This is a genomic window from Streptomyces sp. CAI-85, from assembly GCF_013363615.1.
Classification (GTDB): Bacteria; Actinomycetota; Actinomycetes; order Streptomycetales; family Streptomycetaceae; genus Streptomyces; species Streptomyces antibioticus_B.
On the sequence record NZ_JAANNX010000009.1, the window covers coordinates 57,672 to 114,429 of the forward strand.

Consider the following 56,758-nt stretch of genomic DNA (forward strand, 5'->3'; position numbering starts at 1 on the left):
GACCGCCGCGGCGACCGCCGCCGTGACCGCGCTGACGCTGCTGCCCGCGACCGCCGCCGGGTACCCCGCCTCCGCCGGCCCCTGGGGCACCGCCACCGCGCTGACCGGCGACCAGGGGCAGCAGGGTCTGATCGACGTCCGTACCGCCGCCGACGGCACCGCGTTCGCCCTGTGGCGCGACAAGGCGGCCGGCGCCTCCACCTGGGAGATACGGGCGGCGGTGAAGGCCGCCGACGGTGACACGTGGAGCGCCCCGCACACCCTGCTCACCGGCGTCGGCGCGAGCGCCGAGGCCCGGCTCGCCGTGGCCCCCGACGGGCGCGCCGTGGTGACCTGGGTGGCCGGCAGCGGCACGGACGGCTCGCTGACCGCCCTCGCCGCCACCTGGGACCCGAAGGCCCGCACCTGGTCGGCGCCGGCCGGACTCACCGCCCACGACGGCCTCAACCTCTCCACGCCCCAGGTCGCCGCCGCGGCCGACGGCACCCTCACCGCCGTATGGACGCAGGGCTCGCGTGCGCTTCAGTTCGACGTGGTGAGCGCCACCCTCGCGCCCGGCGCCACCGGCTGGTCCGAGCCGAAGACCCTGGGCGGCGTCACCACCGGCTCGGTGGACGACCTCGCGCTCGCCGTGGCGCCCGACGGCGCCGCCACCGTCGTCTGGGACGCCTACGACTTCTTCACCGGCGCCCACGCCGTCACCACCGCCACGCGCACCGCCGCCGGTGTCTGGAGCGGCGCGGCCGCGCTGCCGGGCGCCGACGCCTCCGTCGGGGACGTGCGCGTGACGATGGACGCGAAGGACGCGACCACCGTGCTCTGGCTCGACGTCACCGACCCGGACACGGGCACCGGCGACCTCAAGTCCGTGACCAGGAAGACCCCTTCGGCCGCGTGGGGCACCGCGCAGACCGCCGCGGCCGCCGTCCGCCCGAGCGACGACAGCGGCCCGCTGACCGCGCCCGACGGCGATGTCACCTACGTGTGGACCGGCTGGAGCGCCGCCGCTGGCACCCCGGTCGTCCAGACCGTCACCCGCGCCGCCGCGACCGGCACCTGGTCCCAGCCGAAGACCCTCTCCACCGGCTATGTGAAGTGGCAGGTCTCGGCCGCGATCGGCGGCGACGGCACCGTCCAGGTCGTCTGGCCGCAGACGCCGTCCATCGACAACGGGAACGACAACTCCCTCCAGTGGGCGGTCCGTTCGAACGGCGCCTGGAGCGCGGCGACCGCCGTGAACGGCGCGTCCGTGCCCGCCGTCCCGAACACCGACGCCCTCACCGGCGAGGTGGCCGCGGGCCCCGACGGCCGGGCCACGGTGGTGTGGCGCGAGGCGGCCTACCCGGGCGGCGGCGCGTACACCTCCCGCCTGTGGGGCCGTTCGCAGACGCTGCTCGCCAAGCCGGTCGTCACCCAGAAGGCGACGCTCTCCGGGACCGCGCGCACCGGCTCCACGCTCACCTGCTCCGCCACCGCGACCGGCCTCCGCGTCACCACGGCCTGGTCCTGGCTGCGGGACGGCAAGGCGATCGCGGGCGCGACGGCGAAGACGCGCAAGCTGACCGCCGACGACCACGCCCACAAGGTGTCCTGCCGGGCGACCGCCGCCAACCCGGCCGGTTCGGTGGTCTCCACCTCCGCCGCCGTCACGGTCGCCGCGGGCCCCGCGCTCAAGCCGACCAAGGCGCCCTCGGTCTCCGGCACCGCGAAGGTCGGCCGCAAGCTGACCGCGAACCACGGCACCTGGACGCCGTCCGCCACGTCCTACACCTACCGGTGGCTGCGCGACGGCAAGGCGATCACGGGGGCCACCCGGTCCACGTACGTCCTGGCCAAGGCCGACAAGGGGAAGAAGATCACCGTGAAGGTGACGGCCCGTCGCACGGCCTGGACGAACGGCTCGGCGACGACGGCGGCGGTCACGGTGCGCTGACGCTCCGCGGGGTTTCCGGGGCCGGCCGCATGGCTGGTCCCGGGACTGCTCCCGAGGCTGTTCCCAGGGCGGGGGATTTCCGCGCTACGGCGCGGTTAAGTCTCCCGCAAACTCTGGTGGCCGGGGGGTGATCACCCCATGATGGTGGCATGACGGCGGCCTGGCATGCCCTGAACCGACTGACGACCTGGCCGGACCTCACCGAGGTCCGGCCGAGCTGTGGCACCGGCCGGGCGCTGCGCTCGACCAGGGCCGAGATCGCGCACTTCCACTCGGGGCGCAGCGTCGATCTGCACCTCACGGCCGGAACGATCCGCCGCTTCGAGCACGACCTCGGCCACTCCACGGCGATCCGGCTGGTGCCGGGTTCGCACTGGGTGACGGTCCGGATGGAGTGCGAGGCGGACATCGGTCTGCTGATGACCCTGATGAGCGCGGCCCTCAAGGCCCACCACACCTGGCCGGCCACGACCGAGACCCCGACGGTCCGCTGCAACGACCGCCGGGAGGCGGCGCTTTCGCATCGGGCGCGTCTCTGACGCGCGCTCCGTGTAGTTCCGTACTCCTCCCGGCCGCCCGCACTCCCGTCAGACGTTGACGCCGAAGTCCGCCGCGATCCCGGCCAGGCCGGAGGCGTATCCCTGGCCGACGGCGCGGAACTTCCACTCCGCGCCCGCCCGGTACAGCTCGCCGAAGACCATCGCCGTCTCCGTGGAGGCGTCCTCGGACAGGTCGTAGCGGGCGATCTCCTGGCCGCCGGCCTGGTTGACGACCCGGATGAACGCGTTGCGGACCTGCCCGAAGCTCTGCCCGCGGTTCTCGGCGTCGTGGATCGAGACCGGGAAGACGATCCGGTCGACCCCGGCCGGCACGGCGGCGAGGTTCACCTTCACCGACTCGTCGTCGCCCTCGCCCTCGCCGGTGAGGTTGTCACCGGTGTGCTCGACGGACCCGTCGGGGCTGCGGAGGTTGTTGTAGAAGACGAAGTGCTGGTCGGAGAGGACCTTGCCGGACGCGTCGAGGAGCAGCGCGGAGGCGTCGAGGTCGTAGTCGGTGCCGGTTGTCGTCCGGACGTCCCAGCCGAGGCCGACCAGCACGGCGGTCAGTCCGGGCGCCTCCTTGCTGAGCGAGACGTTGCCGCCCTTGGACAGGGTTACTCCCACGGTGTGCTCCTCCTCGGCGTGCGCGACCGGCCCGGTGCCCCGGACCCGATCTTGAATCTACAGCACTGTAGATATACGGGACCGGGCTTCCGCGATTCCGGGGCAGGCGTCGATACGATGGCCGACCGGGAAACGGACGGTGGCGGCGGCGGAGAGGGGACAGGGCGTGACGGACGACGACCGGCAGCGCCCCCGACGGCGGGGACAGGGCGAGCTGGAGGCACTGGTGCTGTCGGCCCTGCGGGAGGCCGGCGAACCGGTGACGGCCGGCTGGGTGCAGGAACGCCTCGGCGGCGACCTCGCCTATACGACGGTGATCACCATCCTGACCAGGCTGCTCGGCAAGGGCGCGGTCACCCGCGAGCGCTGTGGACGCTCCTTCGCCTGGCTCGCCGCGTCCGACGAGGCCGGTCTCGCCGCGCACCGGATGCGCCGGGTGCTGGACGGCGAGCGCGACCGCGGGGCGGTGCTCGCCAGCTTCGTCACCGGTCTCGGCCCCGACGACGAGCGGCTGCTGCGCGAGCTGCTGGACCGGCCGGAGGCCGACTGAGTCCCATGGGCCTCTTCGTCTTCCTGCCGCTGGTCCTGCCTCTCACGGCCTGGCCGGTCGCACGGCTCGCCGAACAGCGGCTGCACCCGCGCACCGCGACCCGGCTGCTGACCGGCGTGGCCGCGGTGATGGCGGTGTGCAGCACGGTCTGCCTCGGGCTGCTGATGGTCGTCGGCACCGCCCAGTTGCCCGGCAACCCGCTGCCGGACGCCTGGTCCGACCCCGAGGTCCGCGCGGCCGTCCCGCACGACGAGATCGCCGGCCGGGCCGCCGTCCCCACCCTGTGCGTGGTGGCGGTGGTCTGCGCCCGGACCCTGTGGCGGCACCACCGGGTACGCCGCCACGCCCACCGCGCCCTGGCCGGCCTGCCGACCACCCAGGTCGCGGTCCTGCGGGACGCGACGGCGGCTTACGCGTATGCCCTGCCGGGCGGCGGCGGACGGTACGGCTCCGGGGGAGGGCGCGGATCTGGTGGACGGCGCGGATCTGACGGACGGTATGGACGGTACGGCCCAGGCCGACTGAACGGCCCCGGCTGGCGGCACGGCTTCGGCCGCATCGTCGTGACCTCCGCCCTGCTCGACTGTCTCGAACCCGCCGAGCGGCGCGCCCTGTTCGCCCATGAGCGGGCCCACCTCGCCGCCCGCCACCACCGCCATCTGCTCGCCGTACGACTGGCGGCGCAGGCCAACCCGTTCCTGCGCCCGCTCCGCACGGCCGTCGCCTACACCGCGGAGCGGTGGGCCGACGAGGAGGCCGCGCGGGCGGTCGGCAGCCGCCGTACCGTGGCCCGGGCGATCGGCAAGGCCGCGCTGGTCTCGCACGGCGCCGCGCCCCCGCCGGGCCTGGCGGCCCTCGTCCCACCCGGGGTGGCGGCACCGCCCGGTCTGGCGGCCCTCGTCCCACCCGTAGCGGCGCCCCCGCCGGGCCTGGCAGCCCTGGTCCCACCCGGCGCCGCACCACCCCCCGGCCTGGCGGCCCTGGCCGGGCTGCCCGCCTTCGCCGCGCCCGCCCCCGGCCCCGTGCCGCGCCGGGTGACGGCCCTGCTCGCCCCCGCCCCCACGCCCCGCCACTGGGCGTCCGTCTTCACCACCGTCGGCCTCGCCGTCTGGTGCGCCGCCGCGGGGACGGCCGTCTCGGCGATGTCCTCGGCGAACGCGGCGGTGACGATGCTGTTCATCCTGCACGCGGCGACCCCGCTCTGAACCCGCCACCCCCCGCGCCTCACTAAGATCATCGACGGGGGATCGGATCAAGTAGGCGCGCACGTGAGGGAGTTGGGCCGACCCGATGCAGCACGACCTGGCCGAGCGGTGCCGGGCGATCACCGGGACCCGCTGGTTCTCCGTCGCCGTCCTCGCCCTCATCCTCGCCAACGCGCTGGTGCTGGGCGTCGAGACGTACACCGGCTTCGCCGCCCGCAGACACGACGAGCTGAAACTCGTAGAGCACTGCTTCCTGGCCGCGTTCACCCTGGAGATCCTGCTGCGCGCCGGCGCCCACGCCGACCGCCCCCGCGACTTCCTCCGCGACCCCTGGAACCTCTTCGACCTCGCCGTCGTCCTGTGCGCGTTCCTGCCGGTCATCCGCGAGAACGCCACCGTGCTGCGGCTGCTGCGCCTGGCCCGGGTCCTGCGCGCGGCCCGCTTCCTGCCCCAACTGCGCATCGTCCTGGTCGCGGTGGCCCGCAGCCTGCCCGGCACGGTCAGCTTCCTGCTGGTCGGCGCGCTGCTCCTGTACGTGTACGCCATGGTCGGCTGGCTCTTCTTCGCGGCCGAGGACCCCGAGCACTACGGCTCCCTCGGCCGCGCCGTCCTCACGCTCTTCCTGCTGATGACCCTGGACGGCCTGGGCGACGCCGTCCGCGCCGGTCTGGAGATCTCCCGCTGGAGCATCGCGTACTACGCCTCGTACGTCCTGCTGGGCTCGTTCGTCCTGGTGAACGTCCTGATCGGCGTGGTCCTGACGTCGTTGGAGGAGGCACGGGACATGGAACGCGACCTGGAGGCCCCCGAAGCTTCCGCTCCGCCCTCCTCGCAAGAGATCCTGCACGCCCGTGTCACCGCCGCGCGGCAGGCGCTGGCGGACCTGGAGCGCAGCCTCGCCGAACTCACGCCCCCTCCGCCGTCCCCGCCGCCCCCGGAACGTGACCCCGCCCGCCCCTCGCGCTGAACCGTTCCGCCTGTAAGGCTCAGCCCGTGACCTACGTAGTGACCGTTGACATCTGCATCCCGGAGGGCACTCCGGAGCTGGACCCGCTCCAGCGCGCCGGCGCCGTGGCGCTCGTCGAGGACGGACTGGACGCCGTCCGGGCCGTCGAGGGCCCCGACGGCGTCCAGGTCGACGTGCTCGACACGATCGTGGCCGTCCACCCCGGCGGCGCCCTGCTGAAGGTCGTCGTGGACGCCCCGGCCCTGGAGTTCGCCGAGGGCTCGGTCCAGGTGCTCGTGGACGAACTCCTCGAACGCACCGAGGTGTTGGCGGACTGGACGATCGAACGGTGCGAGGTCGAACTCCACCAGGACCTGGCCAGGGAGAGCCTCGCCGCCGCCGACGGCCCCGACGCCCCGCCCGACGACCTCGCCCTCCGCAGGGCGCGGCACACCGCGGGCGCGCCGTCCGCGCAGAACGCGGGGGAGGGCGCAGACGGCCCCGACGGCGCCGCGACGAAGGCACGGGCCGCCCGCGCCAGGATGCTGGAGCTGGCCGCCGAACTGCGCGCCTTCCCGCCGGCGGTGTTCGGCGTGGAGGCGGACGACGACAGGCGCGCCGTCCCCGCGGAGAGCGCCCGGCTCGCCGCCGGCGCCCTGGTCCACGCGACCGACACCCTGGTGGACGAACTCTTCGAGGACGTACAGGTCCTGGCCCAGGAGGACGCCACCGTCGCCGAGTGCGAGGGCCCGCTGTGGCACCTGGAACGCCTCCCCGACCGTTACGCGCTCCAGTACGACGCCCGTTTCGCCCGCCGCTTCCTCGTCACGGTGATCGCGCTGACCACCCGGTTCACCGACGGAAGCTTCCAGCACCTGAGCTGTGTGGCCGAGGAACTGGCCCTGCGGTTCCTCCTGAACGAGGCGACCACCACCCTCGAACTCCACGACCTGCTCGACGACCACGTCTCCACGGCCCTGGCCAACCTCGCCGACGCGCTCTGCATCGACACGGACCACGACCGCGTCCACCACCCGACCGCTCTCCTGCCCTTCACCTCCTGGTTCACCCCGTTCACGGAGGACAGCTACGCCCACCCGTCGACGACGGACGAGCCGGAGGCGGCACCGCAATAGACCGGAGGCGGCACCGCAAGAGAACCGGAGGCGGCACCGCAAGAGAAATGCACAGGTGCCTCATATATCCCTGTGGGCTCCGTTAACATGTTCGAAATCGCGCAACGAGCACAACGAGCACATGGGCAGAGCATTGAGAGAAACCGGACTTTTCCGCGGAATCACCCCCCGCGCGATACTGTGGGCCACCGCCGCCGCGGTGGCCCTCGGATTCCTCATAGCCCTCGAATTCACCGCGCGCCATTACGACATACCGGGCCCGATCACCGTCCAGGCCCGCGAAGCGGTATTCCCGCCCAAATCAGGCTTTCTGCTCTACGCCGGCATGGCGCTCATGATGGTGGTCCTCCCCTGGCGGCAACGCCTCACGGCGACCGCCGCCGCCATCGGTATCGACGTCGTCATCGCGGCCGTCCGCTGGGCGGCGGACCTGGGGAGCACCGAGGGCCACTTCTTCGGCAACGGCGCCCTCTGGGTCCTGCTGGCCTACGGCGTCATCGCCCTCACCCGCCGCACCGGCCCGGAACGCGTCCTGCTCCTCAAGGGCGTCGGCCTGGGCCTGCTCCTGGTGGCGGGCCGCAAGGCGGGCGACACCTGGCTGCTGATCACCTCGAAGTCCCGCCCGATCGTCCTCGACCAGTACATGGCGACCGCCGACCACGCGCTCGGCAACCCGTCCTGGCTGGTAGGCCGTCTCGTCACCGCCACCGGCGCGATCGGCTTCAACATCCTGGACATCGTCTACGGCCAGCTCGCGGTGGCCGCGGTCGTCGTCTCGCTCTACCAACTGCGCAATGTCGCCGCCGAACGCCGTTTCCCGGCCCACCACCTGGTCCGCACGTTCCTGGTGATCGGCCTCCTCGGCCCCGGCATCTACATGATCTACCCGGTCGTCGGCCCGATCTTCGCCTACGGCACCGGCGCCGCCCACTGGGAGTCCGTCAGCCTCTGGACGGACCCGCCCGCCACCGTGCACTGGGCGGTCGCCGACCTGTGGCCGAACACCCCGCCCCCGGTCGGCACCCCGCAGCACATGCCGTTCGACGAGATCACCCCGCGCAACTGCATGCCCAGCCTCCACACCGCCTGGGCGACCGCCATCTACATCCACACCAGAAAGGCCCCCCGCTTCCTGCGCCACGCGGGCACCTTCTGGCTCCTGGCCACCCTCTGCGCGACCCTCGGCTTCGGCTGGCACTACGGTGTGGACCTCATAGCGGGAGTGGTCTTCGTCCTGACGATCGAGGCGGCCCTGAGGGCCCAGGCAAGAGGCTGGGACACGTCGTCGACCTGGCTGGTGACCTACGGCACCACGGTCTTCGTCACCCTCCTCCTCACCTACCGCTACCTCCCGACCCAGATGGCCCACCACCCCTGGCTGGCGGGCCCCCTGCTCCTCCTGGCGATGGCGTCGGTGATCTACGCCTACATCCGCACGACGACGAGGTGGCACAGCGGCCCCACGCCGACCCCGGAGAACGAGCCACAGCCGCAACTGGTCTGATGCCCCGGCCGGCCTGCTCACAGGTCGTCGTCATCGACGGGTTCGGGCTGCCGGGTGTAGGCGAGGTCGAGGACGTAGCGTTCGGTGACGGGGCAGTTGGCCCACGCCTGGGTGAGGCGGTCTTCGAAAGCGTCGTCCGTGGGCTGGTCGAGGCTGCTCTCGTAGTAGTCGGCGGTCGCCCGGCGGCCTTCCCACCAGGCGTGGCCTTCGTAGACGCCAGGGCGGGGCAGAGCCATCTCCCCTGCCGGGCCGTATTCGAGCTGGTTGACGACGAGGATGCCGGTTCCGGATTCGATTCTCACAGGGACATGGCCCTCGGCATCGGCGGGTGGGACCGGCGGGGAGTCCCAGACGCGGACCACGACCTCGACGTCGATGTCGGGCTGAAGACTGCGGATGTACACGTGGTAGCCGTTGCCGGCCACCACGTGCCTGCGGGCAGCGACCATGGCGTCGTCGTCGCCGAGATATGCGTCGGCGTCGTACACCTCCACGACACGGCGGGCCGGTGTGGCCTTGCACGTGTATTCGGCCAGGAGCGCCATGTGCCGCTGCCCTTCCGTCAGTTGGTGATCTTCAGATAGAAGGCGTCGCCGTCCAGGATCCGGTTGAGGGTGTACATCTGATCGAGCCTGCGGCCGCCGGTCTCATTGTCGTCGCCCTCGATGAGCCTGACAGAGAACCGGTTGTCGCCCTTCGTGGAACCTTCCTTGGTGGAGGCGAAGGGATACTCGTCACACTGGAGTCCGGTTCCCGAGTAGTCGCCCCATACGATTCCGCATTCCTTGATGGAGCGGGTGCGGTTCTTGTGCTGCTTCTCCGGGTCGATCATCCGGTGCAGCGGTTCCTTCGCTCCTGGAACAGTCTTGCCCGGCCAGGAAGGGAAGGTGCGCTCCGGACGGTTCAGGGCGTCGTAGATGTGCAGTGCACTTTCGTTGACGGCCGGGTCCTTCTGGCTCATCACCAGTTCCACACGGGCCTTGGTGAAGACAGTGCCCTTGAACTTGCCGCCGACCTTTCCTGCGTAGTCGTAGCGAACGCTCGAGGTGTATGCGTTGCCTCCCCCCGTGAAGGGAGCGGCATTGGGTGAGCTGGCAGTCAAGTCCATCGAGACAGTGGAGAATACGCGCTGCTGCTTGCCCTGATCGTACAAAGCGCCCTTGTCCGGAGAGGTATACGTGAGGGTCCAGTGCGGCTTGCTGTCCCACGCGCCGAGCAACTCGTCACGGGCATCGGTCTGCGGCGCGGTCACCTTGGGATCCGGATCGCTGTCCGATGCGTTGACGTTGTCGCGGAAGTGCTGTCCGAGCCGCCACTTTTTGGCGTCCTCCGTGGGTATGGGTTGGACGCGTATGTTCTCGATGCTGGCGACGTAGTCGACGCGTCGGCTGCCGTCGTAAGCGAAACCGAGTACCCATTGGTCGAACCAGAGGCGGCCTAGTGTTGTGGTGCCCCTGACGTCCCGCAGGACCAGGTCGAAGGGCCGCTTCTGGCAACTTTCGAAGCGGGACTTGATCCACCCCGTGGCGGTCTTGGCCTGCGCTGCGTGATTGGCGCATTGCTGGCGGAGATCGTGCTGGTCGCCGGGAGGCGGGTCGACCGCCGCCTGCCGCTTCGCGGACTTCGGTCCCTGGGATCCGGCGTACTCGGCGTACGGGACGGGCCGGTCGAGGCCGCGCAGCTCGTCGGCGGAGAGGGAGGCGGCGTCGACGAACACCGTGCTCTCGGAGCCTGGGTCATGGGCGGTCGAAGCAGTGTGGGCGGCGGCGGTGGAGGCCGCGGTGAGCAGGGTCAGGGCCACCGTTGTAGCGGTGACACGGGCGAGACGTATGAGCGCGGTGCGTGGCTTCACCAGTGAACTCCTTGCAAGCGGGAGGAAGCGGCGGGGCAGCTACGGCGCGTGATGATCACGAGGCATCGCAGAGGTCGCCCCAGCACGCCTCCAGCAGCGCGCCGCTGTGCGCGGAGTAGCGGGCGGTGAACCCGTTGACGCGGCGGTCAGCGTGCTGCAGTCCCGGGGTGGAGCTGGTGGAACTCACCCGCCAGGCGTTGTCCCCGCTGCCAGCCGCGTTCGTGCGAGTGGTCAACGCGAGAGGTGAAGCGGGCGGCGTGACGGCGATGGCGCCGCTCGGGACGTCGAAGGCGGCTGCGGCCCGGGACCGGATGTCGTCAGCGGACACGGCCGCATCGGGGGAGGCATCCTCCGACGCCTCACCGGACGGCAGAGCGGCGGCGTTGCAGACCCGCACCGTGATCACGCACTCCGACAAGCCGGGCACGGTGGCCAGGCAGTTGTCGGGATCATTCTCCAGGCAGGCGTGCAGAGCCTGCTGGTCCACGCCGTTGAACGTGCTGGGCGGGTTGGCCGCGCCAGCGTTCCAGCCGTGCGCCGAGGCGGCGGGCGGAGCGGCTGAGGAGGCCGGGGCGGCGGCCTGCCGACGGGGCTTGCTCACGATCCACTGGACGAACTTGCTGCCGTCGGTCAGCTTGGTGGTGAAGCACTTCGGCGGCTTGTGGGTCGCACTGCACACGGGGAGCGTGACGGACTTGGCCACGTTGCCCGTCGCGACCTGCTGCCACACCTTGTTCCCGGTCATGAACTGCATGCGGTTCGCGATCGAGGGGATGTTGACGTACTGCGGTCCGGTCACCTCGAGGCCGACATCGACGCGGTTGGTGCTGCCCCCGGTACCTTGAGCTGTTTGGTGGTGGAGCCCACCTTGTTGAAGTCGTAGAGCACGTCCCACTGGTCGCCCCTGTCCTGGCGGACGGTCATGTAGGTGTGGTTGCGCTTGTCCGGCTTGGTCGGGTTGACGCCGGCCTTGATGGCTGTCGTGCGCCCGCCAGGCCGATCTCGATGTTGGGGGCCAGCGGACTGCTTGACGTGTTCGGGCTGACACGCAGGTAGTTGGCGGCCGCGACAGCCGTCGAGCCTGGATCGACCTGATCAAAGGTGATGGGTATGTTGCGCCAGGTGGCGAAGCCGCCGATCATCGGCTCGCCCGGTTGGCTGCACGTCATCGCCCAGAAGGTGATGCGGGCGTTGTAGAGGCCGGTGCAGGCTTCGTTGGGTGCGGCGGCACTCGCTGACGGAGCGGTGCAGATGACAGTGAGTGCGGTGACCCCGGCGCATGCCGAGGCTAAGAATCTCGCGCGTAAACGCGACAAGGTTCCCCCTAGGAACGGTCAAGAATGGTCACGCACAACCTAGGGTGACTTTCCTTCAATTCATGTGCCCAGATGCCAAGTTGGCCGAGTCCCAATACGTGATCACCGCCACGTCCGGCTGCAGCGCATTGGTGCCGGAGGGCTGTGCCACCTGCGATCCGGATGGGCGTTGAGCAAGCGATTTCCCGGCGTGCGAGCGGGATCCTCGGTGGCCTGAACGGGGAACTGTTCAATGAGTTCCGAGCCAAGTTGGGAAAATGCCGCGAGCGCAATCCGAGGATCTTCGCCACGGGTGGTGGGGCGCAGACGACCGCCACTGACTATTCACTTCCAGCCGCTACAGGAGGGTGCTTCACCTCCAGACGCCTTGCCGTGGAAGCGGCAGAACGTCAACCAGGCGCCAGTCGATCACGTCGTCAGATGCGTGCTGTCGCACGCACATGTGTACTCCGCCCGGCACCCTGCATCGTCCTCGGAACATCATCCATGCGGCCTTCGCCGACCGTAGACGTGTCGTGAGGTGCTGGCGCCGCCTTGCGGAGTCGTCGAGGTGGATCACATGTCGGCCGAGCTCCACGACGACGGTGTGGTTTCCGTCGGGCCATTGCCATGCCCGCCTCGAACAGGAGGTTCGGCCGGGGCTGGATCTGCCGGCTGCCTCGGGGCCCAGCATCCGTGAGACTCGCGTGCAGGTAAGTGACCCTGTCGGAGGGCTGGAGGCGGCAACGCCTGTGCGTTGAGGAGCCGCCTTCCCAAGGTCGGCTTCTCAACGGCCCCCAAGACATCGGAGACGACTCAGGGGTCTGATCCGCTCTCGCGGATCAGACCCCTGACCTTGGTACTTCGGCTGTCGGGGTGGCGGGATTTGAACCCACGACCTCTTCGTCCCGAAGCAACTTGGGTCGGGGCGCTGCCTTGGGCTGGTGTGTCTCTCACCTGCGTCGATGGTCCGCAGGCGTCCGCGCTTGTCCGCCGCTGTCCGTCGGCGTTGTCACGCAGTTAGACACTCACCCAGCAGGCGCTACGCGAGCTTCAGTCGCCCGCGAACCAGAGGTAACTGCCTGGAGTGGCTGAGCACTCACCCAGCATCCTCGCGAGGTCGTCCAATGTGGCGAGCTGACGCTCGCCACTGCACCGTTGCTTCAGATCGCCAATCTCACGGACGGCGACTGCGGCCTCCTCCTCGTTCATCAACGTGTCCCCGTACAGATCGACGGCAGTGAGCCTCCCGGGTACGCCGAGGAGCTGAAGAGAGCCGAGCGCATCGGCCAGAGCATCGCCATGCCCGTAGGAACTCTGCAAGAGCGTCGCGCGCCAGTTCCTGCGCGCCGGCCGTGATGAGTGCAGCTCCAGATCAATCCCCATGCCTCATGATGCACACGCAGTGCTGTCGGACAGCTGCTCGTGATCTGCGCGGCCACACGTGGTCAAGGCCCTTCGCTCACGGTGTTTTCTTGCCCTGGGTCTTGTCGGACATCTTGGGGACCTCGGCTTTTGCTGGTCAGAGGAGGTGGGCTCGTGCGCCTGGTCATCGTCGTTGGTCGTCATTGGCCACTGCCGAGCGGCCTCGGACGGCCCAGGTACGGCCCAACTTCGGCGCGCCCGCGGGACGGCTGGCACCTTCAGCGCACCCAGTCCCAACCTCAGCCGACGACAGCCCGCCACTGCGGTGGGTGCGTTCTACCCCACACGCGTGTGCCTCGCTGCACTCCCGCCGGCCCCAGCCACGCCGTCTTTTTTGCCGTATCGACCGGCACGAAGATGAAGATCCTTCACCCCAAGTGGGACGACACAGCCCGTCAAAGCCGAGGTCACTGCCATCCTCGCCGAGACCGGCGCGGGCGCACCTGATCCGGTCGGCCAACTCCCCCCAGTAACATTGCATCTAACATACTTATACGTTCGGTGAACTCAATGAACGCAATTTGCGCGGTTCCCGTTATACAGCGGTACTGTTTCACGTGAAACACCGGCCGGACTTAGTCCGGACGACGAAGGGCCCGACACCCGGCGGCTACCGGACGTCGGGCCACATCGCCCGGTGTGCTGCCTGGGGCCCGGCTGTCTAAGGTTCGGCCGGGCCCCTAGGTAGGGCCTCGACGGAACAGCCGGTATCAAACCGAAGCGTTCCCGCTATCGGTGGTTCAGCAGCCACTCGATGATGATTCGCAAGACAGTGGGAAGCCATTCCCTAACCCACGGCTGGCACTTTTCCCAAAGCTTGCGCCAGCGCTTGAGGGCCCGCCCCCACCGTTGCCGAATCTTCATTCGAACCTCCTGAGATACCCCGTTTGCCGCGCCTTGCGGCTCCCCAGCAAAAGCCGGAGGGGTCGATGCGGAGTCACTCATCGAGTTCACACCCACTATATGCGTGCCCCCTGTCAGCGCGAGCGCCCGCCCGCAGGGTCATGAATTCCCCATGCGCCCTTGACAAGCGGGAAACTTCATGCAGATGGCCAGAATCGGAGGGATTAGTGTTTTTATAGGGCCGAGTTTTCGAGCGTTACCCGTCCGGTAAGAGTACTTTTCGAATTGCCTTTTACGCTCAGCGCGGAGATTGGAACCGAACTAGCCCGCTAGACGTAGCCCCGCCACGCGCGAGAAACAGTCAAAACAAAAGACTTCACTTGAACTGAGCAATCCTCATGCGCGCGGATCTTGCGCGGCTGTCTGACGACAGCTCGCCGCTCGCGTCAGGACCGTGGTCGAGCTCGGCACCGACGACGTTGCCGAGCTCACCGCCGCGCCCCTGCTCGCCCAGCACTTCCCCGTCGGGCCCCTCGCCGGCGACCTCACCGACGTCGGAGACGACGCCCTCGCATAGTGCATGCGCTACGCCGAGCCGGACGAAGTCTTCAGGATCGCCGCGGAGATGGACCGCCGCGACGCCGTCGACCTATCGCCGCCTGCGGCGACCGGCGACGCGTGGCAGCTCTGCGCGCCGCGACGCCCTCGCCGGCGTCATGGACCCGGCCCCGACCCGGCCGGATAGGCGCCCTCGCCGACGACAGCGTGGCGGCGAGATGTTGCCGCCTTCTGCGCGGCGTGGCGCATGAAGACGAAGAACTGGTGCGAGAGGCACAAGCCGAAGATCCGCACCGTCGGTGCAGTGACTGTGTCCGTGGGCTCACTCTCAGACCAGGTGGGAGCCCCTACGCCATTGCGACACCCGCTTTAGGAGTTCGATCGCTCCTCGGCACTGCCGGAGAACCACCCGGCCTCGGCCATGCCGGACCGTCTAGGAGTGCTGACGTCCGGTGCCGTTGATGTCACGCATGGATGTCAGAACGACGCAACACCTGCGCTCGCTGGCACGACGGTCCCGTGGTTGCTTGGGCCCCCACTGCAGCAGCGACCGTGGCGTACCACCGAGTGCTCAATGAGGCCCACCCGCAGGCTGGTACGTCCACTGCTCTGAGCCGTCACCCTTTAGCCGCGCTCAACGAGCAGAGGAACGGAGAGCGAGAGAAGGTCTAGGCAGTGTTGAAGGAGGTTTCTGTGACTGTCAGTGTGGAAGTTGACGAATATATCGAGCGGGGCATCAAAACCGGATTTCGCCGCCTGCGCACCGCTCACTTGCGTCCACGCAAGCAGGAATCCGTAATCGAGACAGTGCGGCGAAGCATTCTTTCCTACATCGATGCTGAAGAAAATGAGGAACTCACTGGATGGTTTTGGGAATTTGCTGCGGATGCCCTAGTCATTGCCGTGGGGGCGCGCAGCGCGAACCGTGAATCACGTTTGAAGCTCGATGAACTACACGAGTATATCGAAATCCTCGCCGAGTACAGCAACTCATTCAGGCATTCCTGATGGGCTTGGTGCCTAACTTCAGCAAGCCTAGCGATGACCAGTATAAGCACCATGACATCCGGAGTAGGCGTGAATCGTACGAGACTCGCGTAGGAAACGCCACCCGTCTTCTCGTTACCGTCGGCGCAGCGGTAGCCATGATCGGCTCCGAGTCTTTCGAGAAGATCGCCAGTCACGTCTCCGTCAGGATGATGCCGATCCTTTACACCGGCGCTGCAACCGTTGCCATCATCCTCGGCTATGCACTCGTGAAATTTGCTCACGAAGTTCGCCGCCTCATGCAGATTCGACCGCACGAATTTGACGCGGACACCTGGCCAGCGTCCGCCGAAAGATATTACGCATGGGGCCTGCTTCTGATCAAAGCGTTAGCTCTTATTCTACTCCTCACACTAGTTTGGGGAATCCTTTCTCCGCCGCAGGAGTCGGTCCCACGCCCCACGGTCCCGGCAGACAATCCATACCCACTGTGCTCTGTGCCCTTTACGTGCGCGCCCCCGCAGAAGCTACCGCCCCAACCGAAGGGGCCGTGCAAAGAAGTGGCCCAGCCGTGTATCCGGATGCCGCACGATTGATGTGCTAGTCGATGCAGTCCAGCATGCTGCCGGGTGCCAGCCACCGCAGGAATCGGGACGGTCGGCCCCGGTCGAGGCGCACATCGACGCTCACGGCGACATAGTTCCTGACAACTCCTATGCTTGTGACCTTTCGCCGGGGCGAGGTGTGGGGGACCTGGGCGGTCAGCCGGCATCGGAGGTTGTGGGGTGCAGCTCACCCCGTCGGGGTCTATCACAGCCTTGAGATCGCTCAATTGACTGCGGAAGCCTCGCCGAGTGACGCACAATGGGGTGAGCCGAACAGGGGGGAATATGGAGACGTTTGATCTTTCCAGGCTGACAGACTTTGATTTTGAAGCTGTCTGTAAAGATATTTTCGAAGCCGAGTACGGATTTCCGCTAGAAATCTTTTCCCCCGGGGCTGACGCCGGAATAGACCTTAGGTATCTCCATGCCGGAGGTTCTGAACTAGTAGTTCAGTGCAAGCACTGGGTTCGATCACCTCGATCGAAACTGGTCGCCTATATTAGAGATATCGAATCCCGCAAAGTGAAAAAGCTGCGTCCAAGCAGGTATGTTCTAGCGACATCTGCCGAACTTACGAAGGATGCGAAAGATAAGATCTATAAGGCGCTTACGCCGTATGTAACAACTCCGAGCGACATCTATGGGCGCCACGAACTGGACGCCTTGCTGCGTAAGCATGAGAACATTGTTAGACGGCATTTGAGGCTGTGGCTTACCAGTGCATCCGTGCTTTCCTCGCTCTTGCACAAGAGTATCCTGACCCGCTCCCGCCAGCTCGCCAATGATTTGGATACCACTCTACGCACTTATGCGCCGAATGAAAGCTACGCTAGGGCCGCAGAACTACTTGAGGCTCGTCATTCTTGTGTAATAGCAGGGATCCCAGGAATTGGGAAAACTACACTTGCTCATGTTCTCTGCGCCAAATATGTTAGCGCAAGCTATGAATTGATCGAAGTCTCCTCGGATCTCGAAGAAGCCAACGCTCTTTGGGATGACGATGTCCCACAGATCTTCTACTACGACGATTTCCTTGGGCAGACGGCCTTGGAGGAAAAACTCGGAAAGAATGAAGATAGTCGACTCTTGTCCCTTATGCGAAGGGTGGCAACTGCGCGCAACAAGAGATTCGTCCTCACTACCCGAGAGTACATCCTTGCTCAGGCCAGGCAGCGATACGAGAAACTGGACCGGCATCGCTTTGACCTGCATACATGCGTAGTCGATATCGCCGATTACACGTACCGCACAAGAGGGGAAATCCTTTACAATCACATCTATATGTCTGGGCTAAGCCGCGAATTGAAGGAGCGATTTGCGGACCCTCGAGTTTATCTCCCTATAATCCGGCACCCAAACTTCAATCCGCGTATTATAGCTGCAACGGTCGCTGAAGCCGAACTGCTGTCATCTGATCCAGAGGATGTAGACAGGCGAATCATAGAGAATCTGCACAGTCCTCGGAGCATCTGGTCTCACATCGTGAACCACCAGCTCAAGGAGGCTGAGGTTCATCTGCTTGAGCTGATCTTCTCCGTCTCTCGGGACATAAGTTTTCAAGACGTTCAAGAAATCTGGACAAGCCTTGATGGCAGTCTGCGGCAACTTCGCCATTCTATCTCCATTCTCGAAGGGACGATGGTAAGGACATATCGGAAATCAAGCAAGGTATTTCTCGGCTTTCATAATCCTTCTGTCCGGGACTTCATGCGGGACTACCTGCTGGAAGAGCAGGGTGGTTTCCTCTCTCTTATTAGAAGATTCTCGCATTTCGAACAGGTCGAGAATATTCTGATCACTGTAAGCGTGCGGGCTGAGGCGCTTCAACTCTTCATGGCGAATAAGGCTCTCCTTGAGGAGGCGGCTACCAGGTCGTACGATTCGCCTGGACTTCACGACGATGGCGTGAACAGAAGCGTCGATCTCGCCCACAGGGCGAGGGTCTACTTGCATCTTGGAGAAGTTCTCGACTCTGAGGTGATTTTGGACTGTGCTCACAGGATGCTCGACGAGGATGATGCTATTGACAACGCCTACGATCCGCATGACGTTGTTGAGATCGTGCAAATTCTGCATGGAGCGAATCGCCAGTCTTTGCGGCGAATGTTTCCCGACGCCCTGCAAGCAGCGATGGAGTGGATTAAGGGAGATCTGTCGAGTTGGCCCTTGCTGGCCTCCGCGAAAAGCTTCTTCGAAGAACTCTCGGGTATCGTGCCGGAATCTGAGGTGCAAGAGATCGAAGATAGGATGCAGGCGGAGGCTCAGGATTTGATCAGAGGCTGGTCTGAAGAAGGTCCCGACTCCATGAGTGATCACTCTATTATGGAGGATGTACTGGCTTATGCTAGTGAATATGCTAACCCGGAAGAGATCTTCGACGGGTACGCTGAGGCAGTAGCGCAGATGCCGTATTCTGACTGGGATGAGCCAGAGTTCAATAGACGGGAAGTGGGCAGTTCAGATTCTTGTTCAAGTTTGCTGGAGGAATCGCGAGCTGTCGCGAGTATGATGGAATCGCTTCGCGACGACGATTGAGCGAATCTGTTCGTTGACTGCTTCAGTTCGGGGCCTCGCTGCGGTCGGCGGAGCGGCTTTGGGCTGGAGCTGCTTTGGCGCGAGTGATCATGGCCCCGTAAGCTTCCGGCGCGTCGGGCAGTCTGTGGACTTGCCCGCTAAAGCACGACGTTGGGGCCATGATCTTCGAGGCTCGCGCCAAAGTGGCTGCCTAAAGCCGTGGAGCCGACCGCCCCCAGCCACGACGTACCCCTTCTCTGGCATCAGGTGGCTGATCGCTGTGCACGCGGCACGGGCGCCGGTCGGGCTGGAGCGGGGCGGAGACTGGAGCGCAGGCCCGGCTGGGGGCCGGGCCGCGCGCGGGGAGCGGAGCGAGCCGCCTTGAACCAGTAGGGAGACTTTGAATCACGGCTCTGCTAGGGGTTGGCACTGCTCTCTCGCCCGGTGGGTGATGGCTCGTGGTGTAGAACCCTGGTCATGGGGAGTGAACGGCGAGAGCGGATGCGGGCGCTTGGGATGCGTCTTCGTGCGCTTCGTAGAGAAGCTGGCCTGACCGGTGCTGTGTTGGCGCATCGTGCTCGTGTGGGACAGCCGACGGTGTCCAAGGTGGAGAACGGGCGCATGGTTCCGAGCCTGGATGTGTTGGATCGACTCTCACGTGCCCTTGGCCTCGATGAGGCGACCGCTCTTGAGGTGCGTGAACTCCTGGCCGCAGTAGAGGCGGCCGCCGTCTCTGATCGACCGGAAGACGGTGAGCCCGCAACCGGGGCGGCTGTTGATGAGGAGGTTCGTTCCGCTCGGCTGGTGCGCTCGTTCCAGTGCGTCGTGCTGCCGGCCATGCTCCAGAGTGCGGAGTATGCCCGGCACGTCTTTGAGGCCGCGCCGGATGCGACGCCTGAGTCGGTGGGCCGGGCTGTCGCGGCCCGTGTGGATCGGCAGAGCGTGCTGTACGAGCCTGGGCGTGAGTCGGTGTTCGTGTTGACTGAGGCCGTGCTGCGTACGTGGCCGGGTACACCGGCGCTGATGCTCGCTCAGCTGGATCGGTTGCTGGCTGTCGAGAGTCTGAGCACCGTTCGGCTCGGGGTCGTCCCTTGGCGTCGCCCGGTTCCGGTCCTGCCTCGCCACGGATTCACCTTGTGCGACCGGCGAGCGGTTGTGGTCGAGACGTTCGGCGCCGGGTTGGTGTCGACCGACTCCGCCGAGGTGACCTCGTACGAGGACACGTTCGGCCGCTTCGAACGCGCTGCCATCTTCGGCGAGGACGTACGGAAGCTCCTGCTGCAGGTGATGCAGGAGTTTCACGCCTTGGGAGACAGCCTCACTCCATAGAGGAATAATTCCTCTGTATGCCTGGCCTGTTGGGTGCCGTTGGGAATACGCTGCCGCTGGCTGTCTAGCCCCCTAGACGACAGTGAGGAGCTTCCTATGCGGTCCAAGTGGTGCCGTGCCTTTCCCGGGGTGGCCGATGAGGTGGCGCATGCCCGTCACTTCGTCGCTGCATTGCTCGACGGGTACGACCCTGTCGACGACGCCGTCCTGATCGTGAGCGAACTCGCCACCAATGCCGTGCGCCACTCGCTGAGCGGTGCGGCCGGCGGATGGTTCCTCGTGATCGTCTGCTTCGGTGATGACCGCGTGCGCATCGAGGTGGTCGACCAGGGCGGCGAACACGTGCCGCATCTGTGTGACGTGACCGGCCAGGAAGAAGGTGGACGCGGGCTGCTGCTGATCGCGGCCTGCGCCAAGGACTGGGGTGTGAAGAACTGGCCCGACGGACGCACCGTCTGGGCCGAGTTGGCAATGGAGAGGGTGTGATTGCGCTCGGCTCGTGGACGCTCGGCGATCATCCGGCGGGCGGTGGCGGGTGACTCCTCGGGGTGTGCCTCGGCGGCGGTCCCGGTTCTTCGTGGTCGATGTTCGTACAGGGCGGCGCCTCCCGCCCATTCCGTCTAGGGCCCTAGACTCCTGGTTACTTCTAGGAGGTGCGGTCATGTCGGACGAGCTGCAGCGGATCACGGCCATCGATGATCCGTATCTGCTCCTGCGCGAGGTCACCAAGAGGTTGGCCGACGCGCAGCAGGAGGTGACCGAGCTTGCCCGGCTCCGCCGCCGCGTGGTCCAGGACCTCCACGCGCAAGGGCTGTCCTACGCGCAGATCGCTGAAAAGGCCGGCCTGAGCCGTGGGCGGATTCACCAGATCCGGCACACCGGTCCGGCTCCCGAGGGGGCCTTCCTGGGCGCGGGTGCCGTCACTGTGGTGACTCCTCTGCGGTGGGACGCCGAGAAGAAGCGTCCGGTCGTCGCCATGGCCGACATGAACTCCGGGAAGCGGCTGGAGGAGCTGGCCAAGTCCTATGGGCTAGCCGTCAGCTCCGGTCACGTGCAGGTGAGCGGTGAGATCGACCTGAACCGTGACGGCCTGATCGTCGTCTGTGGGCCGGGGATGTCCGAGGCCATGAAGGATCTGTATGCCCAGGACCCGGTACTCGGCTGGGAACATCCGGACGGCGAACCGTGGGCGCTGGTGGACCGACGTACCGGCGCTAAGTACAACGCAGGCGCGGACATTGAGCCCCGCCGCCCGCACGACGTCGGATACCTCGGCAGGCTGCCCCGACCGGACGGCAACGGCTCGGTACTCGCCATCGCCGGAATCCACACGGCAGGGTCCCTCGGCGTGGTCCATCTGCTCACGTCGGACCTCAACTCGCTCTGGGGGCAGGTGGGCGAACGTCATTTCTCCACATTGGTGAGCGTCGACTATGACCCCGAGACCGACGAACCGCAATCCGTCGAACTTCTCTGCCCCCTGTACCTGCACGACGAGGAGGCGACGGCATGAACGTCGCCCTCGGCTCGCAGCCGGCCGACCCAGGACGGGAGAACGAGGACTTCGCCGCAGCTGGTCTCGGGGCGGCCGTCCTCCTCGACGGTGCCGGCGTAGCGGGGGCCGAGACCGGATGCGTACACGGCATCGCCTGGTTCTCCTCGACGTTGGGTGGGCTGCTGCTGGCCGATATCGCCGCGCGGCCTGCCCGGCCGCTCGCCAACTGTCTCGCCGACTCGATCCGGACCGTTCGCTCCTTGCACGAGGACACATGCGACCTGGCCTACCGGGCCAGTCCGACCAGTACGGTCGTCGCTGTTCGTGTCCAGGCTGAAGCTCTGGAGTACCTGGTCCTCGGTGACTCGACCCTCCTCCTCGCCGAAGTGGACGGGAGTACGACTGCCGTCACCGACCAGCGCCTGGACGCTGTCGGCGATCGGCTGCGCGGGCCGCTCGATGCACTGCCCACCGGTTCGCCCGAACACGCCGCTGCCCTCGCTGAATACCGGGATGCTCTTACCGGCCTCCGCAACCGACCGGGCGGCTTCTGGATCGCCGGCCCGGACCCGCGGGCGGCCGAGCATGTGCTGACGGGAACCGTGCCACTGGATTCTCTGGCCTCTGTGACGCTGCTCAGCGATGGGGCGACGCGACTCGTCGACAGCTTCCAACTTGCCGACTGGAAAGAAGTGTTGGGCCTCCTCAATTCGTCGGGCCCCGATGAGCTGATCCGCCGCGTACGTGCAGCCGAAGCGGACGACCCCGACGGCCGGCGCTGGCCCCGAGGGAAGACCCGCGACGATGCGACCGCACTGCACTGGGTCATGCAGTAGCGCACTCCGGCGGTCTTCAAGCCATCTCGTATACCCCCCTAGACAGTTGACGGGGCGTCCGGTTACGGTAGGCGTCAACCCCCCTAGACAGTTGCGGGTGGGTCACCCCCCTGCTGTCTAGGGGGGTATGCAGACCGATTCGGCGTCCGCCTTGGGCGCCCGACCCAAGTGAGGTTCACAGAATGCGTTCCATCCCCGTGGATACCTCGTCCGCCACTCTGCTGGTCACGAAGCTGCCCGAGGTCAAGGTGAGGGACCGGCAGACCGGTGAGGTGGCCGTGGACCCGGTGACCAACGACCGGCTCATGGTCCTGGAGCTGGTGTTCATCGCCGAGGGTGGCTCGGACATGATCAAGGTCACCGTTCCTGAGAAGGGTGTCGGTGACGGGCTGGTCATGGGTGCCCCGGTCTTCCTCTCCGGATTGGTTGCCCGGCCCTGGGAAAGCGAGTTCGGCGGCCGCGCCCGCCACGGCATCGCCTACAGGGCCGACGCCGTCATGGTCGGCACCCCGGCAGCGGCGGGCTGAGCGCGATGACCGATGCCCTGTGGGTTGTGTTGCTGGGCCTGCTGGCGGTGGCTGCGCTGGTCGCGGTGCGCCGTCGGCTGCCGGTCCTGTTCTGGTGGCTGGTCGGGTATCCGACTGTCACGCTTCGGGTGCTCACCACGTACCGGGCCACCATGGATGCCTGCGGCCTCACGGTGCCGGCGTCGGCCATGCGCCGCGCCACCGCCCGCATGATGGGGCGGCAGGCGGCCCCCGTACCGCCTCGCCGGTCACTGCCACTGCCGACCGGATCCGGACTCGTGATGCGGCTGCGTATGGCGGCCGGACAGGCGCCCGAGGATTTCACCGCCGCGGCCGACCGCCTGCGGCACGCCTGGGGCGCACACGCTGTGCACGTCCGCACCACCAAGCCCGGTCGGTTGGAGCTGCGGTTGGTCGGCTGGGATGTCCTTGCCGACGTCCGGCCTCCTCGACGGTGGCTGCGCACCGAACCGCTGTCCCTGCCGCTGGTGCTACGGGAAGACGGGCACTGGCACGTCCGGGACTTCCACACCGTTCCACACGAACTGATTCTCGGCGCAACGCAGTCCGGCAAGTCCGTGTACCTGCGCAACCTGCTGTGCGGGCTGGCCCGGCAACCGGTCGCGCTCGCCGGTATCGACTGCAAGTGGGGTGTCGAACTGGCGCCCTTCGCACCCCGGCTGTCGGCACTGGCCGATACGCCGGACCGTGCGAACGAACTACTGGATGCCTTGGTGGATGAGATGGAGGCGCGGTTCTGCCTCATCGGCCTGAGGAGTGGGGCTGCTCCGGAAACGGGGCTGACCTCGGACGTCTGGGGTCTGCCGGAGAAGGTGCGGCCGGTGCCGGTCGTGGTGGTCGTCGATGAGGTCGCCGAACTCTTCCTGGCCGCAGGCAAGGATGACGAGAAGCGGCGCGACGCCATGGTCACCAAGCTCATCCGCCTTGCCCAACTCGGCCGTGCGGCCGGCATCTATTTGGAGGTCTGCGGTCAGCGCTTCGGCGCCGAACTGGGCAAGGGAGCCACCATGCTTCGTGCCCAGCTCACCGGCCGTGTGTGCCACCGCGTCAACGACGAGACGTCCGCGAACATGGCGCTCGGCGACATCGCGCAGGAAGCAGCGCTAGCCGCAACGTCCATCCCGGCCGAACGTCCCGGCGTCGCGGTCGTCGGCGACTCCTCTGGCGGCTGGTCCCGCGTCCGCTCGCCGCACCTCACCCTCGACGACGCGGCGGCGGTCTGCCGCGAAACCTCGGGCCTGGTGCCCGAACTGCCTCGCCTCGATGCCTTCCGGCCCGTCGTAGCAGTGAAGCCCGTCGAGCCTTCTTCCGCCACTCCTGCCGTGCCCACGGCCCGCCCGGTGACCGAGTAACCGCGCTTCCTCTCCCTCGGCCGGCGTGACCGCCTCGCGCCATGCCCCTACCCCTCCCATGCCCGAAACCGGAAGGAGACCGAGCCGATGCGAGCCCATTCGGCCCGCGTAGACGCCGTGATCGTCCAGGCCGTCATCGCCGGTGCCCTGTCCTTCTCCCACCTGCACGACCTCGCTGCGGCGGCCGGACAGGGTGGCTGGAAGGCGTGGGCCTATCCCGTGAGCGTCGACCTGCTTCTGGTCGCGGCTTGGCGCCGAATGCGTCAGCAGCAGCGAGCACGAGTGGCGGCCGGTGGCCCACGGCTGTGGTTCCTAGTCGCCCTGGCCGCATCACTCGGCGCCAACGTTGCCACGGCGGGGCTCCTCGACCTGGACCACGTACCGGCCTGGCTCCGCGTGACGGTCGCGGGCTGGCCCGCCGTCGCCTTCTTCGGGGGCACCCTGTTGGCCCACGCCCCACACGCCCCGGAGACGCCGACGGTGTCTGCCTCCCTGGCGACGGACGCCGACCGGACTCAACGAGCGGCTGCGGTTGTCATCGACCGGCCCGACCGTGACGCGCAGCCGGCGCCCTCGATCAACCCCGAACCGGACCCGGCATCCACCACCGAACCGGCCGCAACTCCGGCCCCGGTGACCACTTCCACCGTCAGCCTGCCGCCCGCTCTCGTCGACCGGGCCCGGGCGCTGGCCGAGGAGCACCGCACAGCCACTGGCCACCCCGCCGACCCCGACGCCGTACGAGTCCGGCTCGGCCTCCCTCCGTCCATGACCTCGTCCGTCGCCGCACACCTGTGAGAGGAGCAACGCAATGAACCGGCGTTTCCGCGACGTCCGCCGCATCGGCCCCGTCAACGTCGCCTCGTTTGTCGACCGCGGCCGTAACCGACACCTGGCCGCCTGCACCGCGCCCCGCTGCGACTTCTCCACCGAGTACGACAGCCGCGCCGCTGCCGAACTCGCCGCGCGCACCCACCGTTGCCCGGCCTGAACAGGAGACCACCGAAGTGGACGTACCGCTCTGGCTCGCCCTGCTCGTCGTCGGAGTCCTCGGCGTCAAGCTCGTCCGCCCGCCCTTGTGGCTAATCGCCGTTCTGCTCGTGGGCGGCTACCTGCTCGCCGACAGCCTGCTGGCGCCCGTCGTCGAGAGCTTCCTCAAGTGACCTACGAAAGGGGATAGTTCGTGTTCCGACCGAAAGTCCCGACCATGCCGCAGCCCACCGGACCGGCCGTCCCGGCCACTGTCGTCGTGCCGACAGCCATCACGCCGGGCGTTCCCGCTCGGTCCTCGGCCCCCGTCGCTCCGGTCCCGCCTCGCACAGCCACCCGTTTCACAACTGGAAGCGTGCTCGCCCTTGCTGGCGGCGGCACCGCTGTGGTCCTGGTCGTCGTCGCCGTCCTGGTCTCCATGCTCCTCGCTGTTGCCATCACCGCCACGTCCGTGGCCGTCTGCGCAGTCGTCATCCGCTCGATCCTCACCCGCCGCTGATCTCGCTTCTCCGCTCGCCCGGCCTGCTCACGCTGTCTAGCCCCCTCGACAGGCCGGGCGCTCCCACCACACATCCGTCTCTTCCGAGGAGGAACCCGCACATGCGCCCTGCGGCTCCGACCGCAGCCATCCGCCAGCTGGCCGCACTCGCCCAGCATGGCGACCTCAGCTCCTACGCACGCCAGGTCCAGCGCCTTGGTGGCTGCGAGCGGCCCGTACGAATGGAGGGACACCGCCTCGACGTCCACGCCGCCACCGGAGAAATTGTCCGCGAGATCGCCGGCCGCGACCTTCCAGCCGGACAGCTCCTGATCCGCTGCAACAACCGGCGCGCCACCCGGTGCGCCGCCTGCGCCGAGATCTACCGCAAAGACACCTTCCACCTGGTCACCGCCGGCCTGAGCGGTGGTAAGGGCGTCGGCGCGTCGGTCGCCCAACACCCGCGCGTCTTCGCCACGTTCACCGCCCCATCCTTCGGCCCCGTCCACAATCGCCCAGGGGGCGGCCGGTGCCGCTGCGGGCGCCTCCACCCCGACGACGACCCCGCACTCGGCACACCCCTCGACCCGGAACGCTACGACTACCGAGCCGCCGTCCTGTGGAACGCCCACGCCGGGGCCCTGTGGGGCCGCTTCACCACCTACCTGCGCCAGCACCTCGCCTCCCGCGCGGGCCTCACCCGCTCGGCGCTGCGCCACTGCCTCAAGGTCTCCTACGCCAAGGTCGCCGAGTACCAGCGGCGCGGCGCCGTCCACTTCCACGCCGTCATCCGCCTCGACGGCCCGGACGGCGCCGAGGACACCCCGCCGGCCTGGGCCACGACCGACCTTCTCACCGACGCGATCCGCTCGGCGGCTCGGATGGCCGAGGCTCCCGGCCTCGTCATGGACGGCCACGCGTACGCCTTCCGGTTCGGCGAACAGCTCGACATCCGCGCCATCCGTTCCGCCGACTTCGCGGGCACCTCGGAACTGTCCAGCCGCGCCGTGGCGGCCTACATCGCCAAGTACGCAACCAAGGGCGCCGAAACGGCCGGCACCCTAGACCGGCCCATCCGCAACCCGATCACCGACCTGATCGGATCCGGCGTCACCGACCACGCCCGGCGCATGATCCTCACCTGCTGGCACCTGGGCGCGCTGCCCGAACTCGAAGACCTGCGCCTCCGTAAGTGGGCCCACATGCTCGGTTTCCGCGGCCACTTCTCCACCAAATCCCGCGCCTACTCCGTCACCCTCGGCGCCCTCCGCCAGGAACGCGCCGACCACAACGAAGTCCTGGCACGAGGACGCGCGGCAGAAGCCGGCCACCCGCTGCCCGACCCGGGCACCGTCCTCGTCCTCTCGCACTGGCGATTCGCCGGTACCGGTCTCACGGACGCGGAAGCCCTCTTCGCCTCCTCGCACGCCACTTCTCACCACGCAGAAGGAGAACCTGACCGTGCACGATGACGAACTGCTCACTGTCGCCGAGGTGATGGCCCGTCTCCGGCTCGGCCGGTCCACCGTGTACGACCTGATCCGCACACGACGGCTTCCCTCGGTCACCATCGGCCGGTGCCGGCGCATCCCCGCCTCGGCCCTCGGTGCGTTCATCGCGGAACAGATGGAGCGTGCGGCCTGATGGCCAAGCGTCGTAGCCGCGGTGACGGCGGCCTGCACTGGGACGAGAAGAGACAGCGTTGGATCGCCACGGCGAACCTCGGCTTCGACCCGAGCGGCAAGCGGATCGTGAAGCGGGGGAGTGGCAAGACCAAGACGGAAGCGAAGAACAAGCTCAAGGAGGTGTTGCGGGACCACGAGGACGGCCTCGCCATCGCACCCACCAACTACACCGTCAAAGACGCGGTGACGGACTGGCTCACCTACGGGCTGGCCGGCCTCGACCCCAGAACCATCGAGACCACAACGCTCCTGAGCGAGAAGCACGTCATTCCGTCACTCGGCGCTCGCAAGCTCCGCGACCTCAGCGCGGAGGATGTAGACCGCTGGCTGGCCACCAAGGCGAAGACGCTCAGTACGCGCACCCTCCAGGGCCTTCACTCCTGCCTGAACCGCGCGGTCAAGCGGGCCATGGCGCGGGACAAGGTGAAGCGCAACGTCGTCGAACTCTGCTCGGTACCCCAGGGGCAGGCTGGCCGCCCGTCGAAGGCGCTCACCTTGGCCCAGGCCGAGGCCGTCCTCAAAGGGGCCGAGGGAACCTCGATATACCCGTACATCGTCGTCGCGCTGCTGACCGGTGCCCGCACCGAAGAGCTGCGCGCCCTCACCTGGGACCACGTCTTTCTGAAGGGGCGCCCCGACTTCGACCCGCCGCAGCCTCCCCACATCGCGGTGTGGCGTTCAGTCCGGCGCACTGGCGACACCAAGACCCGGAAGTCTCGGCGCACCCTCGCCCTGCCGGCGCGCTGCGTCGAAGCCCTCTGGCAGCAGTTCGAAGATCAGGGCTGGGATCGGCTCGCCGCCGGTGACGACTGGGAGGAACACGGGCTCGTCTTCTCTTCCGCCGTCGGCAAGCCGCTCGACGCTGCCAACGTCCGCCGCGCCTTCCGCCAGGCGCTCAAGGGCATCGACGGGATCAACGCCGATGAGTGGACGCCCCGGGAGCTCCGGCACAGCTTCGTGTCGCTGCTGTCCGACCGGGGTGTCCCGTTGGAGGAGATCTCCCGGCTCGTCGGGCACTCGGGTACGGCCGTGACCGAGGAGGTCTACCGGAAGCAGATTCGGCCTGTGATTCAGACCGGCGCCGTCGTCATGGACGGCATCTTCGGAGCCGATCCGCGCAAGCCGTAGGCACTCAGAAAGCGATAGTCACGCAGATAGACACGCAGGCCAAACAAGAGACCCACCTACTCACGTGAGTAGGTGGGTCTACCTGCTGTTTCGGCTGTCGGGGTGGCGGGATTTGAACCCACGACCTCTTCGTCCCGAACGAAGCGCGCTGCCAAGCTGCGCTACACCCCGATGTCGCTGCTGGTCCTGCTTTTCGCGGCGACGTCGTTTACTTTAGCCCACCGGTGGCTGGAGACGAAATCCGGTTTTGGCGCGGTGGTGGATCGGGTTGGGGCGGGCGTGGTCGAGGGCTACGAGGAGGACGGCCAGGGCGTAGAAGGAGAGGCCGAGGAGGAGGGCGTCGGTCAGGGTGTGGCGGTAGCCGTGAGCCGCGGGGTCGAGGAAGGGGTACAGGGGGTGGGCCGGTGTCATCAGCTCGGCCCTGATGAGCAGGAACAGCAGGTAAGCGCACGGGTACGCCATCCACGTCGCCGCGTGGCGCAGGCGCAGGTGGCCGGGGGAGGTCAGCAGGAGCCACTCCAGGAGCGCTGCCACCGGGGTCACCGTGTGGACGAGGAGGGACGCCGTGGTCGTGTGGAGTACGTGGTGGGTCAGGGACGTGATCGTCACGTAGAGCAGCGCCGCGCCGGTCAGGGCCGCGGGGAGCGGCTTGCGGGCGGTCCAGGCTCGGCGGGCCGACAGGAGCATGACCACCGCGAGCAGGATGTCGGCCTGGATCGCGAAGTGGCTCAGCACGCGCGGTGCGCTGTCGAGCCGTAGCTCGAAGGCGACGCCCGCGGCCGCCGTGCCGGCGATCAGGACGCGGAGGATCGCGGCCAGGGGGCGGCGTACGGGTGGTACCACGGCGGCTGCGGGGACGGTGGAGGGGAGCAGGCGGTGGGTCCGCGGTATCGCGGGCAGCTCCGGGATGTCCCTCGGTATAGGCGGTACAGGCGGTATCGGCGCGGTCATGCCCACAAAGTAGGCAAGGCCGTCAAAAGGGGCTATTCGGGTGGGCCGAATGAGGACCCCGTGCCCGCTACTACTCCTTCTCCGTCAGCGTCAGTAGCGTCACTTCCGGCGGGCACGCGAACCGCACCGGTGTGTAGCGGTTCGTTCCGCAGCCCGCCGAGACGTGGAGGTACGCCGTCCGGCCCTCCGAGGTGTGCGTCGACAGGCCCTTCACGCGGTCCGTGTCCAGGTCGCAGTTGGTGACCAGGGCGCCGTAGAAGGGGATGCAGAGCTGGCCGCCGTGGGTGTGGCCGGCCAGGATCAGCGGGTAGTCGTCCGCCGTGTACGCGTCGAGGACGCGCAGGTACGGGGCGTGCACCACGCCCATCGAGAAGTCCGCGGAGGACGACGGGCCGCCCGCCACGCGCGTGTACCGGTCCCGCTTGATGTGCGGGTCGTCCAGGCCGGTCAGCTCGATCGACACCCCGTCGACCTTCAGCACGCCCCGGGTGTTGGTGAGGTTCAGCCAGCCGGCCGTGTCGAAGCCGTCCCGCAGGTCCTCCCACGGGTTGTGGACGACGCCGACCGCGGGCGCGTTGCCGTTCAGGCCGTGCCGGCCCTGGGCCTTCTCCAGCAGATAGCGGGCGGGGTTGCGCAGCTTCGGGCCGTAGTAGTCGTTCGAGCCGAAGACGTACGCCCCCGGGAACTCCATCAGCGGACCGAGCGCGTCCAGGGTCTCCGGGACGCCCTCCGGGTCGGACAGGTTGTCGCCCGTGTTGATCACGAAGTCGGGGCGCAGTCCGGCCAGCGAGCGCAGCCACCGCTGCTTCTTGCGCTGCCCGCCGACCATGTGGATGTCGGAGACCTGAAGCACGCGAAGGGGGCGCATGCCGGCGGGCAGGACGGGGACGGTCACCCGCCGCAGCCGGAAGGAGCGGGTCTCGAAACCCGCCGCGTAGGCCAGACCGGCGGCGCCAGCCGCCGCGATGGACAGAGGTACTCCGTATCGCGCGCGCATACCTCCATCGTGTCAGACGCGGCCCGCCGCGCCGCGCCCGCCGTCCCTTAAGTGCCGTTCCCCCGGCGCCCTTTAAATGCGTGGGCGGCGGGCGCCCCATACCTGCGACAATCGACCCATGACCACGCTCAAGTCGAAGCTTCAGGAAGACCTCAACGCCGCGATCAAGGGGCGCGACGAGCTGCGCTCCTCGACGCTCCGGCTGACGCTCGCCGCGATCACCAAGGAAGAGGTCGCGGGCAAGGAGAAGCGCGAGCTCTCCGACGACGAGGTCCTCAAGGTGATCACCAAGGAGGCGAAGAAGCGCCGCGAGGCCGCGGACGCCTTCGCTCAGGGTGGTCGCGCCGAGAGCGCCGAGCGCGAGAAGGCCGAGGGCGAGGTGCTCGCCGCCTACCTGCCGAAGCAGCTCAGCGACGACGAGCTGAACGACATCGTCGGCCAGGCCGTCGCCGAGGCGAAGGCCGCCGGCGCGGAGGGGCCGCGGGCCATGGGCGCCGTCATGAAGATCGTGAACCCGAAGGTGGCCGGGCAGGCCGAGGGCGGCCGCGTCGCCGCGGTGGTGAAGAAGCTCCTCGCGGGCTGACCGGAGAGCGACAGACCAAGAAAGGAACGGCCCCCGCCTCCCGTACGGAGAGGCAGGGGCCGTTCTGTCACCCATGGCGTGCGTCAGGCGCGGCGGCCGTTCCCGCTCAGCCCCGCCCCCCCCGGGGGGTGCCGTCCCGCTCAGCCCCGCCCCCCGGTGTCGTTCCCGTTGCTCGTCCCCCGGAAGAACCCGTCCGGGAGCGTGAAGCCGGGAGTCGGGGTGTCGCCGCCCGTCGAGCCGCCGTTGTCGCCGCCGCCGTTGTTCCCGCCATTGGCACCGCCGTTGTTGCCGCCGTTGCCGTTGCCGCCGTTGAGCAGGCCGCCGATGAAGCCGTCGCCGTTGTTGCCGTCGCCGTCACCGCGGCCGTCGTGGTCGTCGTCGTCCTCGTCCCGCTCCTTGTCGTTGCCCGGGATGTGGACGAGGTTGAACTCCGGGGCCTCCTTGCCCGAGAGCGCGCCGGTCATCGCGTCGCGCCAGATCGGGCCGGGGGTGTCACCGCCGTAGACCTGGCCGTGGTAGACGCCGCCGATGCTGATGTTCGTCATCTTCACCTTCTGGGTGGCGCTGCCGACCCAGACGGCACCCGAGAGGTTCGGCGTGTAGCCGACGAACCAGGCGTTCCTCCGCTCGTCCGTCGTACCCGTCTTACCGGCGTTCGCGCGGCCCGACAGGCCGGCCTGCTGGCCGGTGCCGGAGTCGACCACGCCGCTGAGCAGGGTGTTGACGGTGTCCGCGGTCTTCTCGCTCATCGCGCGCGAGCAGGTCGACTTCGGGACCTCCAGCGACTTCTTGGTGCCGCCGACCGTCTGGGTGATCGACTCGATGGCCACCGGCGTGCAGTACATGCCGCGGCTCGCGAAGGAGGCGTACGCGCTGGCCATCGTGAGCGGGGAGAGGCCCGTGGAGCCGAGGGTCATGGACGAGGGGACCTCGGGGATCTTGTCGCCGTTGCCCTGGACCACGCCGAGCGCGTCCGTCATCTTCACCACCGGGCACATGCCGATGTCGGACAGCATCTGCACGAAGTAGGTGTTGACCGACATCTCCATGGCCTTGCGCAGCGCGTACGGCCCGTGCTCCGACTCGCTCTCGTTCTCCAGCTTGTAGTTGTCGTCGTTCAGCCACGGCTTGCCGCTGCACGTCTGGACGCTGTCCGGGTACGGCATCTCGTACGGCGCCGAGTACGTCTGGTTGGCCGGTCGGCCCTCCTCCAGGGCGGCCGCCGCGACGAACGGCTTGAACGTCGAACCGGTCGGGAAGCCGAAGTTCGAGCCGCCCATGGAGGCGTTGACCGAGTAGTTGTACTCGGTCTCGTTCTTGCCGTAGCCGTACGGCTTCGACTGGCCCATCCCGAGGATCTTGCCGGTGCCGGGCTCGACGAGCGTGGCGGCCGCGGCGACCTTGTCCGACTTGTAGACGTGGTCCTTGAGGGACTGCTGGACGGACTTCTGCGACTGCGGGTCGAGCGTCGTACGGATGGTCAGGCCGCCCTGGTTCCAGATCTTGGCCCGCTCCTCCTTCGTCTTGCCGAAGACCGGGTCGCTGAGGAAGACCCGCTCGACGTACTTGCAGAAGAAGCTGGCGCCCTGGACGGCGGTGATGCAGCCGTTCTTCGGCTGGGTGACCTTCAGGCCGAGCGGGGCCTTGCGCGCCTCCGCGGCCTCGGACGCCGAGATGTCGCCGACCTCGGCCATCCGCGAGAGCACGGTGTTACGGCGCTTGATCGCCTCCGCCTCGTCGTTGACCGGGTCGTAGCGGCTGGGGGACTGGACGATGCCGGCCAGCAGGGCGGCCTCGGGCAGCGTGAGGTTCTTGGCGGACTTGGAGAAGTAGCGGTGGGCGGCGGCCTCGACGCCGTACGCCTGCTGCCCGAAGAACGTGATGTTCAGGTAGTTCTCGAGGATCTTCTTCTTGCCCAGCTCCTCCTCGACCTGGATCGCGTACTTCAGTTCGCGGATCTTGCGGCCGATGGTCTGCTGGGTGGCCTGCGCGACCTTCGTCGGGTCGTCGCCCGCCTCCTCCACGAAGACGTTCTTCACGTACTGCTGGGTGAGCGTCGAGGCGCCCTGGGCGACCCCGCCGCTCTGCGCGTTCTGGTTCAGGGCGCGCAGGACGCCCTTGAGGTCGACCGCGCCGTGCTCGTAGAAGCGGGAGTCCTCGATCGCGACGATCGCCTTCTGCATGTACGGCGAGATGTTCTTGAGGTCGACGACCGTGCGGTCACGGGAGTAGACCGTGGCGATCTGGGAGCCCTTGGCGTCCAGGATCGTGGTGCGCTGGCTCAGCGGGGGCGTCTTCAGGTTGGCCGGGAGCTCGTCGAAGGACTCCACCGACCCCTTGGCCGCGAGGCCCAGCGCTCCGAAGGCGGGCAGGGCGATACCCGCCAGGACGGCTCCGGAGAGCACGCTGACGCCGAGGAACTTCGCGGCCTGCTGCGTGGCGGACAGCCCTCCGCCCGAGCGCTTCTTTGGCATGAGGGCAGCCTACGTTCTCATTCGCCGGACACGCGTATATGCCTTGGCCTAAGCTGCTCTCAACTGTCACAGCAGCAGGGCTACGTATCAATACGTCCGGCGACCCCGAATCGTTCCGGAAGTGCCCCGTTTTCCTGGTGGGGGCGTGTCCGAATCCGCCTTGTGTGTCACTCGGCGTCCGTTGTGACTCAAGAGGACTGTCCTATTTTGTGGCGATAGTCACGTATGTCGCGGGCTCACTCCCCCGGGTGATCTGCCGCTTACCCATAGTCCGTTCGGGCCATTCAAGATTGGGCCCGAAGGGGGTGTTGCGCTGTGCCCACCTTCCGTAACGTCCTCAACTGGCGGCGGTGAATATGCCGCTGCCGCCGTGGGGGAGCCTCGATTCGGGAGAGGACGGCGCCGGTATGGGCTGGGTAACCGACTGGAGTGCGCAGGCCGCCTGCCGCACTACCGATCCGGATGAACTGTTCGTTCAGGGAGCAGCGCAGAACAGGGCCAAGGCGGTGTGCACCGGATGTCCGGTACGCACGGAGTGCCTGGCCGACGCGCTCGACAACCGCGTCGAGTTCGGCGTGTGGGGAGGCATGACGGAGCGTGAGCGCCGCGCCCTGCTGCGCAGGCGGCCCACCGTGACTTCATGGCGCCGGCTCCTGGAGACGGCACGCCTGGAGTACGAGCGCGGAGCGGGCATCGTGCCGCTCGACGACGACAGCGTGTACGAGAACTACGCGGCGGTGGGCTGAGCGGGCGACTGTCCCTCGCCTGCCCCGGCCGTCGGCCGGCCACTGGCCGGCTCGCTGCGCCCGCGCCGCTGTCTGACTCGCCGCACCCGCGCTGTCTGACCCGTCGTCCTACGGCCGTCCGACCTGTCGTCTCGTCATGCGTCGGCTCGTCTCACGAGTCGTCGGCTCGTCTTACGCGTCCGCGGCCCCCGGCAGTTCCGGCCGGTTGGCCGCGAGTCGGTCGCCGATGTCCCGCAGCCCCGCGAGGTCGTGGACATCGCCGGGCAGCGCGCCCACTTCGGTCACGGCCACTTCCGGGTGCAGTGAGGCGAAACGGTCGCGGGTGCGCCGCTCCCGCGAGAGCAGATGCATCCGCTCCGCGTGCAGCCTCAGCAGGCCCGCCGTGAGCTGATCGGTGCCGGGGTCGTCGGTGCCGGTGCCGGGGGAGCCGGGCCGAGTGCCGGAGCGGTCCGCGGGCCGGGACGCGTCGGACGCCGTGGCCGCGGGGGATGCGGTGGGGGCGTCGGGCGAGGTGGCCGTGGTGGGAGCGTCGGGTGCGGTGGGGGTTGCTGGTGCGCCGTTAGCGTCGTCGGATCCTGAACTGCCGTACGTGTCGGGAGAGTTACGAAGTCCAGCTTTCCCGCCGTCCTGATCCACAATGCGGGCGTCTTCAAGATTTTCCGCTTCAAGATTTTCCGCGGCGGCGAGCGCCCGCTCGGCCGACAACTGGGCGGCACCGCTGCCATGGACCCGGTTGAGCACCAGACCGGCGAGCGGCATCCGCTCCGCCGCCAGCCGCTCCACGAAGTACGCGGCCTCCCGCAGCGCGTCCCGCTCGGGGGCCGCCACCACCAGGAACGCCGTCCCCGGCGCCTGGAGCAGCTTGTACGTGGCGTCCGCGCGCGTGCGGAAGCCGCCGAACATCGAGTCCATGGCCGCCACGAACGTCTGGACATCCTTCAGCAACTGCCCGCCCAGCAGCTTGCCGAGCGCGCCCGTCATCATCGACATCCCGACGTTGAGGAACTTCATCCCCGCGCGGCCGCCGACCTTGGCGGGCGCGAGCAGCACCCGGATCAGCTTGCCGTCCAGGAACGACCCGAGCCGCTTGGGCGCGTCCAGGAAGTCCAGCGCCGAACGCGACGGCGGGGTGTCGACGACGATCAGGTCCCACTCGTCCCTGGCCCGCAACTGGCCCAGCTTCTCCATCGCCATGTACTCCTGCGTGCCGGCGAAGCCCGCGGAGAGCGACTGGTAGAAGGGGTTCGAGAGGATCGCCGCCGCCCGCTCGGGATCCGCGTGCGACTCGACGATCTCGTCGAACGTCCGCTTCATGTCGAGCATCATCGCGTGCAGTTCGCCCCGCGCGGAGTCGTCGATGCCCTTCACCCGGCGCGGGGTGTTGTCCAGCGAGTCGATGCCCATGGACTGGGCGAGCCGGCGCGCCGGGTCGATGGTGAGGACCACCACCTTGCGGCCACGCTCGGCGGCCCTGAGGCCGAGCGCCGCCGCCGTCGTCGTCTTGCCGACACCGCCCGAACCGCAGCACACCACGATGCGGGTCGCCGGGTCGTCGAGCAGCGGATCGATGTCGAGCACGCGCGTGGGAGCGAGGCCGCGCGGCTCCCGGCCCTGGGCCGAGCCCTGACCCTGTCCCTGAGCCGAGCCCTGACCCCGTCCCTGAGCCGAGCCTTGATCCCGTCCCTGTGCCGAGTCCTCGGCCCCGCCCCGTTCCTGGGCCTGGTCGCGGCTCATGCGATCCCCTGCTTCCGCAGCTCGGTGGCGAGTTCGTACAGATCCGCGAGGTCCATGCCCTCCGCGTGCAGCGGCAGTTCGTGCGTCGGCAGATCCAGTCCGGCCAGGACCGCGCGCTGCTCCTGCTCCAGCGCGTGCCGCTCGGCGTACTCCTCGGCCTGCCGGAGCAGCGGGTCCACCAGCCGCTCGGCATGCCCGCCGCGCCGCGCCCCGCCGAGCCCGGCGGCGGACAGCGACCGTGCGACAGAGGAACGTCCGACATTCCGTACGAGTTCCAGCTCGTCGGCGTCCAGCACCTCGGGGCGGACCATGTTCACGATGACCCGGCCCACCGGCAGCTTGGCCGCGCGCAGCTCGGCGATGCCGTCGGCGGTCTCCTGGACCGGCATCTCCTCGAGCAGCGTGACCAGGTGGACGGCGGTCTCCGCCGACTTCAGCACCCGCATCACGGCCTGCGCCTGATTGTGTATCGGGCCGATCCGGGCGAGCCCGGCCACCTCGTCGTTGACGTTCAGGAAGCGGGTGACGCGGCCCGTGGGCGGCGCGTCCATGACGACGTAGTCGTACACGAACCGGCCGCTCTTGTCCTTCCTGCGTACCGCCTCGCACGCCTTGCCGGTGAGGAGGACGTCCCTCAGGCCGGGGGCGATGGTGGTGGCGAAGTCGATGGCGCCGAGCTTCTTGAGGGCCCGTCCGGCGCCGCCGAGCTTGTAGAACATCTGGAGGTAGTCCAGAAGGGCCAGTTCGGGGTCGATGGCGAGCGCGTACACCTCACCGCCGCCCGGCGCGACGGCGATCTTGCGTTCCTCGTAGGGCAACGCCTCCGTCTCGAAGAGCTGCGCGATGCCCTGCCGGCCCTCCACCTCGACGAGAAGCGTCCGCTTCCCCGCCGTGGCGAGGGCGAGCGCGAGGGCCGCGGCGACCGTCGTCTTTCCGGTCCCGCCCTTTCCGCTGACGACCTGGAGCCTGCTCACGTCTTCGAGCGTAACCAGTCCGCGTCCGGGGCAATCGGCAGGCTGTGGACAAAGGGGGCGACTATCGGCCACATGGCTTGCGGACGGCTGTGTGGTCGACCGTGCCGCCCGGCCTCGCGGAAGCGCGTCCGACGTGGCTGCGGATCCGGCCCCCGGCAGGCACCGGCCCGCACCGGCGCGGCCCTCCGCAGCGGATACAGTCGCCCCCATGACCAAGTGGGAATACGCAACCGTGCCGCTGCTCGTCCATGCCACGAAGCAGATTCTGGACACCTGGGGCGAGGACGGCTGGGAGCTCGTCCAGGTCGTGCCCGGGCCGAACAACCCCGAGCAGCTCGTGGCCTACCTGAAGCGGGAGAAGGCGTGAGCGCCGTCGAGGCGAGGCTCGCCGAGCTGGGGCTGACCCTGCCCGCCGTGGTGCCGCCGCTCGCGGCCTACCAGCCGGCCGTGCAGTCGGGGCCGTACGTGTTCACGGCCGGCCAGTTGCCCATGGTGGACGGCAAGCTGCCGGTCACCGGCAAGGTCGGCGCGGAGGTCACGCCCGAGGAGGCCAAGGAACTGGCCCGCACCTGCGCCCTGAACGCCCTGGCCGCCGTGAAGTCGGTCGCCGGTGACCTGGACCGCGTCGCGCGCGTGGTGAAGGTCGTCGGCTTCGTCGCGTCGGCCTCGGACTTCACCGGCCAGCCCGCCGTCCTCAACGGCGCGAGCGAACTGCTGGGCGAGGTCCTCGGCGAGAAGGGCGTGCACGCGCGCAGCGCGGTGGGCGTCGCGGTGCTGCCGCTGGACGCACCCGTCGAGGTCGAGATCCAGGTGGAGCTGCTCCCGTAGCGCACGGGCCCGGCCGCGGAGGTCGTGGAGGTCGCGGAGGTGCCCTGACCTCGGGCACCTCTCGAACATTCGCTCCCCAGGGGATAGCCTCGCGCCCATGGCGAATGGGCAGGCGAATGGACAGTGGTTCCCGCAGGACTGGCCGGAACGCATCCGCGCGCTGGCGGACGGCACCCTCACCCCGGTCGCCCCGAAACGCGCCGCCACCGTCATGCTCCTGAAGGACCCCAGGGACGGCGGCACCCCCGTCGTGCACATGCTCCGCAGACGCGCCTCCATGGCCTTCGCCGGAGGCGCGTACGCCTATCCGGGCGGCGGCGTCGACCCGCGCGACGACGACCGCCAGGTGCGCTGGGCCGGCCCCACGCGCGCGTGGTGGGCCGAACGGCTCGGTGTCGACGGCGCGGCGGCCCAGGCGATCGTCTGCGCGGCCGTACGCGAGACGTACGAGGAGGCGGGCGTCCTGCTCGCCGGGCCCACCCCCGACACGGTGGTCGGCGACACCACCGGCGACGACTGGGAGGCCGACCGTGCCGCCGTGGCCGCCCGTGAGCTGTCCTTCGCGGAGTTCCTCGACCGCCGCGGCCTGGTCCTGCGGTCCGACCTGCTGGGCGCCTGGACGCGCTGGATCACCCCCGAGTTCGAGTCCCGCCGCTACGACACCTGGTTCTTCGTGGCCGCGCTCCCCGAGGGCCAGCGCACCCGCAACGCCTCCACGGAGGCCGACCGCACGGTGTGGATCCGCCCCGCCGAGGCCGCCGAGCGCTACGACCGGGGCGAGCTGACGATGATGCCGCCCACCATCGCGACCCTGCGCCAGCTCCTGCCGTACGGCTCGGCGGCCGACGCGCTGGCCGCGGCGCCCGCGCGCGACCTCACACCCGTCCTGGCCGAGGCGCGGCTGGACGGGGGCGAGATCGTGCTGTCCTGGCCCGGCCACGGCGAGTTCACCAAGCACATCCCGATCGCCGCCGGGGGAGGCCCCGCATGACGTACGCCGGCGCCCTTCCGGGCCAGCCCCGTGGCGAGGTCCTCTCCGGACCGGCCACCGCGCGTGCCGTGAACGTCCTCGCGCCCAACGCCTCCGCGATGACCCTGGACGGCACCAACACCTGGATCGTCGCCGAACCCGACTCGGACCTGGCGGTCGTGATCGACCCGGGCCCGCTGGACGAGGGGCATCTGCGCGCGGTCGTCGACACCGCCGAGCGGGCCGGCCGGCGCGTCGCCCTCACCCTGCTCACCCACGGCCACCCCGACCACGCGGAGGGCGCCGCCCGCTTCGCCGAGCTGACCGGTACACGCGTGCGTGCCCTGGACCCCGCCCTGCGACTCGGCGACGAGGGCCTGGCCCACGGGGACGTCGTCACCGTCGGCGGACTGGAACTGCGGGTCGTCCCGACCCCGGGCCACACCGCGGACTCGCTCTGCTTCCACCTCCCGGCCGACGGCGCCGTCCTCACCGGCGACACGATCCTGGGGCGCGGTACGACCGTCGTGGCGCACCCCGACGGCCGCCTCGGCGACTATCTGGACTCCCTGCGGCGCCTGAGGTCCCTCACGGTCGACGACGGCGTCCACACGGTCCTCCCGGGCCACGGGCCCGTCCTGGAGGACGCACAGGGCGCCGTGGAGTTCTACCTCGCCCACCGCGCCCACCGCCTCGCCCAGGTCGAGACGGCCGTCGAGAACGGCTTCACGGCCCCCTCCGAGGTCGTCGCCCACGTCTACGCCGACGTCGACCGCTCCCTGTGGCCGGCGGCGGAACTCTCCGTCCGCGCGCAACTGGAGTACCTCCAGGAGCACGGGTTGATCTAGCGGGGGCCGAACCGGTGATCTAAGCAGCCGTCGCGTCCTCCGGCCGGGCCGCCTTGGTCCCGTGCACACGCGTGTACTCCCGTGCGAGCCACGGCCCCAGGTCGTCCAGGTAGGCCGTGAGGACGGCCGCGTCGCCGGTCGGCTCGTACCCGAGGGCGGCCGCCGCCCGGACCTGCGCGGCCCGCTCGGGGTAGTACCCGGCGAAGACGTCCGCCATCACGCGCAGATCGCTGCTCCAGCCGTTCCACCGGGGCATGACCAGGGTGAACGCTGTGCGGACGAGATGACGGGACATGTACCGGACGAGAGAACGCCGGGTGTGCTCGCTGTCGGACACGTCGCCCGCGTCGCCCGCGCGTGCCACCCGCTCGCGCCAGCGGGGCAGCAGCAGGCCGAGGTCGCCGTTGGTCTCGCGGGCGAGGAGCGTGTCGGGGCGGTAGCGGGGCAGGGACGCGGCGAGGTCGTGGCCGAGGAGGGGCGTGCACAGGCAGGCCACGAAGAAGCCCATGTCGTGCCGCTCCAGGTCGCTCAGCAGCCGGGCACGGCCGTACAGCAGCGCCCCGCCGCCTTCGATCTGCGGGAACTCGGCGTCGAGGGCCTCGACGAGCGCGCGGGCGCCCGCGTGGTCCGCCTCGGCCGGCTCGTCGTGCAGGGCGGCCAGGAGGTCCAGGTCGCTGCGGCCCACGCGCGCGGTGCCGCGCGGGATCGAGCCGTAGAGGTAGGCGCTGTGCAGCCGTACGCCGAACAGGTCGGTGAGCCGTTCCCGGGCGGCCGCGACGACGGGGCGGAAGACGGCTGGCACGCGCGCGAGGGAGCCCTCGCGGGCGATGTACCCCTGGGCGTCGAGACCCCTGACGGCAGCCGTGTCGGTCATGGGGCCACTGTGCCGCCCGGCGGGCGGATCGGCGGCTCATTTTTCGAGTGACGAAGGGCCCGCCCTTTGGGCGAGCCCTTCCGCACCGGACGGATCAGACCCGTGTCAGCGGGACCGCTTCGCCAGTCGCTCCACGTCCAGCAGGATCACGGCCCGCGCCTCCAGGCGCAGCCAGCCGCGGCCCGCGAAGTCGGCGAGCGCCTTGTTGACCGTCTCGCGGGAGGCGCCGACGAGCTGGGCCAGCTCCTCCTGCGTCAGGTCGTGGACGACGTGGATGCCCTCCTCGGACTGCACGCCGAAGCGGCGCGACAGGTCCAGCAGGGCGCGCGCCACGCGTCCGGGGACGTCCGAGAAGACGAGGTCGGACATGGCGTCGTTGGTCTTGCGCAGACGCCGGGCGACGGCGCGCAGCAGCGCGGCGGCCACCTCGGGGCGCGCGTTCAGCCAGGGCTGGAGGTCGCCGTGGCCCAGGCCGAGCAGCTTGACCTCGGTCAGGGCGGTCGCCGTCGCCGTACGCGGGCCAGGGTCGAACAGCGACAGTTCGCCGATCAGTTCGCCGGGGCCGACCACGGCGAGCATGTTCTCGCGGCCGTCCGGGGATGTGCGGTGGAGCTTGACCTTGCCCTCGGTGACGACATAGAGCCGGTCGCCCGGGTCGCCCTCGTGGAACAGGGAGTCGCCACGGGCGAGCGTCACCTCACTCATGGAGGCGCGCAGCTCAGCGGCCTGCTCGTCGTCGAGAGCCGCGAAGAGCGGGTTGCGCCGCAGAACGTCGTCCACGAGTTCTCTCCTTGTCGACCTGCTCAGGGGATCTTGCTCCCCCTTGGTACCAGGGGACCGTGTTCCCCATTTTGCTGGACGGTCCAAACAGTGTGATCTGTCACAAGGATGCCGTACACATGTCCCGTGGTAAGCGGCAGGGGTCCAATTGGGGGCTGATCTTCAGGGTCCGGGGCGGATGTCGGTGCCGGGCTTTAGGCTGGCCGGGTGTCCAAAACGCCGGTGAGAGCACAGGCCGAGGGGGCTGTGCGGGTGAAGGCCCGTCGCGATTCCGCCGAGGGCGAACAGTGTTCCGGTGGTGGCGATCAAGCGGCGAGAAAGCGGCAAAGGTGACGAAGAATCCCCGGTTCAGCAAGCCCGAGTCCCGTACGGCCCTGGTGCGCCGCGCCCGCCGGATCAACCGCGAGCTGGCCGAGATCTACCCCTATGCCCACCCCGAGCTGGACTTCGAGAACCCCTTCCAGCTCGTCGTCGCCACGGTCCTGTCCGCCCAGACCACCGACCTGCGCGTCAACCAGACCACCCCCGCCCTCTTCGCCAAGTACCCCACCCCCGAGGACCTGGCCGCCGCCGATCCCGAGGAGGTCGAGGAGATCCTGCGTCCGACCGGGTTCTTCCGGGCGAAGACCCGGTCGGTGATAGGGCTCTCCAAGGCCCTCGTGGAGCAGTTCGACGGCGAGGTCCCCGGCCGGCTGGAGGACCTGGTCAAGCTGCCCGGGGTCGGCCGCAAGACGGCCTTCGTGGTGCTGGGGAACGCGTTCGGCCGCCCCGGGATCACCGTGGACACCCACTTCCAGCGGCTGGTGAGGCGCTGGCGGTGGACCGAGGAGACCGAGCCCGACAAGATCGAGGCCGCCGTCGGCGCGCTCTTCCCCAAGAGCGAGTGGACGATGCTCTCCCACCATGTGATCTTCCACGGCCGCCGGATGTGCCACGCCCGCAAACCCGCCTGCGGCGTCTGCCCCATCGCGCCGCTCTGCCCGGCGTACGGCGAGGGCGAGACGGACCCCGAGAAGGCGAGAAAGCTGCTCAAGTACGAGAAGGGCGGCTTCCCCGGCCAGCGGCTGAACCCGCCGCAGTCCTACCTCGACGCGGGCGGCCGCCCGGCCCCGCCGCTGGGGGCCGGATGACGCGCGCGGCCACCGGACGGCCGGCGGAACGATCAGCGGGTCCTCGCGCGTTGGACCCGTCAGGACGGGGGGTGGTGCGACGGTGACGCGAGCGAGTGGCACACGCGGCACACCGGGCGGTGCGCGCGACGCGCAGGGCGCTCCGGTGGGCCTCAGCAAGGAGGGCCTGCCCGCCTGGCTGGACCCGGTGGTGCACGCGGTGGAGACGGTCGAACCGCTCCAGCTCAGCCGCTTCCTGCCCCCCGAGGACGGCGCGGGGCGGCAGTCGGCCGTCCTGGTCCTGTTCGGCGAGGGCGGGCGCGGACCCGAACTGCTCCTGATGGAGCGGGCCACCTCCCTGCGCTCGCACGCCGGTCAGCCCTCCTTCCCCGGCGGCGCCCTCGACCCGGAGGACGGCGATCCGCAGGGCGACGGACCGCTGCGCGCGGCCCTGCGCGAGGCCGAGGAGGAGACCGGCCTCGATCCGTCCGGCGTCCAGCTCTTCGGCGCGCTGCCCAAGCTGTACATCCCGGTCAGCGGGTTCGTCGTCACCCCGGTCCTGGGCTGGTGGCGCGAGCCCACCCCGGTCGGCGTCGTCGACCCGAACGAGACGGCGCGGGTGTTCACGGTCCCCGTGGCCGATCTCACGGACCCCGCGCACCGCGCGACGACCGTCCACCCCAGCGGTCACCGAGGTCCGGCATTCCTGGTCGAATCGGCCCTCGTCTGGGGCTTCACGGCCGGCATCATCGACCGGCTGCTGCACTTCGCGGGCTGGGAGCGGCCCTGGGACCGGGGGAAGCAGGTCCCGCTGGACTGGAGGTCATGACAGGGTGTCCACCGTGCTGTGTCGGCCCGGGAAGCGTCCCAGGACCCCCGGCCGACCTGTAGTGACCGCGAATTGATGAGGCGAGGCGCGAAGCGGTGAACGTGCTGGACATCCTGTTGCTCGTCGCGGCCGTGTGGTTCGCGGTCGTCGGATACCGACAGGGCTTCGTCGTCGGCATCCTGTCGGTGATCGGGTTCCTGGGAGGCGGTCTCGTCGCCGTCTACCTGCTGCCCGTGATCTGGGACTGGCTCACCGACAACTCCGAGGTCAGCACCACGGCCGCCGTCGTCGCGGTCGTGATCGTCATCGTCTGCGCCTCCATAGGCCAGGCGTTCACCACCCATCTCGGCAACAAACTGCGCCGGTACATCACCTGGTCCCCGGCCCGCGCGCTCGACGCGACCGGCGGCGCGCTGGTCAACGTCGTGGCGATGCTGCTCGTCGCCTGGCTGATCGGCTCGGCGCTGGCCGGCACCACCCTGCCGACGCTCGGCAAGGAGGTCCGCAGCTCCAAGGTGCTCCAGGGCGTGTCGCGGGCGCTGCCGACCCAGGCGGACACCTGGTTCGCCGATTTCTCCTCCGTCCTCGCGCAGAACGGCTTCCCGCAGGTCTTCAGCCCCTTCGCCAACGAGCCGATCACCGACGTCCAGCCGCCCGACCCGGAACTGGCCGGCAGCGCCGTGGCCAAGCGGGCGCAGCGATCCATCGTCAAGGTCATGGGCACCGCGGAGAGTTGCGGCAAGGTGCTGGAGGGCACCGGCTTCGTCTTCGCGGAGCGCCGCGTCATGACCAACGCGCACGTGGTGGGCGGCGTCGACGAACCCACCGTCCAGATAGGCGGGGAGGGCCGCAAGTACGACGCCACGGTCGTGCTGTACGACTGGAAGCGCGACATCGCCGTCCTGGACGTACCCGAACTCAAGGCGCCCGCCCTGCGGTTCACCGGTGACGACGCCGTGAGCGGGGACGGCGCGATCGTGGCCGGCTTCCCGGAGAACGGGGCGTACGACGTGCGCGCCGCGCGCGTGCGCGGGCGCATCACCGCCAACGGCCCGGACATCTACCACCGCGGCACCGTGCGCCGTGATGTGTACTCGCTCTTCACGACCGTCCGCCAGGGCAACTCCGGCGGCCCGCTGCTCACACCCGAAGGCGAGGTGTACGGCGTGGTGTTCGCGAAGTCCCTCGACGACGCCGAGACCGGCTACGCCCTCACCGCGGACGAGATCCGGCAGGACATCGCCCAGGGGCGCAGCGCGGGCCAGCAGGTGGACAGCGACAACTGCGCCCTCTGAGGGGGGCCGTGGGTCTGGTGAGGTGGGCGTCAGCCTCGTGGGTGGCGCAGGCGTACCGAGACCCAGCGGGCCCGGCGGCGCAGGATGCGCGGAATGCCCACCTTGAGGTCGGAGCCCGGAATCTGCGGGTCCGCACCTCGTCGGTGAGGGCTCAGGCCGTTGGCCGAGCGGCGGTTGCGTGCTGCGTCACTGTAGTCGTGCGTCCAGCCCATACCCCGACGTCTGCCCCCGCCCCAAGGTCGATAACCGCGCTCGGGGCGCCCAATTGGCCTATGCGCCGGGCAAGTGGCCGTTCGTAGAACTGCCGTTCCGCTTCCGGATACCGGGCGCGACAGGTCCGTCACCGATCGGGCTCGGGGTCTTTCAGCCAATTGACCAGTTCTGTACTGAAAGTGACCGGATCCTCCTCGTGCGGGAAGTGCCCGAGGCCGTCGAAGAGCCGCCAGCGGTACGGGGCTTCCACGTATTCGCCGGAGCCCGCGGCGCTGCGGGTCCGCATCACCGGATCGAGGGAGCCGTGCAGATGCAGCGTCGGCACCCGCACCGGCCGCTTCATCCGCCGGTAGAACTGCACCCCGTCCGGGCGCGCCAGCGACCGCACCAGCCACCGGTACGGCTCCACCGAGCAGTGCGCCGTGGACGGGATGCACATCGCCCGCTGATACGTCCGCACCGCCTCGTCGTCCGGCAGCAGCGGGCCGGACCAGTCCCGGATCAGCCGGCCCACCAGCTCCCCGTCCTCGGCCGTGAGCTGCCGCTCGGGCACCCACGGCCGCTGGAAGCCCCAGATGTGGGAACTCGCGGACGTCTGCCGGACGTCGGCCAGCATCGCCGAGCGCCACCGCCGGGGGTGCGGCATCGAGGAGACGACGAGCCGGCGCACCAGCTTGGGCCGCATCACGGCCGCCGTCCACGCCAGATAGCCGCCCAGGTCATGGCCGACCAGCGCCGCGTCCGGCTCGCCGAGCGAGCGGATCACGCCGGTGATGTCGAGGGCGAGGTTGGCCGGATCGTAGCCCCGGGGCGTACGGTCGCTGCCGCCCACGCCCCGCAGGTCCATCGCGACGGCCCGGAAGCCCGCGTCGGCCAGCGCGGTGAGCTGGTGCCGCCAGGTCCACCAGAACTGCGGGAAGCCGTGGACGAGCATGACCAGCGGCCCGTCACCGGCCTCCGCGATGTGGAAGCGGGCGCCGTTGGCCGCGACCTCGCGATGCGTCCAGGGGCCGTCGGGCCGGACGATCGAGGCGGGCTGCGCCGAAGGGGTGCCGGGGTCCGTCATGACGACGAGCGTGCCACAGCCTCGATGGCCTGCGGCGCCCGGTCCTGCGGCAGCGCCCGGTCCAGCGGCAGGACCTGGTCCTTGGGCAGCTCGGGACGCGGGTGCGGCTTGGCGTTCTGGAGGACACCCGCCGTCTCCTTCACCGACGCGGCCACCTTCTGCGGGCCCTGGCTCTTCTTGGCCTTCTTCGCGAACGCCACGCCGACCAGCGTCAGGACGACCGCGATCAGTACGTTCGCCGCGAAGGACAGCAGGAAGCAGAGCGCGAGATTCCAGTCGCTCCAGGTCCGGATGCCGTACGCCAGCGCGAAGTTCAGCATCGGCAGGGAGAACACCAGCACCGCGCCGGCCACCGAGAAGGCGCCCCCGCTCATCGCGCCGCGCTTGACGTCCTGCTTGAGCTGGGCCTTGGCCAGCGCGATCTCGTCGTGCACCAGGGCCGACAACTCGGTCGTCGCCGAGGCGAACAACTGGCCGATGCTGCGTTCGGCGCCGACCGGGGTGCCGTCGGGTGCGCTCATCGCGTTCTCCCTCTTCCGCTGCTGGGGTGTTTCCTGCTTCTGGCTTCTTTTGTACCGTCCCGTCAGATCATGCCGGACGGCCGCCGTCCTCGCCCGCCCCGCCCGCCACTTCGGCGACTCCGTGGCGCGCGGAAGGGGTCTTCGCGGCCCCCACGACCGTGTGTGAGGGGGGTATGGGCTGGGCTATCCGGACTGCGGGTGCCGACCGGCGCGCTCCCGGACGATCGCCTCGGCGCGCCGCCGGTGCTCGACGGCCTTCCCCTCGTGGATCTCGGCCATCCGCAGGTGGTAGTCCGGATCGTCCTGCTCGTAGACGTCCGGGATGCCGTCCTGGTCGTCGTCGCGCTCCTCGGCCTCGTACAGCCGCCGGTAGCGGGCGTTGCGCAGCTTCAGCAGGACGGTCGCCAGGACGGCCGCGATCAGCGAGCCCATCAGGACGGACGCCTTGACCTCGTCGGTCAGCGCCGCGTCGCCCTCGAAGGCCAGCTCCCCGATCAGCAGCGAGACCGTGAAGCCGATACCGGCGAGCGTGGCGACGGCGAAGAGGTCCGCCCAGGCGAGGTCCTCGCTCAGCGAGGCCCGGGTGAAGCGCGCGGTCAGCCAGGTCCCGCCGAAGACACCGACCGTCTTGCCGACCACGAGCCCCAGCACCACTCCGAGTGTCTCCGGCTGCCGGAACACGTTCGCGAGCGCCCCGCCGGAGACCGCCACACCCGCGCTGAACAGGGCGAACAGCGGTACCGCCAGGCCCGCGGACAGTGGCCGCACCAGATGCTCGATCCGCTCGCCCGGGGAGCGCTCCTCGCCCTCGCGGGTGGTGCAGCGCAGCATCAGGCCCATGGCGACACCGGCGATCGTGGCGTGGACGCCGCTGTTGTACATCAGCGCCCAGATCACGAGCGCGAGCGGCACGTACACGTACCAGCCGCGCACGCCCGTGCGCAGCAGCACCCAGAAGACGACGAGACCGGCCAGCGCGCCGCCCAGCGCCAGGAGACTGATGTCGGCGGTGAAGAACACGGCGATGATCAGGATCGCGAACAGGTCGTCCACGACCGCCAGGGTGAGCAGGAAGGCGCGCAGGGCGCCCGGCAGGGACGTCCCGATGACGGCGAGCACGGCGAGCGCGAACGCGATGTCGGTGGCGGTGGGTACGGCCCACCCGTCGAGCGAACCGCCCCCGAGGACGTTGGTGAGCGCGTACACGAGAGCCGGTACGGCCATCCCGCACAGCGCGGCCGCCACGGGGAGCGCGGCGGCCCTGGGGTCCTTGAGGTCGCCGGCGACGAGCTCGCGTTTCAGCTCTACGCCCGCGACGAAGAAGAAGACCGCGAGGAGACCGTCGGCCGCCCAGTGCTCGACGGAGAGATGCAGACCGAGCGCCTCGGGGCCGAAGTGGTAGTCGCCGACGCTCACATAGCTGTCGTGCAGCGCGGGGACGTTCGCCCAGATCAGGGCGGCGACGGCGGCGACGAGCAGCAGCACGCCCCCGACCGTCTCGGTGCGCAGCGCGTCCGTGACGGCCGATCGCTCGGGCAGCGAGAGCCGGCCGAGGAACGTACGGGACGAGGGGGTGCGGGACGCTGTCACGGTGGAGACCTCCGGGCGGTGGGCATGGCTGAGCGCATGCCGACCAGACTTCCCGGCGCACCTGAGGCAATGATGTTTTTTGCTTAGATTACCTAAGGTGTGGCGGTGGCGCACCAGGTGATCTCACGTTAGGCGCACGAAGGGCACCCGGCGCGGCCAGCGTGCGTACGCCGATCCGCCGGGTGCCCTTCGTGCCGTCCTCGGGGCTGTGGGCTCAGTCCTCGCTGGGCGCGGCCGGGAGCTTGGCCTGGATGAGGTCCATGACCGTGGAGTCGGTCAGGGTGGTGACGTCACCGAGCTGACGGTTCTCCGCGACGTCCCGCAGCAGCCGGCGCATGATCTTGCCGGAGCGGGTCTTGGGCAGTTCGGCGACCGGCAGGACCCGCTTGGGCTTGGCGATCGGGCCGAGCGTGGCGCCGACGTGGTTGCGCAGTTCGGCGACGAGGTTCTCGTCCTCCGCGTTCGCCGTGCCGCGCAGGATCACGAAGGCCACGATCGCCTGCCCGGTCGTCTCGTCCGCCGCCCCGACCACGGCCGCCTCGGCGACCGAGGGGTGCGACACGAGCGCCGACTCCACCTCGGTGGTGGAGATGTTGTGGCCCGACACGAGCATCACGTCATCGACCCGGCCCAGGAGCCAGATGTCGCCGTCGTCGTCCTTCTTGGCGCCGTCGCCCGCGAAGTACTTGCCCTCGAACCGCGACCAGTAGGTGTCCAGGAACCGCTGGTCGTCGCCCCAGATGGTGCGCAGCATCGACGGCCACGGCTCGGTGAGGACCAGATAGCCGCCCCCGCCGTTGGGCACCTCGTTCGCCTCGTCGTCGACGACGGTCGCGGAGATGCCCGGCAGCGGGGTCTGCGCCGAACCCGGCTTGGTCGCGGTGACGCCCGGCAGCGGCGAGATCATCATCGCGCCGGTCTCGGTCTGCCACCAGGTGTCCACGATCGGCGTCCGGTCGGCACCGATGTGCTTGCGGTACCAGATCCATGCCTCGGGGTTGATGGGCTCGCCCACCGAACCCAGCACCCGCAGCGAGGACAGGTCGAACTTCGCGGGGATGTCGTCGCCCCACTTCATGAACGTCCGGATCGCGGTCGGCGCCGTGTACAGGATCGTCACCCCGTACTTCTGCACGATCTCCCAGAACCGCCCCTGGTGCGGGGTGTCCGGCGTGCCCTCGTACATGACCTGCGTGGCGCCGTTCGCGAGCGGCCCGTAGACGATGTACGAGTGCCCGGTGACCCAGCCGACGTCGGCCGTGCACCAGTACACGTCCGTCTCCGGCTTGAGGTCGAAGACGGCGTGATGGGTGTAGGCCGTCTGGGTGAGGTAGCCGCCCGAGGTGTGCAGGATGCCCTTCGGCTTCCCCGTCGTCCCGGACGTGTACAGGATGAACAGCGGCTGCTCGGCGTCGAACGCCTCCGGGGTGTGCTCGGCGGACTGCCGCTCGACGATCTCGTCCCACCACACGTCACGGCTGTCGTCCCACGCCACGTCCTGGCCGGTACGGCGGACCACGAGCACATGCTCGACGTTGCCCGCCTTGGCGACCGCCTCGTCGACCGCCGGCTTCAGCGCGGACGGCTTGCCGCGCCGGTACCCGCCGTCCGCCGTGATGACGACCTTGGCGTCGGCGTCCTGGATGCGCGTGGCCAGCGCGTCCGCCGAGAAACCGCCGAAGACGACCGAGTGCGCGGCGCCGATCCGGGCGCACGCCAGCATCGCGACCGCCGTCTCCGGGATCATCGGCATGTAGACGGCGACCCGGTCGCCCTTGGCCACCCCCAGCTCCAGCAGCGCGTTGGCCGCCTTCGACACCTCGTCCTTGAGCTGGGCATAGGTGAGCGCGCGGCTGTCACCGGGCTCGCCCTCGAAGTGGATCGCGACCCGGTCGCCGTGCCCGGCCTCCACATGGCGGTCCACGCAGTTGTACGCCACGTTCAGCTCGCCGTCCTGGAACCACTTGGCGAACGGCGGGTTCGACCAGTCCAGCGTCTCCGTCGGCTCCTTGGCCCAGGTCAGCCGACGGGCCTGCTCGGCCCAGAAGCCGAGCCTGTCAGCCTTGGCCTGTTCGTACGCCTCCGCCGTGACGTTGGCGCCGGCGGCCAGGTCGGCGGGCGGCACGAACCTGCGCTCTTCCTTGAGCAGGTTGGAAAGGGAAGAACTCTCGCTCATCGCTCCCTCTCCATCCTCAGCAGGTTGGCCAGGCTCTCGTTGCTCACGACATCTCCCTTTCGAAGGGTGTCCGTTGTGTCCCAGGCCACAGCTCATCAGACCCAGGGGGCCGGTGACAAGGGTCGCCCGAAAATTGGTTTAGACCTGTGGGATTTTGGCTGACCGGGTCACCTGTACCCACGGACGCCGAACGGGTGGGGTTCACCCGCTCACGCCGTCAGATCCACCGCTCCCACATGGTCGAACACGACACCTTCGTCCTGGCCCTGGAGCAGATACGCCTGCGCCTCGCCCACGTGGAAGTACAGCCCGTGCAGCTCCAGCTCCCCGCTCCGCAGGGCGCGGGCCACCGACTCATGGGCCCGCAGATGCTCCAACTGCTGGACCACATTGGTCAGGCAGAGCTGCTCGACCGCGTCCGCGGCCGCCCGCCCGGCCAGCCGGGGCCAGGGACGGCGGTCGTCGGCCATCCGCTCCAGACTCGGCACGCCCAGCCGCAGCCACCGCCTCAGCGGGGTCTGGGTCTGGCCGGGATCGGACTGGAGCAGCGCCTGCATGGCACCGCACCCGGAGTGGCCGCACACCGTGATGGACCGGACGTGCAGCACGTCCACGGCGTACTCGATCGCCGCCGCCACCGAGTCGTCCCCGCTCTCCTCGCCGGGCGGTGGCACCAGATTGCCCACATTGCGCACCACGAACAGGTCTCCCGGACCACTGGACGTGATCATCGAGGTGACCAGCCGGGAGTCGGCACAGGTCAGGAACAGTTGCGTCGGCCGCTGCCCCTCCTTGGCCAACCGCGCCAACTCCCCACGGACCAGCGGCGCGGTGTTCCGCTGGAACGCGGTGATCCCATGGACGAGTTGCCGGCCGCCGAGGGGTGCGGCAGGTGCTGAGGTTCCTCCTAGCGGGGTGAGTACGGACGGGTCGGTTGTCTGCCCGGCCTCCGTCGGGCGAGGGGCGTCATCGTGCCGGTCCGGATGCCGGTCCGGATGCCGGTCCGGGTGCCGGCTCGGATGCTGGCCCGGCTGCCGGTCGGGATGCCGCCCCGGGTGCTGTCCGGAGGTGGCGGCCGGCGGCGCGAGACGGGGGACCTCGCACCGGTGGTTGCGCCAGGGCGTCCACGGCCGGCACTGGCACTCGGCGCGGGCGGAACCGAGGTGCAGGGTGGGGTGGGCGGTGTGCGGCGCGGATGTGGTGTCGGTATCGGCGTGGGTGCCGGTGCCGGTGCCGGTGCCGGTGCCGGTGCCGGTGGTGCCGGGGTCGGCTGCTCCCGGGTCCGTCCCGGTGGCGACGCGGCGGCCGGTCAGTTCGACGGTGCCGCCCTGTGCGGTGTGCGTCTTCCGCCAGTCCTGGAGCGCCTCGTACGCCGCGTGGTCCATGAAGGAGCCGTCCAACTCGACCACGACATGGCTGCCTTGGGGTACGTGGTGCAGGGCCCGGCTGAGCCGGGGGACCGCGAGGAACGTCAACTGGCCTCGTACGTGTACGTGATGGACTCCTTCCTTCTCGTCATGAGTGATACGGGTGCGGGTGAGGCGGTGCAGGGCGACGGCGACCGCCACGGCGATCCCCAGCGTCACGCCCTCCAGGACACCGAGGAACACCACACCGAGGGTGGTGACGGCGTACACCAGCGCCTCTCGGTGGCGCGTCACCGTGCGGATGTGGTGCAGGGACACCATCTGGATGCCGACGGCCATCACCAGGGCGGCGAGCGAGGCGAGCGGGATCAGCTCCAGGATCGGAACCATCAGCAGCGCGGCGACTACTACGAGAACGCCGTGCAGCATCGTGGAGTTCCGGCTCACGGCACCGGATTGGACATTCGCCGAACTCCGTACGGCGACCCCGGCGACGGGCAGTCCGCCGAGGGTGCCGGAGACGATGTTGGCGGCGCCCTGGCCGAGGAGTTCGCGGTCCAGGTCGGAGCGGCCGACCCGGGCCGGGCCGCCGGGGCGGGTCGCGATGAGCTTGTCCACGGCGACGGCGCCGAGCAGCGACTGCACACTGCACACCAGCGTGGTGGTGAGGACGGCGGCGACGAGGCCGAGGGCCGGGCCTTCGGGCAGTCCGGCCAGGGCGTGACTGCGCCAGGAGGGCAGGTCGACCTTGGGCAGCACGAGCCCGGCGAGCGCGGCGGCAGCGGTGGCCCCGGACACGGCGATCAGGGCGGCGGGCACTCTGCGCAGCAGCCGGCCGGCCCGGCCCGGGATGCGCGGCCAGAGCAGCAGCAGGGTCAGGGTCATCGCGCTCACGGCCACCGCGGCGGGGTCCAGCCCGGCGAGTTGGGCGGGCAGTGCGCGGAGGTTGGCGAGCACGGAGCTCTGCGGGGTGCCGCCGAGGACGATGTGCAGTTGCGCGACGGCGATGGTGACGCCGATGCCGGCGAGCATGCCGTGCACGATGGCCGGGCTGACGGCGAGCGCGGTGCGGGCCACGCGCAGGCAGCCGAGGCCGAGTTGGGCGAGTCCGGCGAGGACGGTGATGGCGCAGGTGGTCCGCCAGCCGTAGCGCTGGATGAGGTCGGCGGTGACGACCGTGAGCCCGGCGGCGGGGCCGCTGACCTGGAGCGGCGATCCGCCGATCCGGCCGGCGACGATCCCGCCGACGGCGGCCGCGACGAGCCCGGCCTGGAGTGGTGCGCCGGTGGCCAGGGCGATGCCGAGGGAGAGCGGAAGGGCGATCAGGAAGACGGCGATCGCGGCGGACACGTCGGCGCCCGCGATGCGGAAGCGGCGGGGCGGGGTGGACGGCGGACTGTGGGGGCGGTGGATGCGCTGGGTGCGCTTCGAGTCGGTGCGGGTGGGGACGCAGGCTGACATGTTCCCGTCTCCTCCGGGGCGGCGCGGTCGCGGAACAGGTGGTCCCCCGTGGGACACGGGGGTGGTCGCGGCCGTGGGTCACGGCGTGCAGCGGCGGGATGAAAAGTGACGCTCAGTAAACGGATCGTAATGCAGAGTAAAGGTCCGGCATGGATATATGCGGCAAATGGGGCATGCAATCACTCGAATGTATGAACTGGGCATTTCATCGGCTTGTCGTACTAATTCCTTCTCGGTCCCCGTGCGACCTTGACGGCGCCGTCGGCTCGTCCCGGCGGCACCGTCAGAGAACGCCCTCGCCGGCGTTGGCCGAGAGAAGGAAGAAGGTGGGCGGATGATGGCCGCCACCCACAGGATCGCCGCGGGCGCCGTCGCCGTGGCGTTCACCGCGTCGCTCGCCGGTTGTGCCACGGGAACCGGCGGTTCCCACGGTGCGAAGGAAGGTGTCGAGGGCCCACCGGCCAAGGCGCCCAAGAGCACGGTCCGGTTGATCGGCGACGGGTCCACCGCCTACACCGGGGCCCAGCCACACCAGCCCCGCCCCGAACGGCTGAAGTCCGGTCAGAAGCCCCCGCAGTTCGTGGTCTTCTCCTGGGACGGCGCCGGCGAGGACAGCCAGAAGCTGTTCTCCCACTTCCGCCAGGTCTCCAAGGCCAACAACGCCACGATGACGTACTTCCTCAGCGGCGTGTACCTGCTGCCGGAGGAGAAGGCCGACCTCTACCGGCCGCCGCAGCACTCGCCGGGCCGCTCCGACATCGGCTTCAACGACCGGCAGGGCATCGCCGCCACGGTGGAGCAGTTGCGCCTGGCGTGGCTGGAGGGCAACGAGATCGGCACCCACTTCAACGGCCACTTCTGCGGGAAGAACGGCGGCGTCGGCGAGTGGTCGGTCGACGAGTGGAAGGACGAGATCTCCCAGGCCAAGCAGTTCGTGAAGACCTGGAAGACCAACACGGGCATGACGCAGACCGCCCCGCTGCCCTTCGACTACGACAAGGAACTCGTCGGCGCCCGCACTCCCTGCCTCGAAGGCCAGCAGAACTTCATGCAGGCCGCCCGCGAACTGGGCTTCCGCTACGACACCAGCGGGGTCAACAACCAGGTCTGGCCCAGCAAGAAGCAGGGCCTGTGGGACCTGTCGATGCAGCTCGTGCCCTTCCCCGGCCACCGCTACGAGCAGCTCACCATGGACTACAACTTCATGGTCAACCAGTCCGGCACCACCACCCAGGGCGACCCCGCCAAGCACGCGCAGTGGGGCGACGAGATGCGTGACGGCCTGCTCAAAGGCTTCGACCGGGCCTACCAGGGCAACCGCGCCCCGCTGATCATCGGCAACCACTTCGAGTCCTGGAACGGCGGCACGTACATGCGCGCCGTCGAGGACGTCGTCGAGGCCGTCTGCAACAAGCCCGACGTGCGCTGTGTCTCCTTCCGGCAGTTGGCCGACTGGCTCGACACCCAGGACCCGCAGACGCTGGCCAGACTGCGCACCCTGGACGTCGGCCAGGCGCCCACGCAGGGCTGGGAGTCCTTCCTCTCCGCAGGCTCCGGAGCCGCGGCCCCGGCCCCGAAGGGCGTCCCCGGGGCGCCCGCGGCCGGGCGGTAGAGAACCGACCGGCCGGCCGGGACACGGTCGCGGCCGCCCCGTTGACGCCTGTGTATGCGTCAGACGGCGGCCGCGACGCTCTCGCCGAGGACGAAGTCGGGGTCGACCTGTGCCGCCAGGTCGGCCCCGGTCCGCTCATTGCCCCAGGACTGCGCGTTCTTCAGATGGAAGTGCACCATCTGGCGCGTGTAACGCTCCCGGTCGCGCCGCTCGTACGCCGAGTCGGCGGTCGTCCGCAACAGGTGCAGCGCCTCGCGGTTGGTGTCCTCCAGGAGGTCGAACCGGGGCGGCCGGCCCTTCTCCATGGCGCGCACCCAGTCCGAGTGCCCCACCGTCACGAGCAGGTCGTCCCCGACCTCGGCGCGGAGGAAGTCGAGGTCGTCCTGACCCTGCACCTTGTTGCCCACGACCCTCAGCTCGACGCCGAAGTCACGGGCGTACTCCTTGTACTGGCGATAGACGGAGACCCCCTTCCGGGTCGGCTCGGCCACGAGGTACGTGAGGTCGAAGCGGGTGAACATGCCGGAGGCGAAGGAGTCCGAACCGGCCGTCATGTCGACCACGACGTACTCGTCCCGGCCGTCCACCAGGTGGTTCAGGCACAGCTCCACCGCTCCGGTCTTGGAGTGGTAGCAGGCGACCCCCAGGTCGGCGTCCGTGAAGGGGCCCGTGACCATCAAACGGACGGCGCCGCCGTCGAGTTCCACCGGCCGGGCGCAGGCGTCGTACACCGGATTGTCCTCGCGGACCCGCAGCAGCCGGGAGCCCTCGCCGGGCGGGGTCGTCTTGATCATCGTCTCGGCGGAGGCGATACGGGGGTTGGAGCCGCGCAGATGGTCCTTGATCAGGGGAAGCCGGTCGCCCATCGCAGGGAGCGCGGCGGCCTCCGCCTCGTCCAGCCCCAGGGCGGGCCCGAGATGCTGGTTGATGTCCGCGTCGATCGCGATCACCGGTGCCCCGGCGGCGGCGAGATGGCGGATGAACAGGGAGGACAGGGTCGTCTTGCCGCTGCCGCCCTTCCCGACGAAAGCAATTTTCATGTTCACCAAGCGTAGTGGCGAGATAGCTGTACGTGTCAGGTGTGCGTGAAGAAGACCACTCCTTCGAGGGGTGCGGGGCCTGGTTGCGTAATGTCGTACCCATGAGTACGACAGGCGCGTCCGCCGATCCGCTCGCGGCCCTGGGCTCGCTGCCCGGTGTGGCCGAGTCCGTGGAGTCCGTGCGCAAGGCCGTGGACCGGGTCTACGGGCACCGGGTCATGCGGCGGCGCAGCAACGCGGTCACTTCCGAGGCGGCCCTGCGCGGCTCCCGGGGCTCGGCGGCGCTGTCCGGCGCGGACTGGGCCCTGGAGGAGGTGCGCCGGCGCAGCGACTTCAGCGTCGACGACGAGGCGCGCGTCATGGGCGCGGCCCTGCGGCTGACCGCGGAAGCGGGCCAGTTGCTCTCCATCTGGCGCCAGTCGCCGCTGCGGGTCCTGGCGCGGCTGCATCTGGTGGCCGCTGCGAGCGACGCCGACGAGGTCGGGCGGCCCCGGCAGGCCGGTGAGACGGTCGACGAGCCGCTGATCGAGCTGCCGCTGCCCGGCGCCGACGAGCTGTCGGGCCGTCTGGAGGGGCTGTCGCAGTTGATCATCGCGGGCGGTTCGGCGCCCGCCCTGGTGACGGCGGCCGTCGTGCACGGCGAGTTGCTCGCCCTGCGCCCCTTCGTCTCCCACAACGGCCTGATCGCGCGGGCCGCCGAGCGCATTGTCCTGATCGGCAGCGGCCTCGACCCCAAGTCGGTCTGCCCGGCCGAGGTGGGCCACGCCGAGCAGGGCCGGGCGGCCTATCTGGCGGCCCTGGAGGGATACGTCTCGGGCACTCCTGAGGGCATGGCGGCCTGGATCGCGCACTGCGGCCGGGCGGTCGAGCTGGGCGCCCGCGAGTCGACGGCGGTGTGCGAGGCGCTCCAGCGCGGCGCGGCGTAGGAAAAGGGCCCCTCACACGGGTTGCGGCGGTACGAGTCCTCGTACCGCCGCTGGCATGCTCACCCGGTTACCAAGCGTCCTCGATACATGCCCATCAGGGCGGGAACCTTGCCCGTCACCTGGTGGCGCTGGCCCGTAATCGACGGGTCGACGTCGCGTGGGTGCCCAGTGGTCATGCGCGGTCCGTGGGGCCAGATGCGTTGATAAAGGTGATCCTCGCGGATGTCCTTGGTCTCGCGGGCCGTTGATTCCTTTGTACTCCTGGCCCCGGACAAGCGGAACCCCTGGCGCTGGTTCTTTACTTTTACTCTCAAATACGAGCTAAACGGACGCGCTTGATCGGTGGGCGCGCTCAGGCGGTCGCGGCGCGGCGGCGGCTGGCGTACCAGACGAGGCCCGCGGTGGCCGCGGCAGCGCCTATGGCGGCCGCCACGACC

54 protein-coding genes and 1 tRNA gene (2 of these 55 only partly in view) are annotated in these 56,758 nt (G+C 69.2%); 34 read left to right on the top strand and 21 right to left on the bottom strand.

Features of this window, described 5'->3' with window-relative positions; all coding sequences use genetic code 11:
- Positions 1-1,933: the 3' portion of a hypothetical protein gene (locus G6W55_RS14060; RefSeq protein ID WP_175521166.1), read on the top strand. The gene continues 44 nt to the left of window position 1, outside the view; 1,933 of the gene's 1,977 nt are visible here — the last part of the coding sequence; its start codon lies off the left edge, out of view; its stop codon occupies positions 1,931-1,933.
- 149 nt (positions 1,934-2,082) lie between these two features.
- A complete protein-coding gene (locus tag G6W55_RS14065) occupies positions 2,083-2,472 on the top strand; it encodes a luciferase family protein (RefSeq protein ID WP_175521167.1) in 390 nt (129 codons plus the stop codon).
- Positions 2,473-2,520: 48 nt separating this feature from the next.
- Here the strand turns inward: G6W55_RS14065 and G6W55_RS14070 are convergent, their stop codons facing one another.
- Positions 2,521-3,096 carry a TerD family protein gene (locus tag G6W55_RS14070; RefSeq protein ID WP_175521168.1) on the bottom strand — a complete coding sequence of 192 codons (576 nt, stop codon included), beginning with the start codon at positions 3,094-3,096 and terminating at the stop codon, positions 2,521-2,523.
- Between the two features lie 166 nt (positions 3,097-3,262).
- Between G6W55_RS14070 and G6W55_RS14075 the strand changes: the two genes are divergently transcribed.
- The 5 genes from G6W55_RS14075 (at position 3,263) to G6W55_RS14095 (ending at position 8,437) form a co-directional block, all read left to right on the top strand.
- Positions 3,263-3,646 (top strand): BlaI/MecI/CopY family transcriptional regulator, encoded by a 384-nt coding sequence (locus G6W55_RS14075; RefSeq protein WP_078637042.1) that lies wholly within the window; start codon positions 3,263-3,265, stop codon positions 3,644-3,646.
- 5 nt (positions 3,647-3,651) lie between these two features.
- Entirely contained in the window at positions 3,652-4,851 is a 1,200-nt protein-coding gene (locus tag G6W55_RS14080; protein WP_175521169.1) for a M56 family metallopeptidase, read from the top strand.
- A gap of 85 nt (positions 4,852-4,936) precedes the next feature.
- A complete protein-coding gene (locus G6W55_RS14085; RefSeq protein ID WP_175521170.1) occupies positions 4,937-5,818 on the top strand; it encodes an ion transporter in 882 nt (293 codons plus the stop codon).
- Positions 5,819-5,844: 26 nt separating this feature from the next.
- Complete coding sequence (locus G6W55_RS14090; protein WP_175521171.1) at positions 5,845-6,933, top strand: hypothetical protein; 1,089 nt, start codon at positions 5,845-5,847, stop codon at positions 6,931-6,933.
- Positions 6,934-7,054: 121 nt separating this feature from the next.
- The gene (locus G6W55_RS14095) at positions 7,055-8,437 is read left to right on the top strand and encodes a phosphatase PAP2 family protein (RefSeq protein ID WP_175521172.1); all 1,383 of its coding nucleotides are present in this window, start codon (positions 7,055-7,057) and stop codon (positions 8,435-8,437) included.
- 17 nt (positions 8,438-8,454) lie between these two features.
- On the opposite strand, the gene G6W55_RS14100 is transcribed toward G6W55_RS14095, so the two are convergent.
- The 4 genes from G6W55_RS14100 to G6W55_RS14115 all read right to left on the bottom strand — a co-directional run bounded on the left by G6W55_RS14100 (position 8,455) and on the right by G6W55_RS14115 (position 12,970).
- On the bottom strand, positions 8,455-8,982 hold the full coding sequence (locus G6W55_RS14100; RefSeq protein WP_175521173.1) for a hypothetical protein: 528 nt from the start codon (positions 8,980-8,982) through the stop codon (positions 8,455-8,457).
- Positions 8,983-8,999: 17 nt separating this feature from the next.
- The gene (locus tag G6W55_RS14105; protein WP_175521174.1) at positions 9,000-10,289 is read right to left on the bottom strand and encodes a NucA/NucB deoxyribonuclease domain-containing protein; all 1,290 of its coding nucleotides are present in this window, start codon (positions 10,287-10,289) and stop codon (positions 9,000-9,002) included.
- Positions 10,290-10,344: 55 nt separating this feature from the next.
- Complete coding sequence (locus G6W55_RS14110) at positions 10,345-11,088, bottom strand: hypothetical protein (RefSeq protein ID WP_254876244.1); 744 nt, start codon at positions 11,086-11,088, stop codon at positions 10,345-10,347.
- A gap of 1,549 nt (positions 11,089-12,637) precedes the next feature.
- Positions 12,638-12,970, bottom strand: a complete 333-nt coding sequence (locus G6W55_RS14115; protein WP_175521175.1) for a hypothetical protein — start codon at positions 12,968-12,970, stop codon at positions 12,638-12,640.
- A 1,336-nt stretch (positions 12,971-14,306) separates the two neighbouring features.
- On the opposite strand from G6W55_RS14115, the gene G6W55_RS39230 reads away from it, so the two are divergent.
- From G6W55_RS39230 to xerC, 16 genes are all read left to right on the top strand, one after another.
- Positions 14,307-14,429 carry a hypothetical protein gene (locus G6W55_RS39230; RefSeq protein WP_303049912.1) on the top strand — a complete coding sequence of 41 codons (123 nt, stop codon included), beginning with the start codon at positions 14,307-14,309 and terminating at the stop codon, positions 14,427-14,429.
- A 674-nt stretch (positions 14,430-15,103) separates the two neighbouring features.
- Positions 15,104-15,418, top strand: coding sequence for a hypothetical protein (locus G6W55_RS14120; protein WP_175521176.1), 315 nt, complete (start codon positions 15,104-15,106; stop codon positions 15,416-15,418).
- A gap of 869 nt (positions 15,419-16,287) precedes the next feature.
- Entirely contained in the window at positions 16,288-18,537 is a 2,250-nt protein-coding gene (locus G6W55_RS14125; protein WP_175521177.1) for a restriction endonuclease, read from the top strand.
- A gap of 456 nt (positions 18,538-18,993) precedes the next feature.
- Entirely contained in the window at positions 18,994-19,845 is an 852-nt protein-coding gene (locus tag G6W55_RS14130; protein WP_175521178.1) for a helix-turn-helix transcriptional regulator, read from the top strand.
- A 96-nt stretch (positions 19,846-19,941) separates the two neighbouring features.
- Complete coding sequence (locus G6W55_RS14135; protein WP_175521179.1) at positions 19,942-20,331, top strand: ATP-binding protein; 390 nt, start codon at positions 19,942-19,944, stop codon at positions 20,329-20,331.
- A gap of 175 nt (positions 20,332-20,506) precedes the next feature.
- Complete coding sequence (locus G6W55_RS14140; RefSeq protein WP_175521180.1) at positions 20,507-21,358, top strand: sigma factor-like helix-turn-helix DNA-binding protein; 852 nt, start codon at positions 20,507-20,509, stop codon at positions 21,356-21,358.
- Positions 21,355-22,176, top strand: a complete 822-nt coding sequence (locus tag G6W55_RS14145; RefSeq protein ID WP_175521181.1) for an integrase — start codon at positions 21,355-21,357, stop codon at positions 22,174-22,176. The genes G6W55_RS14140 and G6W55_RS14145 overlap by 4 nt, the downstream gene beginning before the upstream one ends.
- Positions 22,177-22,358: 182 nt before the next feature.
- Positions 22,359-22,703, top strand: a complete 345-nt coding sequence (locus G6W55_RS14150) for a hypothetical protein (protein WP_175521182.1) — start codon at positions 22,359-22,361, stop codon at positions 22,701-22,703.
- A gap of 5 nt (positions 22,704-22,708) precedes the next feature.
- Positions 22,709-24,076: an FtsK/SpoIIIE domain-containing protein gene (locus G6W55_RS14155; RefSeq protein WP_175521183.1), complete on the top strand. Its 1,368-nt coding sequence runs from the start codon at positions 22,709-22,711 to the stop codon at positions 24,074-24,076.
- Between the two features lie 87 nt (positions 24,077-24,163).
- Positions 24,164-24,874, top strand: coding sequence for a DUF2637 domain-containing protein (locus G6W55_RS14160; RefSeq protein WP_175521184.1), 711 nt, complete (start codon positions 24,164-24,166; stop codon positions 24,872-24,874).
- A gap of 13 nt (positions 24,875-24,887) precedes the next feature.
- Entirely contained in the window at positions 24,888-25,067 is a 180-nt protein-coding gene (locus G6W55_RS14165) for a mobile element transfer protein (RefSeq protein ID WP_086866375.1), read from the top strand.
- Positions 25,068-25,083: 16 nt separating this feature from the next.
- Positions 25,084-25,239 (top strand): hypothetical protein, encoded by a 156-nt coding sequence (locus tag G6W55_RS14170; protein WP_175521185.1) that lies wholly within the window; start codon positions 25,084-25,086, stop codon positions 25,237-25,239.
- Positions 25,240-25,259: 20 nt separating this feature from the next.
- A complete protein-coding gene (locus tag G6W55_RS14175) occupies positions 25,260-25,565 on the top strand; it encodes a SpdD-like protein (protein ID WP_175521186.1) in 306 nt (101 codons plus the stop codon).
- A gap of 101 nt (positions 25,566-25,666) precedes the next feature.
- On the top strand, positions 25,667-27,016 hold the full coding sequence (locus tag G6W55_RS14180) for a replication initiator (RefSeq protein ID WP_175521187.1): 1,350 nt from the start codon (positions 25,667-25,669) through the stop codon (positions 27,014-27,016).
- The gene (locus G6W55_RS14185) at positions 27,006-27,188 is read left to right on the top strand and encodes a helix-turn-helix domain-containing protein (protein WP_086866371.1); all 183 of its coding nucleotides are present in this window, start codon (positions 27,006-27,008) and stop codon (positions 27,186-27,188) included. The genes G6W55_RS14180 and G6W55_RS14185 overlap by 11 nt, the downstream gene beginning before the upstream one ends.
- The gene (gene xerC / locus G6W55_RS14190) at positions 27,188-28,357 is read left to right on the top strand and encodes a tyrosine recombinase XerC (protein ID WP_175521188.1); all 1,170 of its coding nucleotides are present in this window, start codon (positions 27,188-27,190) and stop codon (positions 28,355-28,357) included. The genes G6W55_RS14185 and xerC overlap by 1 nt, the downstream gene beginning before the upstream one ends.
- Before the next feature lie 97 nt (positions 28,358-28,454).
- On the opposite strand, the gene G6W55_RS14195 is transcribed toward xerC, so the two are convergent.
- The 3 genes from G6W55_RS14195 to G6W55_RS14205 form a co-directional block, all read right to left on the bottom strand.
- Positions 28,455-28,528: transfer RNA gene (locus G6W55_RS14195), tRNA-Pro, on the bottom strand.
- Positions 28,529-28,570: 42 nt separating this feature from the next.
- A complete protein-coding gene (locus G6W55_RS14200; RefSeq protein WP_175521189.1) occupies positions 28,571-29,308 on the bottom strand; it encodes a Pr6Pr family membrane protein in 738 nt (245 codons plus the stop codon).
- A gap of 70 nt (positions 29,309-29,378) precedes the next feature.
- The gene (locus G6W55_RS14205; RefSeq protein ID WP_175521190.1) at positions 29,379-30,305 is read right to left on the bottom strand and encodes a metallophosphoesterase; all 927 of its coding nucleotides are present in this window, start codon (positions 30,303-30,305) and stop codon (positions 29,379-29,381) included.
- Between the two features lie 118 nt (positions 30,306-30,423).
- Between G6W55_RS14205 and G6W55_RS14210 the strand changes: the two genes are divergently transcribed.
- Complete coding sequence (locus G6W55_RS14210) at positions 30,424-30,888, top strand: GatB/YqeY domain-containing protein (RefSeq protein ID WP_175521191.1); 465 nt, start codon at positions 30,424-30,426, stop codon at positions 30,886-30,888.
- A gap of 140 nt (positions 30,889-31,028) precedes the next feature.
- Here G6W55_RS14210 and G6W55_RS14215 read toward each other — a convergent pair whose 3' ends face one another.
- The gene (locus tag G6W55_RS14215; protein ID WP_175521192.1) at positions 31,029-33,362 is read right to left on the bottom strand and encodes a transglycosylase domain-containing protein; all 2,334 of its coding nucleotides are present in this window, start codon (positions 33,360-33,362) and stop codon (positions 31,029-31,031) included.
- 407 nt (positions 33,363-33,769) lie between these two features.
- Here G6W55_RS14215 and wblA point away from each other — a divergent pair, with 407 nt between their 5' ends.
- Complete coding sequence (wblA, locus tag G6W55_RS14220; RefSeq protein ID WP_030795920.1) at positions 33,770-34,108, top strand: transcriptional regulator WblA; 339 nt, start codon at positions 33,770-33,772, stop codon at positions 34,106-34,108.
- Positions 34,109-34,279: 171 nt separating this feature from the next.
- Here the strand turns inward: wblA and G6W55_RS14225 are convergent, their stop codons facing one another.
- Together G6W55_RS14225 and G6W55_RS14230 are read right to left on the bottom strand one after the other, a co-directional pair.
- On the bottom strand, positions 34,280-35,842 hold the full coding sequence (locus G6W55_RS14225; RefSeq protein ID WP_244369458.1) for an ArsA family ATPase: 1,563 nt from the start codon (positions 35,840-35,842) through the stop codon (positions 34,280-34,282).
- On the bottom strand, positions 35,839-36,816 hold the full coding sequence (locus G6W55_RS14230) for an ArsA-related P-loop ATPase (protein ID WP_175521193.1): 978 nt from the start codon (positions 36,814-36,816) through the stop codon (positions 35,839-35,841). The genes G6W55_RS14225 and G6W55_RS14230 overlap by 4 nt, the downstream gene beginning before the upstream one ends.
- A 208-nt stretch (positions 36,817-37,024) precedes the next feature.
- Between G6W55_RS14230 and G6W55_RS14235 the strand changes: the two genes are divergently transcribed.
- From G6W55_RS14235 to G6W55_RS14250, 4 genes are all read left to right on the top strand, one after another.
- The gene (locus tag G6W55_RS14235; protein WP_003967454.1) at positions 37,025-37,183 is read left to right on the top strand and encodes a DUF4177 domain-containing protein; all 159 of its coding nucleotides are present in this window, start codon (positions 37,025-37,027) and stop codon (positions 37,181-37,183) included.
- A complete protein-coding gene (locus tag G6W55_RS14240) occupies positions 37,180-37,644 on the top strand; it encodes a RidA family protein (RefSeq protein WP_030795917.1) in 465 nt (154 codons plus the stop codon). Before G6W55_RS14235 ends, G6W55_RS14240 begins: the two co-directional genes overlap by 4 nt.
- A 97-nt stretch (positions 37,645-37,741) precedes the next feature.
- The gene (locus tag G6W55_RS14245; RefSeq protein ID WP_175521194.1) at positions 37,742-38,635 is read left to right on the top strand and encodes an NUDIX hydrolase; all 894 of its coding nucleotides are present in this window, start codon (positions 37,742-37,744) and stop codon (positions 38,633-38,635) included.
- Positions 38,632-39,462 (top strand): MBL fold metallo-hydrolase, encoded by an 831-nt coding sequence (locus tag G6W55_RS14250; RefSeq protein ID WP_175521195.1) that lies wholly within the window; start codon positions 38,632-38,634, stop codon positions 39,460-39,462. Before G6W55_RS14245 ends, G6W55_RS14250 begins: the two co-directional genes overlap by 4 nt.
- A 19-nt stretch (positions 39,463-39,481) precedes the next feature.
- Here G6W55_RS14250 and G6W55_RS14255 read toward each other — a convergent pair whose 3' ends face one another.
- Positions 39,482-40,336 carry a nucleotidyltransferase domain-containing protein gene (locus G6W55_RS14255; protein ID WP_175521196.1) on the bottom strand — a complete coding sequence of 285 codons (855 nt, stop codon included), beginning with the start codon at positions 40,334-40,336 and terminating at the stop codon, positions 39,482-39,484.
- A 105-nt stretch (positions 40,337-40,441) separates the two neighbouring features.
- Positions 40,442-41,116 (bottom strand): Crp/Fnr family transcriptional regulator, encoded by a 675-nt coding sequence (locus G6W55_RS14260; protein WP_030795913.1) that lies wholly within the window; start codon positions 41,114-41,116, stop codon positions 40,442-40,444.
- 287 nt (positions 41,117-41,403) lie between these two features.
- Between G6W55_RS14260 and nth the strand changes: the two genes are divergently transcribed.
- The 3 genes from nth (at position 41,404) to G6W55_RS14275 (ending at position 44,349) form a co-directional block, all read left to right on the top strand.
- A complete protein-coding gene (gene nth / locus G6W55_RS14265) occupies positions 41,404-42,246 on the top strand; it encodes an endonuclease III (protein WP_375372447.1) in 843 nt (280 codons plus the stop codon).
- A gap of 82 nt (positions 42,247-42,328) precedes the next feature.
- On the top strand, positions 42,329-43,054 hold the full coding sequence (locus G6W55_RS14270) for an NUDIX hydrolase (protein ID WP_375372448.1): 726 nt from the start codon (positions 42,329-42,331) through the stop codon (positions 43,052-43,054).
- 95 nt (positions 43,055-43,149) lie between these two features.
- Complete coding sequence (locus G6W55_RS14275) at positions 43,150-44,349, top strand: MarP family serine protease (RefSeq protein WP_175521198.1); 1,200 nt, start codon at positions 43,150-43,152, stop codon at positions 44,347-44,349.
- A gap of 29 nt (positions 44,350-44,378) precedes the next feature.
- On the opposite strand, the gene G6W55_RS38630 is transcribed toward G6W55_RS14275, so the two are convergent.
- The 6 genes from G6W55_RS38630 to G6W55_RS14300 all read right to left on the bottom strand — a co-directional run bounded on the left by G6W55_RS38630 (position 44,379) and on the right by G6W55_RS14300 (position 52,743).
- Entirely contained in the window at positions 44,379-44,561 is a 183-nt protein-coding gene (locus G6W55_RS38630) for a hypothetical protein (RefSeq protein ID WP_078634309.1), read from the bottom strand.
- Between the two features lie 128 nt (positions 44,562-44,689).
- Entirely contained in the window at positions 44,690-45,628 is a 939-nt protein-coding gene (locus G6W55_RS14280; protein WP_175521199.1) for an alpha/beta fold hydrolase, read from the bottom strand.
- Entirely contained in the window at positions 45,625-46,149 is a 525-nt protein-coding gene (locus G6W55_RS14285) for a phage holin family protein (RefSeq protein WP_175521200.1), read from the bottom strand. Before G6W55_RS14285 ends, G6W55_RS14280 begins: the two co-directional genes overlap by 4 nt.
- A gap of 183 nt (positions 46,150-46,332) precedes the next feature.
- On the bottom strand, positions 46,333-47,739 hold the full coding sequence (gene nhaA / locus G6W55_RS14290) for a Na+/H+ antiporter NhaA (RefSeq protein ID WP_175521201.1): 1,407 nt from the start codon (positions 47,737-47,739) through the stop codon (positions 46,333-46,335).
- A gap of 214 nt (positions 47,740-47,953) precedes the next feature.
- Complete coding sequence (gene acs, locus G6W55_RS14295) at positions 47,954-49,915, bottom strand: acetate--CoA ligase (RefSeq protein WP_175521202.1); 1,962 nt, start codon at positions 49,913-49,915, stop codon at positions 47,954-47,956.
- Between the two features lie 209 nt (positions 49,916-50,124).
- Positions 50,125-52,743: a bifunctional SulP family inorganic anion transporter/carbonic anhydrase gene (locus G6W55_RS14300; RefSeq protein ID WP_175521203.1), complete on the bottom strand. Its 2,619-nt coding sequence runs from the start codon at positions 52,741-52,743 to the stop codon at positions 50,125-50,127.
- Positions 52,744-53,080: 337 nt separating this feature from the next.
- On the opposite strand from G6W55_RS14300, the gene G6W55_RS14305 reads away from it, so the two are divergent.
- Complete coding sequence (locus tag G6W55_RS14305) at positions 53,081-54,355, top strand: hypothetical protein (RefSeq protein ID WP_175521204.1); 1,275 nt, start codon at positions 53,081-53,083, stop codon at positions 54,353-54,355.
- Positions 54,356-54,414: 59 nt separating this feature from the next.
- On the opposite strand, the gene G6W55_RS14310 is transcribed toward G6W55_RS14305, so the two are convergent.
- Positions 54,415-55,395, bottom strand: a complete 981-nt coding sequence (locus G6W55_RS14310; protein WP_175521205.1) for an ATP-binding protein — start codon at positions 55,393-55,395, stop codon at positions 54,415-54,417.
- Positions 55,396-55,496: 101 nt separating this feature from the next.
- Between G6W55_RS14310 and G6W55_RS14315 the strand changes: the two genes are divergently transcribed.
- Positions 55,497-56,321, top strand: a complete 825-nt coding sequence (locus tag G6W55_RS14315) for an oxidoreductase (RefSeq protein ID WP_085212075.1) — start codon at positions 55,497-55,499, stop codon at positions 56,319-56,321.
- Between the two features lie 352 nt (positions 56,322-56,673).
- Here G6W55_RS14315 and G6W55_RS14320 read toward each other — a convergent pair whose 3' ends face one another.
- Positions 56,674-56,758, bottom strand: partial view of an HAD family phosphatase gene (locus tag G6W55_RS14320; protein WP_030795901.1) — the final stretch only. The gene runs 749 nt beyond the window's last position; the window shows 85 of its 834 coding nt (coding positions 750-834); its start codon lies off the right edge, out of view; its stop codon occupies positions 56,674-56,676.

Bases quoted from the DNA above. Each gene is read 5' to 3' on its own strand.
- G6W55_RS14200 (WP_175521189.1), bottom strand. From the start codon at position 29,308: ATGACCGCGCCGATACCGCCTGTACCGCCTATACCGAGGGACATCCCG.
- G6W55_RS38630 (WP_078634309.1), bottom strand. From the start codon at position 44,561: ATGGGCTGGACGCACGACTACAGTGACGCAGCACGCAACCGCCGCTCG.
- G6W55_RS14300 (WP_175521203.1), bottom strand. From the start codon at position 52,743: ATGTCAGCCTGCGTCCCCACCCGCACCGACTCGAAGCGCACCCAGCGC.
- G6W55_RS14085 (WP_175521170.1), top strand. From the start codon at position 4,937: ATGCAGCACGACCTGGCCGAGCGGTGCCGGGCGATCACCGGGACCCGC.
- G6W55_RS14235 (WP_003967454.1), top strand. From the start codon at position 37,025: ATGACCAAGTGGGAATACGCAACCGTGCCGCTGCTCGTCCATGCCACG.
- G6W55_RS14180 (WP_175521187.1), top strand. From the start codon at position 25,667: ATGCGCCCTGCGGCTCCGACCGCAGCCATCCGCCAGCTGGCCGCACTC.
- G6W55_RS14215 (WP_175521192.1), bottom strand. From the start codon at position 33,362: ATGCCAAAGAAGCGCTCGGGCGGAGGGCTGTCCGCCACGCAGCAGGCC.
- G6W55_RS14280 (WP_175521199.1), bottom strand. From the start codon at position 45,628: ATGACGGACCCCGGCACCCCTTCGGCGCAGCCCGCCTCGATCGTCCGG.
- G6W55_RS14205 (WP_175521190.1), bottom strand. From the start codon at position 30,305: ATGCGCGCGCGATACGGAGTACCTCTGTCCATCGCGGCGGCTGGCGCC.
- G6W55_RS14140 (WP_175521180.1), top strand. From the start codon at position 20,507: ATGTCGGACGAGCTGCAGCGGATCACGGCCATCGATGATCCGTATCTG.
- acs (WP_175521202.1), bottom strand. From the start codon at position 49,915: ATGAGCGAGAGTTCTTCCCTTTCCAACCTGCTCAAGGAAGAGCGCAGG.
- G6W55_RS14115 (WP_175521175.1), bottom strand. From the start codon at position 12,970: ATGGGGATTGATCTGGAGCTGCACTCATCACGGCCGGCGCGCAGGAAC.
- G6W55_RS14065 (WP_175521167.1), top strand. From the start codon at position 2,083: ATGACGGCGGCCTGGCATGCCCTGAACCGACTGACGACCTGGCCGGAC.
- G6W55_RS14305 (WP_175521204.1), top strand. From the start codon at position 53,081: ATGGCCGCCACCCACAGGATCGCCGCGGGCGCCGTCGCCGTGGCGTTC.
- G6W55_RS14125 (WP_175521177.1), top strand. From the start codon at position 16,288: ATGGAGACGTTTGATCTTTCCAGGCTGACAGACTTTGATTTTGAAGCT.
- G6W55_RS14315 (WP_085212075.1), top strand. From the start codon at position 55,497: ATGAGTACGACAGGCGCGTCCGCCGATCCGCTCGCGGCCCTGGGCTCG.
- wblA (WP_030795920.1), top strand. From the start codon at position 33,770: ATGGGCTGGGTAACCGACTGGAGTGCGCAGGCCGCCTGCCGCACTACC.
- G6W55_RS14210 (WP_175521191.1), top strand. From the start codon at position 30,424: ATGACCACGCTCAAGTCGAAGCTTCAGGAAGACCTCAACGCCGCGATC.
- G6W55_RS14130 (WP_175521178.1), top strand. From the start codon at position 18,994: ATGGGGAGTGAACGGCGAGAGCGGATGCGGGCGCTTGGGATGCGTCTT.
- G6W55_RS14285 (WP_175521200.1), bottom strand. From the start codon at position 46,149: ATGAGCGCACCCGACGGCACCCCGGTCGGCGCCGAACGCAGCATCGGC.
- G6W55_RS14255 (WP_175521196.1), bottom strand. From the start codon at position 40,336: ATGACCGACACGGCTGCCGTCAGGGGTCTCGACGCCCAGGGGTACATC.
- G6W55_RS14145 (WP_175521181.1), top strand. From the start codon at position 21,355: ATGAACGTCGCCCTCGGCTCGCAGCCGGCCGACCCAGGACGGGAGAAC.
- G6W55_RS14245 (WP_175521194.1), top strand. From the start codon at position 37,742: ATGGCGAATGGGCAGGCGAATGGACAGTGGTTCCCGCAGGACTGGCCG.
- G6W55_RS14080 (WP_175521169.1), top strand. From the start codon at position 3,652: ATGGGCCTCTTCGTCTTCCTGCCGCTGGTCCTGCCTCTCACGGCCTGG.
- xerC (WP_175521188.1), top strand. From the start codon at position 27,188: ATGGCCAAGCGTCGTAGCCGCGGTGACGGCGGCCTGCACTGGGACGAG.
- G6W55_RS14150 (WP_175521182.1), top strand. From the start codon at position 22,359: ATGCGTTCCATCCCCGTGGATACCTCGTCCGCCACTCTGCTGGTCACG.
- G6W55_RS14165 (WP_086866375.1), top strand. From the start codon at position 24,888: ATGAACCGGCGTTTCCGCGACGTCCGCCGCATCGGCCCCGTCAACGTC.
- G6W55_RS14135 (WP_175521179.1), top strand. From the start codon at position 19,942: ATGCGGTCCAAGTGGTGCCGTGCCTTTCCCGGGGTGGCCGATGAGGTG.
- G6W55_RS14155 (WP_175521183.1), top strand. From the start codon at position 22,709: ATGACCGATGCCCTGTGGGTTGTGTTGCTGGGCCTGCTGGCGGTGGCT.
- G6W55_RS14095 (WP_175521172.1), top strand. From the start codon at position 7,055: ATGGGCAGAGCATTGAGAGAAACCGGACTTTTCCGCGGAATCACCCCC.
- G6W55_RS14250 (WP_175521195.1), top strand. From the start codon at position 38,632: ATGACGTACGCCGGCGCCCTTCCGGGCCAGCCCCGTGGCGAGGTCCTC.
- G6W55_RS14160 (WP_175521184.1), top strand. From the start codon at position 24,164: ATGCGAGCCCATTCGGCCCGCGTAGACGCCGTGATCGTCCAGGCCGTC.
- G6W55_RS14225 (WP_244369458.1), bottom strand. From the start codon at position 35,842: ATGAGCCGCGACCAGGCCCAGGAACGGGGCGGGGCCGAGGACTCGGCA.
- G6W55_RS14100 (WP_175521173.1), bottom strand. From the start codon at position 8,982: ATGGCGCTCCTGGCCGAATACACGTGCAAGGCCACACCGGCCCGCCGT.
- G6W55_RS14310 (WP_175521205.1), bottom strand. From the start codon at position 55,395: ATGAAAATTGCTTTCGTCGGGAAGGGCGGCAGCGGCAAGACGACCCTG.